The following is a 56363-nucleotide window of genomic DNA, read 5'->3' as shown; positions in this document are numbered from 1 at the left end:
CACCGGGGAGACCTGCACGACGTCGCCGACCTCGAGCATCTGGTTGTTGCCCAGGTACATCGCGACGCTCTGGGTGCCCTCGGGGCCGTAGAAGATCAGGTCACCCTTGCGGGCCTGCTGCGGCAGGATCTTCTGGCCGACCCGGTAGATCGCGCCCGACGACCGCGGCAGCTTGATGCCGGCGCCGGCGTAGGCGTACTGCATCAGCCCGGAGGCGTCGAAACCGACGGTGTTGATACCGGTGCCGCTGCCGCGGGTGGGGCCGTTGATGCCGCCACCGGCCCAGGAGAACGGCACACCGCGCTGCGAGAGACCGCGGGCGATCACCACGTCGGTGGCCTGCTGGTAGTCCATCGACCTGGCGCCCGGGTCGGCGGCCGCGATGGTGGGAACCACCATCGGCGCCCCGAGCAGGGCCAAACCGATCGCGAAGGCGTAGATGCGTTTCATTTTTCTGGCCTCTCCAGGCGCTCAATGGGCCTCGACGCGGTGACCTCGCGCGTCCGCCCCCGGTCCATGAACCGAGCGACGGCCCCCACGCTGGGGCCGGCGCCGTCCATGGCGCTTGCGACGTGAATCAGCGGTCGCCCGCTGTATTCACATCAGTCACACAAGCCACTTTGACAACAGATGGTGTTAGCCGCCAGGTCCAGGCGGGATTTTTTGTCGTACCGTGACCGGACGGTGACAGGCGCCCCGAATTCCGTATGCGCAGTTGTGATTTCGGTCTCACTCGGCGATGGGATCGCCGGTCGCGGCGGAGGGCGCCGGCGCGGCGATCAGAGCCAGTAGCGTTCGCTGAACATCGTCAGCAGCGTTCCGGCCACCGAGCTCACCATGACGAGCGCCAGGGCCAGCACCGGCCAGAAGGACATGTACCAGCCCTTCAGGATCGAGACGACCGGTCCGACGACGGCGGCCGTGATGGCCGCACCGATCCCGCCCCACACCACCGGGTGGATGTACAGGTCCAACCCGTACGGAACCGGTCCGCAGGTCTCGTCCTCGCAGACGTTCGCCAGAAAGCCGAAAAGCCGCGTCGGCCAGGTGGTCGCCGTGGCCAGCACCGCGAGCAGGATCAGCAGCACGACGGTGCACACGACGTCCCATGGCGCCAGCCGCACCCGGATCACCCGGGGAGCCTCGTCGTCGTAATCCACCAGCGGGTAGTGGGTGTCCCTGGACCATCCGGGCCCGAGCGCGGGGCCGGCCTCGGGTCCCGGCGCTGCGCTGTCGGACTGCTGCGACGTGGCCATGATGTCCCATGGTTCCCGACGTCGGAGTTTTGCGCGAATCGGCTGCTTTACCCTCGATCACTATGCCCGCGGCGAAGGCCGGGCTCACGCCCGAGCAGATCAGCGCGATCGACGCCGCGCACCTGTGGCACCCCTACAGCACCATCGGCGCCGAAGCCGTCGCCCCCGTGGTCGCGGTCGGCGCGCGCGGCGCCTGGCTCACCCTGATCCGCGACGGCGCACCGATCGAGGCGCTCGACGCCATGAGCTCCTGGTGGACCGCCATCCACGGGCACGGCCACCCGGTGCTGGACGCCGCCGTCACGGGCCAGCTCGGCGCGATGAACCACGTCATGTTCGGCGGGCTGACCCACGAACCCGCGGCGCGGCTGGCCCAGCTGCTGGTGGACATCACCCCGGCGGGGCTGCAGACGGTCTTCTTCAGCGACTCCGGATCGGTGTCGGTGGAGGTGGCGGTGAAGATGGCGCTGCAGTACTGGCGCAGCCGCGACCGGCCCGGCAAGCACCGGCTGATGACCTGGCGCGGCGGCTACCACGGCGACACCTTCACCCCGATGTCCGTCTGCGACCCCGACGGCGGCATGCACTCGCTGTGGACCGACATCCTGGCCCGGCAGGTGTTCGCCCCGCAGGTGCCCCGCGAGTACGACCCCGCCTACAGCGCCGCGTTCGAGGAACAACTGGCCCGGCACGCCGCCGAGCTGGCCGCCGTCGTCGTCGAGCCCGTCGTCCAGGGCGCGGGCGGCATGCGCTTCCACGACCCGCAATACCTGCGCGACCTGCGCGACATCTGTCAACGGCACGAGGTGCTGCTGATTTTCGACGAGATCGCCACCGGCTTCGGGCGCACCGGCGAGCTCTTCGCGGCCGACCACGCCGGGGTGAGCCCCGACATCATGTGCGTCGGCAAGGCGCTGACCGGGGGATACCTCACCCTGGCCGCCACTTTGTGCACGACCGACATCGCCCACACCATCAGCGCGGGAGAGGCCGGGGCGCTGATGCACGGCCCCACGTTCATGGCCAACGCGCTGGCCTGCGCGGTGTCGGTGGCCAGCGTCGAGGTGCTGCTCGGGCAGGACTGGCGCTCGCGGGTCGCCGAGATCGGCGCCGGCCTGGCGGCCGGGCTCGAACCGGCCCGGGCGCTGCCCGGCGTGCGCGACGTGCGGGTGCGCGGCGCCATCGGCGTCATCGAATGCGAGCGGCCGGTCGACCTGGCCGTGGCCACGCCGGCCGCCCTGGACCACGGCGTCTGGCTGCGCCCGTTTCGCAACCTGGTCTACGCCATGCCGCCCTACATCTGCACGCCCGGTGAGATCGCCCAGATCACCTCGGCGATGGTCGAGGTCGCGCGCCTCGTCGGCTGACGGTGACGACCCGCGGCGCCCCGCTTCGCCGCGCGGGCGCTCGCCACTAGGCTGAACGCCGATGAAGGCACCGATCGAGCTGTCCCCGCTGGCCTGGCTGGAGGCGGTGGAACGGCAGCGCCGCGAGGCCGGGCTGCGCCGCTCGTTGCGACCGCGTCCGGCCGTCGCCGCCGAGCTGGACCTGGCCTCCAACGACTACCTCGGGCTGTCCCAGCACCCCGACGTGATCGACGGCGGCGTCGCCGCGCTGCGCCTGTGGGGCGCCGGGGCCACCGGATCCCGGCTGGTCACCGGCGACACCGAACTGCACCAGCAGTTCGAGACCGAGCTGGCCGACTACGTCGGCGCGGAGTCGGGGCTGCTGTTCTCCTCCGGGTACGCGGCCAACCTGGGCGCCGTCGTCGGCCTGTCGGGCCGGGGTTCGCTGCTGGTCTCCGATGAGCTGTCCCACGCGTCGCTGGTGGACGCGTGCCGGCTGTCGCGGGCGCGGGTGGCGGTGACGCCGCACCGCGACGTGGGTGCCGTGGCGGCCGCGCTGCAGGCGCGCGCCGAGGAGCGCGCGGTCGTCATCACCGAGTCGGTGTTTTCCACCGACGGTGCGCTGGCGCCGCTGCGCGAATTGCACGAGGTGTGCCGCGCGCACCGCGCCCTGCTCATCGTCGACGAGGCGCACGGCCTGGGCGTGCGCGGCGGCGGGCGCGGGCTGCTGCACGAAGCCGGGCTGGCCGGGGCCCCCGACATCGTCATGACCACCACGCTGTCCAAGGCGCTGGGCAGCCAGGGCGGCGCGGTGCTGGGGCCGGCGTCGGTACGGGCGCATCTCATCGACGCCGCGCGCACGTTCATCTTCGACACCGGCCTTGCCCCGGCGGCGGTGGGCGCCGCACGGGCCGCGCTCGGCGTGCTGCGGTCCGAACCCCGGCGCGCCGACGCGGTGTTGCGCCACGCGGCCCTGCTCGCCGAGGCGTGTGGGGTGGCCGAGGTGCCGCAATCGGCGGTGGTCTCGGTGATCCTCGGCGACCCGGACGTGGCGGTGGCCGCCGCGACCGCCTGCCTGGACGCGGGGGTGCGGGTGGGATGCTTCCGGCCCCCGACCGTGCCCGCCGGGACGTCGCGGCTGCGGCTGACCGCGCGCGCGTCGCTGGACGAGGCCGAGCTGGAGGTCGCGCGCCGGGTGCTGTCCGATGTGCTCGCTGAGCTGCGTTGAGGCACGCCGGTGACGGTTCTGGTCGTCACCGGCACCGACACCGGGGTCGGCAAGACGGTCGTCACCGCGGCGCTGGCCTGTCACGCCCGTCAGGCCGGGATCGACGTGGCGGTGTGCAAACCGGTCCAGACCGGCATCGACGACGGCGACGACGACCTCGCCGAGGTGGCCCGGCTGTCCGGGGTGACCGCGCTGGCCGGCGTCGGTCGCTACCCGCAGCCGATGGCGCCGGTGGCCGCCGCCGAGGCGGCCGGAATGGCGCTGCCCACCCGCGACGAGCTGCTGGCGGTCATCGAGGAGCTGGACCGGCCGGGGCGGCTGACGTTGGTCGAGGGTGCCGGGGGACTGCTGGTCGAGCTCGGCGAAAACGGTGTCACCGCACGTGATCTCGCCGTCGCGCTGGGTGCCGCGGTGCTGGTGGTGGTCAGCCCGTCGTTGGGCACCCTCAACCACACCGCGCTGACCCTGGAATCGCTTGCCGCGCAGAATCTTTCGTGTGCCGGGCTGGTCATCGGCAGCTGGCCCCGCCGGCCCGGCGTGGTGGAGACGACGAACCGGTCCGCGCTGGCCCGGCTGGCCCCGGTGCGCGCCGCGCTGCCGGAAGGGGCCGCGTCGCTGGAGGCCGCCGACTTTGCGACGCTGTGCGCCCGGGCATTCGAGCGCGACTGGGTCACCACGCTGGTGGGCTGATGGTCGGATCCATCGAGCTGGTCTTCGACCGCGACACCGAGGCGACGATCCGCACCATCTGGGCAGCGTTGGCCGCCGCGGGGATTCCCAGCCAGGCGCCGGCCAGCCGGCCGCACGTGACGCTGGCCGTCGCCGACGGCATCGCGCCCGACGTCGACGGGCCGCTGCGCGCGGTGCGCGATCGCCTGCCGCTGCCCTGCGTCATCGGGGCGCCGGTGCTATTCGGCCGCGCCACCGCGGTTTTCGCGCGGCTGGTGGTGCCAACCGTCGAGCTGTTGGACCTGCATGCCGAGGTGCACCGGTGCTGCGGGCCGCATTTGACGCCGGGGCCGATGCCCAACAGCCTGCCCGGCGAGTGGACCGCACACGTCACGCTGGCGCGGCGGGTCGGAGGCGCCCAGCTCGGGCGGGCGCTGCGCATCGCGGGCCGGCCCGCCCAGATCCGAGGCAGCTTCGCGGGTTTGCGCCGCTGGGACGGCAACAAGAAGGTCGAGCACCCGATCGGCGATTAGCCCCCGAAGAGCAAATACAAACCGGTGAAGGTGTAGCCGACCATCACCAGCATCATGGTCAGCTGCCCGGTGAGCTGATGGCCGGCGGGCAGCAGCCGCAGGGCCTTGTCGTGGGCCGCGATCACCGCGACGATATGGCCGGTGACCACGCAGGTCACCTTGACGGCGGCGAGCACCGGCGGGTGCATGGACAACACGTACGCCACGTGCAGGTGCGCCAGGCCGAGCAGGTTCCAGCCGTGGCCGAACGGATCGGCCAGGGCGAACACCGCCTGCTGGCCGCGCTCGACCAGGTAGGACAGGTAGTGCGCGAAGATGTAGCCCACCACGATCGGGATCAGCGAATGCGCCATCTGGCCGGGCAATTCGCGACGCTGCTCTTTGCTGACGCCGCCGGTGGCGCGTGCGGCGAGCGAAAAGGTCACCGCCACAACGCAAATGAAGACGATCAGCCCGAGCGTGCGTAGCATCGACGACGCCAGCGTCGGGGGCGCGCCGAACTCGCGGGTCAGCTGGTCGGAGAAACCACGCCACGTCGGCGACGACGAGAAGCTGTCGAACGCAGTCGACCCCAGCAGCACCGCCAGCACGACCACGACACCGGGCCGCACCGGCAGCGACGGCAGATGGTCGAGCGGGTTGCCGACGACGATCCGCTGCGTGTCGGGGTTGCGGCGAAAGGGCGAGAGCCGGGAGACGGCCACGCTGTACACGCCGAACGGGTCGGCGCGGGCCAGCCAGCGCTGTCCGCACAGCCACGCGCCGGCCAGCATCAGCGCGGCGTAGCAGGCGATCCACGTCGTGACCCAGGGCAGCGACGCGGAGTTCGGGGAGGCCAGCTCCATCCAGACGAAGGCGAACAGGCCGACTGCGGCGGGCCGGTAGCCCCAGGTTTCGGGGTAGGTCAGCCGCGGCCGGCCAAACCGTTCCGGGGTGACGCGCCGCAGCAGCAGATAGACGGTGCGCATCGGCGAGATGACCCGCCACACCGGACCGACGAACAACGACAACGCCACCAGCCCGACCCACAGCAGCACGTAGAACGCGCCCAGCAGGCCGTTGGACTCCGATTCGGGACCCCACACCCCGGCGGCCACCACCCAGGCCGCGAACACCAGGGCCAGCCCGGCGGCGAACCATCGCGTCACCCGGGAGTCGACGAAGGTCGTCAGCGCCGCCGGTAAGGGCCGACCCGGCTTCTGCGGATCGAACCGCGGCCGGCGCCAGGCGAACGCCACGAGGGCGAAGGTGAACGTCAGGGCCCAGGCCGCCCCGACCATCGCGTAGGCATACGGCACCGGCAGGTCACCCGAACCGCCGAGCCCGTGCGCGAGCACCACCGCCGCGGCGGCGAAGCTCACGGCTGGACTTGGATGGTCGCGACGGTGCGATCCAGATGGTGCAGCTCCACCGCGACGTTTCCGGGAACGTCGACGGCGAACTGGAACGTCTGGTTGGGCGCGGCCTGGACCGCGAACTTGTGATCGGGCGTCGAATGCACGTGCAACTCGTCGGTGGCGTCGCTGGTCACGTGCAGGGTGATCTGCTGATGCACCTTGGCCTGCAGCGTGGCGTTGGTGGGAGTGACCTGACCGTTGGCGATGGTCACGTCGACCGTCAGCGGGGCGGCCGGTGACTTGTCAGCCGAACCACCGCAACCGACCAGGCCGCACGCCAGCGCCGCCGCCGACGCCGCAATGAGGGTGGCGCGAAGTGTCATGGGTTCACGCCGCCCGGGGGATCTGTTGCTTGTCCTCGACGGGTTCGGGCTCGGCGACGGAGTTGTTCAGCCGGCCCGCGCCCCACGTCAATCCGGCGATCACCATCAGCGTCAGGAACAGCACCACGATCCCGCCGGCGGTGAACAACCAGGCCGGCGCGCTCTGGTCGCGTTCGCGCTGCAGGATGGTGACCTCCAGGACGAACGGCCGCGTGCTCGATGTCAGCGCGGGAACCTCGGGGGCCGGGATCGCCGCGTCCGCCGGTTCCCAGATCGGCACGGCCGTCATGGTTCGGCCGTCCTGCACGCGCAGCAGGGTCTTCCAGTCCCCCCACACCGGAACCGGCTGGGTGGAGCGGTAGTGGCCCGGCCCGACCTTGGCGAGCCGGTCGATGACCAGCCCCCGGTCGTTGTTCATGCGGCCCTGCCAGGACAGGATCGTCAGCCAGTCCGGATTGTCGCTGACCATGTCGGCGGGCAGGAGCTGGACGTCGGCCGACACCATGCGCTGTCCCGGCGCGCTGGGCAGATCGGTCAACGTGATCGTGGCGTTGTTCTGGCCCGGCACCACGATGTGCAGTCCGTTGGCCACCGCACCACCGATCACCAGCACCGTGGCCGCCACCACCGAGATCCCGACCGCCCGGCCCGGCAGGCGCTGTCCGGTGAGCACCATGCCGAACAGGGCGCCGCACATGCCCATCAGGACCGCGACCGGCACGGCCATGGCCAGGGCCTCACCCCACATGCTGATCGGCCATGGGTAGTGGTAGACCGCCGCAATCCACAGCGACTCCAGCCACAGCCCGACCGTGCCCACGCCCAGCCCGGCGACGGCGCCAAACACGATGGGGCGCTTGACAAGCGGAGTCAAGGCGATCAGCTCGACCGCCAGCGCGGGACCGAGGTAGAGCGGGAACCAATTGGTCGGGGCCCCGAGTACCGGCCCGACCAGCAAAGCCACCCCGCCGCGCAGGGCGATGGCGAAGACCGCCGCGATGACGGCCGCGCCCCGCCCCATGGTGGTGCGTGCGGCGACCGCCGCGAGGGCCGCCGCGCCGGCGATCAGCATGGGCTGGAACACCAGGCGGAACTGCGGGACGCCGAAGTCGAACTCGATCTGATAGACCGACAAGCCGATGAACAGTCCGCCGAAGGACAGGTAGCGCAAGAAGGTGATGACGACGCCGTGGTAGACGTCCTCGCCCTCTTCGGCCTCGCCTTCACGCTCCAGCATCAGCACCGCGAACAATGAAAAGCAGGCACCGCCGATCATCATCAAATGCGTTGGACCCCAGAGGGTTACGTCCTGGCCGAAGATGCGGTGCCAGATGTCGTCGAGCGGGAAGCCGATCATCGCGTACAGTCCGCAGCCGGCCATCAGCACGCCGCCCACCGGGGCGTACCAGTTCTGCGTGATCCGCACCGCGGCCGGGCCGGGCCTGTCGAACGGCAGCACCACCGCCGTCATGCCGCCCAGGAAAATACCGAACAATCCGATGATGATGAAGTAGTGCGCCGGGTTGGCCAACGGGCCGGGATCGCGGCCGTTGCCGATATGCCAGCTGACGTCCCAGATGAATCCGAACAGCGCGCAGATGATCGACGTGGTGAACACCAGGACGGGCAGCGCGACCCAGCCGGGCCGGTGGAATTTGTCGCCCAGCCGGTCGGCGACACGGGTCAGCCACTCGATGCGATGGGTGCGGTGGGCATACCCCACCCACAGCAACAGCAGGGTGATCACCAGCGCGGCAATCGACAGCCCGATCACCTGGTTCAGTCCCGCACCGCGGGCCGGTGCCTCAGCAACAATCGTCAGTTCGTTCGACCGCATCGTCGTGCCTCCCAACCGCGCCGGGCTGCCCCGGAGGATCCGATTCCGTCAACCCCTTATTACTGTCAAGTAGGGTCGTGATTGTTTTCTTAATGCCCCGATCCCGGGCTCGTCAATCACACTTTTTGTCCGGCGTGTCGGCACGGGAGTCGTCGGGCGCGGCGCCCGTGGTGTTGCGGCCCGCACGCCGGTCCCGCAGCGCGATGTACAGGATCACTCCGACGACGATCACCGCAGGCAGAAACGCCGGCGCCGCCAGCAGCAAGTAGTGGTGCGCCAGGTATTCGACGTGCGGAGTCACCGTGGTCGTATACCCATAGGTTGGTCCCGTCCTTCGGCCGTTACCCTACTTTGAACACCTTTTCATTCAACGCTGCCACCACCACGTGGCAGATGTGTCCCCACGCGCGGACACGAGAAAGAGGCAGGGGAGTACCTGGTGACTCAAGCGGCAACGCGACCGGCGGCCGAAATGGGCAACGACGAGGACATCGTGGCAGTGGCCCGGCAGCAGGTGCTTCAGGACGGCCAGGGGTTGAACCGGGACCAGGTGCTGCGGGTGCTGCAGCTGTCCGACGACCGGCTCGACGAACTGCTGGCGCTCGCCCACGAGGTGCGGATGCGCTGGTGCGGCCCCGAGGTCGAGGTCGAGGGCATCATCAGCCTCAAGACCGGCGGCTGCCCGGAGGACTGTCACTTCTGTTCGCAGTCGGGGCTGTTCGCGTCGCCGGTGCGCAGCGCCCGGCTCGACATCCCCAGCCTGGTCGAGGCCGCCAAGCAGACGGCCAAGTCCGGCGCCACCGAATTCTGCATCGTGGCCGCGGTGCGCGGCCCCGACGAGCGGCTGCTGGCGCAGGTCGCGGCCGGCATCGAGGCGATCCGCAACGAGGTCGACATCAACATCGCCTGCTCGCTGGGGATGCTGACGGCCGAGCAGGTCGAGCAGCTCGCCGAGATGGGCGTGCATCGCTACAACCACAACCTCGAGACCGCCCGTTCCTTCTTCACCAACGTCGTGACCACTCACAGCTGGGAGGAGCGCTGGGAGACACTGTCGATGGTCCGCGATGCCGGCATGGAGGTCTGCTGCGGTGGCATCCTCGGCATGGGTGAGACCCTCGAGCAGCGCGCGGAGTTCGCCGCCGAACTGGCCGAACTGGGCCCCGACGAGGTGCCGCTGAACTTCCTGAACCCGCGACCGGGCACCCCGTTCGGCGACCTGGAGGTGATGCCGGCGAGCGAGGCGCTGAAGTCGGTGGCCGCCTTCCGGCTGGCGCTGCCGCGCACCATGCTGCGGTTCGCCGGTGGCCGCGAGATCACCCTGGGCGACCTGGGCGCCAAGAAGGGCATCCTGGGCGGCATCAACGCCGTCATCGTCGGCAACTACCTGACCACGCTGGGTCGCCCCGCCGAATCTGACCTGGAACTGCTCGACGACCTGCAGATGCCCCTCAAGGGGCTCAACGCCAGCCTCTGACCGGGCTGCCGCGGCTAGGGTTGGAGAGTTGTGGTTCGCGATCTGGGCGCCCTGGGGGCAGCGGTCGGTGCCGGCGTCTACAACGTCTACACCGGGGAATTAGGGGGCACCTCAGTGCCGACAGCGGCCCAGTTGGGTCTTGAGCCGCCCCGGTTCTGCGCGGCGTGCGGGCGCCGGATGGTGGTGCAGGTTCGCCCCGACGGGTGGCGGGCGCGCTGTTCGAGGCACGGCGAGGTCGATTCCGCCGATCTGGAGACGCAGCGGTGAGCGAGCAGACCACGGCGCACGCCGCGGATCCCTGCGCAGCCACCGGCGCGTCGCGCCGGGCGCGGGCGCGCGCGCTCCTGGTGGTGGCCCTGGCGTCGGCGGCGACCGGTCTGGCGCTCGGCGGGCTGTGGGCGTGGATCGCCCCGCCGATTCGCGCCGTGGTGGCGCTCTCCCGCTCAGGCGAACGGGTGCATGACTATCTGGGCAACGAGTCTGAGCACTTCTTCGTCGCACCGGCCCTGATGCTGGGGCTGCTGACCGTGCTTGCCGTGGTGGCCGCGGTCTGGGTGTGGCAGTGGCGCGAGCACCGCGGGCCGGCGATGGTCGTCGCGCTGTCGACGGGCATGGTGGCCGCCGCCGCCTTGGCCTCGGCGGTGGGGGCCGGGTTGGTACGGCTGAGCTACGGGGCCCTGAACTTCGATGCGGTGCCGCTGTCGAAAAGCCCGTCGGTCGCCTATGTCACCCAGGCGCCGCCGGTGTTCTTCTCCGATGGCCCGCTGCAGGTCGCGGTCAGCCTGCTGTGGCCGGCCGGCATCGCGGCCCTGGTCTATGCCGTGCGGGTGGCCGCGGACGCCCGCGACGACCTGGGTGCGTTTCCCCCGCAGCCCGGGCCGACGGAGGTGCTGCCGGTGCGAGGGGGCGGCGCCGAGGCGCCCGTGTCATAGCGGACGGCGGCCGATCTTGCGGCCGGTGACGACCTTGGCCGCGATCTTCATCAGCCGGGCCATGCCGACGTAGGTCATCGGGTTGAACATCGTCGGCCATGTGGTCCGGACCAGGTGATCGGTCAGCGGGCGGCCTTCGAAGCGGTCCGTCAGCCAGCGCAGCGTCATGGGCGCCGACAGCGGATGCAGCATCATGTGCTCGTTGAAGGCGTCGCGGTGGTAGGTGACCCGCGCGCCGCCGGCCGAATACGCGTCGGCGAGCACGTCGATGTCGTGCACGTCGATCAGGTAGTCGTGCACGGCCTGCACGATCAGCACTGGTGGCGTCGGAACGGCGGCACCCAGCTTGATGTGGTCGAAGACCTGCGTGATCTCCGGAGTGGAGAGGATCTGCTCGAGCGGCTCGTCGAGGTAGTCGCCCATGTCCTTGCCGGCCATCCGCACGACGGCTTCCACCGTCGTCATCTTCTCCAGCGAGTCGAGCAGGGCGCGCCCCTCCTCGTTGGTGTGCTCGCGGATCACCCGGTCCAGATCGGGGTAGATGTGCGCGAGCGCGGCCACCACCAGCGCGGGCAGACCCGACAGGACGCTGCCGTTGAGCCGGCGGAACGTGTTGCCCAGGTCGCCGACGGGCGAGCCCAGCACCGCCCCGACGATGTCGAGTTCGGGCGCGTATTCGGCGCACATTTCGGCGGCCCAGGCGCTGGCCAGTCCGCCGCCGGAGTACCCCCACAGCCCGATGGGCGCCTCGGCGGACAGTCCGAGGCGCTCCGAACTCAGCGCGGCCCGGACGCCGTCCAGGACGCGGTAGCCGGGTTCGTACGGCGCGCCCCACAGGCCGCGCAGGCCTTCGTGGTCGGGCACCGAGACGGCCCACCCCTCGGCGACGGCGGCGGCGATCAGGAAGAGCTCCAGCTGGCCGATCGCCCCCAGCGCCTTTGCCCGGCGCCGCAGCGCGTAGGACGGGAAGCAGCGCGACGAGACGGCGTCGATCGCGCATTGGTAGGACAGCAGCGGGCACGGACGCCCCGGCGCCCGTTCGGCGGGGACGATCACCGTCGTGGCGGTGGCCTCCGGCTCGCCGTTCATGTCCATGGTCCGGTAGAGCAGCTGGACGGCCTTGATGGACTGCGGGATCAGGCCCAGGAAGGCCAGCTCGACGTCGCGCGAGCGCAGCACCGTCCCGGGTTCGGCGTGCTGGAAGCCCAGGGGCGGCTGGTAGAACGGGTCGTCCGAGGGCAGCAGCGGACGAACTTTATGCTGCAGTTCCTCGTGTGGCGGTCGGGCGATCCATTCCGCGCCCTGCGTGCCTGCCAGGTTGCCGAGCTCAGCCATTGAGGCTCCCTTCGTGGCCACCCGGCATTCTTGCGTACGAACGGCAGGTAACCAAAACGCAATCGCCGCACTGTGGGCGACTTCTCGTCACTCCAGCCAGGTCAGACGCGATTCACCCCCACGTCGCCCGCTTTTTCCCTAGCCTAGCCTGGCGAGCCGGGGGGCCTGAGTGCGGCGAACTCGTCGGTGACCCGCAGCGCCGCGTCGGTGAAGCGGTACAGCGCGGCCGGGCGGCCGCCGCTGCGGCCGGATTGCGCGATGGTGCCGGTCGCCGTGATGACGCCGCGCCGGGCCAACACCCGCTGCAGGTTGGTCGCATCGACCTGATAGCCCAGCGCGGCTCCGTAGATGTCCCGCAGCGTGGAAAGCGCGAATTCCCTTGGCGCCAAAGCAAATCCGATGTTCGTGTAGGACAGTTTGGCGTTCAGCCTGGTGCGGGCGTTGTCCACCATCTGGCCGTGGTCGAAGGCCATCGACGGCAGGCAGTTCACCGGGTGCCAGCGGGTGTCGGGCGGCAGTTCGGGGCTGGCGGGGGAGGGCACCAGGCCCAGGAAGGTGGACGCGATCACCCGGGTGCCGGGCACCCGGTGCGGGTCGGAGAACACCGCGAGTTGTTCGAGATGGGCCAGCTCTTTGAGGTCGACCTTCTCGGCGAGCTGGCGGCGCACCGAGGTGATCATGTCCTCGTTGTTGCGCAGCTGACCGCCCGGCAGCGACCACTTGCCCTGCTGTGGGTCCTGGGCGCGCTGCCATAACAGCACGTTCAGCTGCGGTTTCGCCGTGCTTAATCTGTTCGCCGGCCGCTTCGCGCCCTGGTCGGTCGCCTCGCGAACCTGGAACACGACCGCGAGCACTTCGTGGGCGGTGCTACCATGGGCCATGTTTTCGATTATAAGTCGAAAACCTCCTGGGCTGAAAGGAGCCGCCATGACGGTTATCAATCGCATGGACACGCTCGCCGCAAGCATGATTGCCGACATCACGAACTCGCCCATCGGCTACGCCGGGGTGGCCGGTGATGAGCAATGGGCCGCCGAGGTTCGCCGCCTGGCGAAGCTGCGCGGCGCCACCGTGCTGGCGCACAACTATCAGTTGCCCGAGATTCAGGACGTCGCCGATCACGTCGGCGACTCGCTGGCGTTGTCCCGGATCGCCGCCGAGGCGCCCGAGGACACCATCGTGTTCTGCGGGGTGCACTTCATGGCCGAGACAGCCAAGATCCTGAGCCCGGACAAGACGGTGCTCATCCCGGACCAGCGCGCCGGCTGCTCGCTGGCCGATTCCATCACCGCCGACGAACTGCGCGCCTGGAAGGACGAACACCCCGGCGCGGTCGTCGTCTCCTACGTCAACACCACGGCGGCGGTCAAGGCGCTCACGGACATCTGCTGCACCTCGTCCAACGCGGTGGAGGTCGTCGAGTCCATCGACCCGGACCGCGAGGTGTTGTTCTGCCCCGATCAGTTCCTCGGCGCCCATGTGCGTCGCATGACGGGGCGCGAGAACCTGCACGTGTGGGCGGGCGAATGCCACGTGCACGCAGGGATCAACGGCGACGAACTGGGTGACCAGGCCCGCGCCAATCCCGACGCCGAGCTCTACGTGCACCCCGAATGTGGTTGCGCCACTTCGGCGTTGTATCTCGCGGGCGAGGGCGCCTTTCCGCCGGACCGGGTGAAGATCTTGTCTACCGGCGGCATGCTGGAGGCCGCCAACCAGACCCACGCACGCAAGGTGCTTGTCGCCACCGAGGTCGGCATGCTCTACCAATTGCGCCGGGCGGCACCGCAAGTCGACTTCCGCGCCGTCAACGACCGCGCCTCCTGCAAGTTCATGAAGATGATCACCCCGGCGGCCCTGCTGCGTTGCCTGGTCGAGGGGGCCGACGAAGTCGATGTCGACCCCGATGTCGCCGCCGCCGGCCGGCGCAGCGTGCAGCGAATGATCGAAATCGGGCAGCCGGGCGGTGGCGAATGATCGCCCGTCCCCAGTGGACGCACAGCGCCGACGTCGTCGTGATCGGCACCGGCGTCGCGGGATTGGCCGCCGCGCTGGCCGCGCATCGCGCCGGGCGCAGCGTCGTCGTGCTGAGCAAGGCCGACCAGGCGCGGGGCGCGACCGCGACCCACTACGCGCAGGGCGGCATCGCGGTGGTGCTACCGGACAATGACGACTCGGTGGAGGCCCACGTCGCCGACACCGTGGTCGCCGGGGCGGGCCTGTGCGACCCCCAGTCGGTCTACTCGATCGTCGCCGACGGGTACGCCGCGGTCGCCGAATTGGTCGGCGACGGAGCACGATTCGACGAGTCCGCACCGGGCAAGTGGGCGCTGACCCGCGAAGGCGGGCATTCCCGGCGCCGCATCGTGCACGCCGGCGGCGACGCCACCGGCGCGGAGGTGCAGCGCGCCCTCGACCATGCGGCCCGCACGCTGGACATCCGCACCGGTCATGTGGCGCTGCGGGTGCTGCGCGACGGTGCGTCCGTGACCGGCGTCCTGGTGGGCAACCCGGACGGCTACGGAATCATCAGCGCGCCCTCGGTGATCCTGGCCTCCGGGGGCCTCGGGCACCTGTACGGCGCGACCACCAACCCCGAGGGCTCCACCGGCGACGGCATCGCGCTGGGCCTGTGGGCCGGTGTCGCGGTCAGCGATCTCGAGTTCATCCAGTTCCATCCCACGATGCTGTTCTCCCCGGATGCCGCCAGCGGACGGCGGCCACTGATCACCGAGGCCATCCGCGGCGAGGGCGCCAGACTGATTGACCGGCAAGGCGATTCGGTGACGGCGGGCGTTCACCCGATGGGTGATCTGGCGCCCCGCGACGTCGTCGCCGCGGCCATCGACGCCCGGCTCAAGGCGACCGGCGATGCCTGCGTTTTCCTGGACGCGCGGCACATCGGCGACTTCGCCAAGCGGTTCCCGACGGTGACGGCCGCCTGCCGGGCCGCCGGCATCGATCCCGTCCGCCAACCCATTCCCGTGGTTCCCGGGGCGCATTACAGCTGCGGCGGCATCGTCACCGACGTGTACGGCCAGACCGAGCTGCCCGGATTGTTCGCCGCGGGCGAGGTGGCCCGCACCGGACTGCACGGCGCCAACCGGCTGGCGTCCAACAGCCTGCTCGAAGGCCTGGTGGTTGGCGGGCGGGCCGGCAAGGCGGCGGCCGCACATGCGGCGGCGACCGGCCGTGTTCACGCTGTCGCCCCCGAGCCGCTCGTCCACACCGCCCCGCGGCGCGCCGACCTGCAACACGCGATGAGCCGGGACGCCTCGGTGGTGCGCGACGCCGCCGGCCTCACCCGGTTGTCGACCATGCTGGCCCAGGCCAAGGTCCGCCCCGTGTCCGGCCGCCGGGACTTCGAGGATGTCGCGCTGGCCCTCACCGCCCGCGCGGTCACGGCCGCGGCCCTGGCGCGCACCGAGAGCCGCGGTTGCCACCACCGCGCGGAGTACCCGCGGACGGCCTCCGAGCTGGGACGCAGCAACGTGCTGCGCCTGGCCGACGACCAGGGCGCGGTGCTGGTGGAGGCGTTGGCGGCGGTCGTATGACGTCGATGTCGGACTGCGAACTGACCGCCGCGCGCGACACCATCAAGCGCGGACTGGTGGAGGACCTGCGCTACGGACCCGACATCACCACCCTGGCGACGGTGCCCGCCGAGGCGGTGGCGACGGCGTCCATGGTGCCCCGCGAGCCCGGCGTGATCGCCGGCATCGACGTCGCGTTGCTGGTGCTCGACGAGGTGCTCGGCGCCCGCGGCTACGAGGTGGTGGACCGCGTCGAGGACGGTGCCCACCTACAGCCGGGTGAGTCGGTGCTGACGCTGCGAGCCGAGACCCGCGGTCTGCTGACGGCCGAGCGGACCATGCTCAACCTGATCTGCCACCTGTCCGGGATCGCCACCACCACGGCGCACTGGGTGGCCGCCGTGCACGGCACCAAGGCCAAGGTGCGCGATACCCGCAAGACGCTGCCCGGCCTGCGCGTCTTGCAGAAGTACGCGGTCCGGGTCGGCGGCGGGGTCAACCACCGGCTCGGGCTCGGCGACGCCGCCCTGATCAAGGACAACCACGTGGTGGCCGCGGGATCGGTGGTCGACGCGCTGCGGGCGGTGCGGGACGCGGCACCGGAGCTGCCGTGCGAGGTGGAAGTGGATTCGCTCGAGCAGCTCGACGAAGTGCTGCCCGAGAAGCCCGAGCTGATCCTGCTGGACAACTTCCCGGTGTGGCAGACGCAGATGGCCGTGCAGCGCCGCGACGCGCGCGCACCCGCCGTGCTGCTCGAATCCTCGGGCGGACTCAGCATCGACAACGCGGCGGCCTACGCCGCGACCGGGGTGGACTACTTGGCCGTGGGCGCCCTGACCCATTCGGTCCGGGTGCTCGACATCGGCCTCGACATGTAGGTCGGGCTGTGGCGTCCGGTATCGGGCGCGTCGAGTGGGCATCCCGGGCGTTGAGTGTGAATCGTGGGCGGCGCTTCCCGGCGTGTCGCCGCCCTGGGCGCACACCCTGCGCCACCGGCGCACACTCAGAAGGCCTTAACCGAGGCCAGCCTCAGGCGATGTCGGCGACGAACACCCCGATCCGGCGCAGCTGCATGCGCGCCATCGCCGGCAGCCCGTCCCCGTCCGAGCCGGCGGGCAGGATCCGCGGGTTGACCAGGTGCACCGTCCGGTTGCGGCTGAATTGCACGTCGGCCTCGCCGGCGGCCAGCACGTTCTTCACCCAGTTCGTTTTGCCGTGACCCAGCGCGATCGCCAGCACATTGCCCTTGCGGTAGGGCGTGACGACGGTCTCGTACGGCTTGCCGGAGGTGCGGCCGCGATGCTTGATCGTCGCTGTCCCCGGCAGAAAGCGGGCGATCGGCTTGACCGCGGGGTTGAAGTATTTGATCTGAAACCGCTCGAACCAGGGCGGGAACACCATCGGGACGCCCGGGGCGTTGTTGGGGTGATCCTTGGCGGACATGGCGCCTCCCTGGGTCGGCTCTTGCTTTCAGCGCGGGGTATGGCCTCGATACCGGCACTGTACCGGTCGGATATCGACTTGAGTTCCTCTGGGACAATGGACACCGTGAGCCCGACCCAACCGTCGCCGATGGCCCGTGTCGACCTGCGGGGCACGGAGTTGACGGCTGCGCGATTGCGGGCGGCGCTGCCCCGCGGCGGCGCCGACGTGGAGGCGGTGCTGCCCAAGGTCCGGCCCATCGTGCAGGCCGTCGCCGAGCGGGGCGCCGAGGCCGCCCTCGAGTTCGGCGCCACCTTCGACGGGATCCGGCCCGCGGCCGTCCGGGTGCCGGGCGCCGCGCTCGAGAAGGCCCTGGCCGAGCTGGACCCGCGGGTGGCCGACGCCCTGCGGGTGATGATCGAACGCACCCGCGCGGTGCACGCCGACCAGCGTCGCACCGACGTGACGACGACGCTGGCCCCGGGCGCGACGGTCACCGAGCGATGGGTGCCCGTCGACCGGGTGGGTCTCTACGTGCCCGGCGGCAACGCCGTCTACCCCTCCAGCGTGGTGATGAATGTCGTGCCGGCCCAGGCCGCCGGCGTCGCCTCGCTGGTGGTGGCCAGCCCACCGCAGGCGCAGTTCGACGGACTGCCGCACCCGACGATCCTGGCCGCGGCCCACTTGCTGGGGGTCAACGAGGTGTGGGCCGTGGGCGGCGCGCAGGCGGTGGCGCTGCTGGCCTACGGCGGCACCGACCTCGACGGCGCCGAGCTGGAGCCGGTCGACATGATCACCGGGCCCGGCAACATCTACGTCACCGCCGCCAAGCGGCTGTGCCGGTCGCGCGTCGGCATCGACGCGGAGGCCGGCCCGACGGAGATCGCGATCCTGGCCGACCACACCGCCGACCCGGCGCACGTGGCGGCCGACCTGATCAGCCAGGCCGAGCACGACGAGATGGCGGGCAGCGTGCTGGTCACCCCCAGCGCGGAGCTGGCCGCGGCCACCGACGCCGAGCTGGCCGCCCAGCTGCGCACGACCGTGCACCGCGAACGGGTGACCGCGGCCCTCGGTGGGCGCCAGTCGGCCATCATCCTGGTCGACGACCTGGACGCCGGCGTCACCGTCGTCAACGCCTACGCCGCCGAACACCTGGAGATCCAGACCGTCGACGCGGCGGCCGTGGCGGGCCGGATCCGTTCGGCGGGAGCCATTTTCGTTGGCCCGTATGCGCCGGTGAGCCTCGGCGACTACTGCGCCGGATCCAACCACGTGCTGCCGACCGCCGGCAGCGCCCGGCATTCCAGCGGCCTGTCCGTGCAGACCTTCCTGCGCGGCATCCACGTGGTCGACTACACCGAGGCGGCCCTCAAAGACGTGTCCGGACATGTGATCGCGCTCGCCGAGGCAGAAGACCTGCCGTCACACGGCGAAGCGGTGCGGCGGAGGTTCGAGCGATGACGACCGAGAGGCCCACCCTCGATGACCTGCCGCTGCGCGACGACCTGCGCGGTAAATCGCCTTACGGCGCACCGCAATTGGCTGTCCCGGTGCGACTGAACACCAACGAGAATCCGCACCCGCCCAGCAAGGCGCTCGTCGACGACGTGGTGCGCTCGGTGGGCGCGGCCGCCGCGGACCTGCACCGGTATCCCGACCGCGACGCGGTGGCCCTGCGCACCGACCTGGCCGCCTACCTGAGCGCCCAGACAGGTGTTGCGCTCGGAGTCGAAAACCTCTGGGCGGCAAACGGTTCCAACGAGATTCTGCAGCAATTGCTGCAGGCGTTCGGCGGCCCGGGGCGCAGTGCCATCGGGTTCGTCCCGTCCTACTCGATGCACCCGATCATCGCCGACGGCACCCGCACCGAATGGCTGCATGCGACCCGCGCCGACGACTTCAGCCTTGACGTGGATACCGCCGTGGCCGCCATCACCGACCGCCGTCCCGATGTGGTGTTCGTCGCCAGCCCGAATAACCCGTCCGGCCAAAGCGTTTCGCTGCCGGACCTGCGGCGGTTGCTCGACGTGGTGCCCGGCATCCTGATCGTCGACGAGGCCTACGGTGAATTCTCTTCGCAGCCCAGCGCGGTCGGGCTGGTGGCGGAGTATCCGACCAAGCTGATCGTCTCGCGCACCATGAGTAAGGCGTTCGCGTTCGCCGGCGGCCGGCTCGGTTATTTGATCGCCACGCCGGCGGTGATCGACGCGATGCTGCTGGTGCGGTTGCCGTATCACCTGTCGGTGCTCACCCAGGCCGCCGCGCGGGCCGCCCTGCGGCACGCCGACGACACGCTGGGCAGCGTGGCGACCCTGATCGCCGAGCGCGAACGCGTCGGGGCGGCGTTGACCGGCATGGGTTTTCGGGTGATCCCCAGCGACGCCAACTTCGTGCTGTTCGGTGAGTTCGCCGACGCGCCGGCCACCTGGCAACGCTACCTGGACGCCGGCGTGCTGATCCGCGACGTCGGAATCCCCGGCTACCTGCGCGCCACCACCGGGCTGGCCGAGGAGAACGACGCGTTCCTGCGCGCCAGCGCCCAGATCGCCGCCACCGAACTGGCACCCGAGACCCCCAGCCCTGTAGGAGCACCGTGACAGCCACCGCCACCCGGCGTGCGCGCATCGAGCGCCGCACAAAGGAATCCGACATCGTCGTCGAACTCGACCTCGACGGCACCGGCCAGGTCGACATCGACACCGGTGTGCCGTTCTTCGACCACATGCTCACCGCCCTGGGCAGCCACGCCAGCTTCGACCTGACCGTGCGCACCAAGGGCGACGTCGAGATCGAGGGACACCACACCATCGAGGACACCGCGATCGCGCTGGGTACCGCACTCGGCCAGGCCCTCGGCGACAAGCGCGGCATCCGCCGGTTCGGCGACGCCTTCATCCCGATGGACGAGACGCTGGCCCACGCCGCGGTCGACGTGTCCGGGCGGCCCTACTGTGTGCACAGCGGGGAACCGGATCACCTGCAGCACACCACCATTGCCGGCAACTCGGTGCCCTATCACACCGTCATCAACCGGCACGTGTTTGAATCGCTGGCCATGAACGCGCGCATCGCGCTGCACGTGCGCGTCCTGTACGGGCGCGATCCGCACCACATCACCGAGGCGCAGTACAAGGCGGTTGCCCGGGCGTTGCGCCAGGCGGTCGAGTCCGACCCCCGCGTCTCGGACGTGCCGTCCACCAAAGGGGTGCTGTGACGGCACCCAAGAAAGTCGTTGTCCTCGACTACGGCTCGGGCAACCTGCGGTCGGCTCAGCGCGCGCTCGAGCGGGTCGGTGCGTCGGTGGAGGTGACCGGCGACGCCGATGCCGCGGCCGCCGCCGACGGACTGGTGGTGCCCGGCGTCGGTGCCTACGAGGCCTGCATGACGGGACTGCGCGGCATCGGCGGGGACCGCATCATCGCCGAGCGGGTCGCCGCCGGGCGCCCGGTGCTGGGCGTCTGCGTCGGAATGCAGATCCTGTTCGCCCACGGCGTGGAATTCAGTGTGGAAACCGCGGGGTGCGCGCAGTGGCCGGGATACGTCACGCGGCTGCAGGCGCCGGTCATCCCGCACATGGGCTGGAACGTCGTCGAATCCGGGCCTGGCACCGTGCTGTTCAACGGACTCGACCCCGATACCCGGTTCTACTTCGTGCATTCCTATGCCGCCCAGCAATGGGAAGGCTCGCCGGATGCGGTGCTGACCTGGGCCACCCACGAAGGCCCCTTTCTGGCCGCGGTCGAGGACGGGCCGTTGTCGGCCACCCAGTTCCACCCGGAAAAGAGCGGGGATGCCGGCGCGGCCGTGTTGAGCAATTGGGTCCAGGGATTGTGAAGGACCACGCGCAAGCGCTTTTCGTCAAGCACCAGCCGCGCGCGCACGTAACCCGTTGCGCGCCCGGCACACAGGAGGAGATGTGTTGATCTTGTTGCCCGCGGTCGACGTGGTCGACGGCCGTGCCGTGCGTTTGGTACAGGGCAAGGCGGGCAGTGAAACCGAATACGGCTCGGCGCTGGACGCCGCGCTGACCTGGCAGCGCGACGGGGCCGAATGGATCCATCTGGTGGATCTGGATGCCGCGTTCGGGCGTGGTTCCAACCGGGAACTGCTGGCCGAGGTGGTCGGCAAGCTCGACGTGCTGGTGGAGCTGTCCGGCGGCATCCGCGACGACGACTCGCTGGCCGCGGCCCTGGCCACCGGCTGCGCCCGGGTGAACCTGGGCACGGCGGCCCTGGAAAACCCGCAATGGTGCGCCCGCGCGATCGCCGAGCACGGCGACAAGGTCGCGGTGGGCCTGGACGTGCAGATCGTCGACGGCGAACACCGGCTGCGCGGGCGGGGCTGGGAGACCGACGGCGGTGACCTGTGGGAGGTGCTGGAACGCCTTGACGGGCAAGGCTGTTCGCGTTTCGTGGTCACCGACGTGACCAAGGACGGCACGCTGGGCGGGCCGAATCTTGACCTGCTGGCGTCGGTGGCCGAGCGCACCGACGCCCCGGTGATCGCCTCCGGCGGCGTCTCCAGCCTCGACGACCTGCGCGCGATCGCCACCCTCACCGGCCGCGGCGTCGAGGGCGCCATCGTGGGCAAGGCCCTCTACGCCGGGCGCTTCACCTTGCCGCAGGCGCTGGCCGCGGTGGCGGAGTAACACCGCATGGACGTGCACGCGTTGGTGGCGCAGGCGTCGGCGATTCTCGACGACGCGACCGAGCCATTCCTTTCCGGGCACCGCGCCGATTCCGCGGTCCGCAAGAAGGGCAACGACTTCGCCACCGACGTCGACCTCGCGATCGAGCGACAGGTGGTCGCCGCGCTCGTCGAGGCCACCGGGATCGGGGTCCACGGCGAGGAATTCGGCGGTTCGGCCGTCGACTCGCCCTGGGTGTGGGTGCTGGACCCCGTCGACGGCACCTTCAACTACGCGGCCGGATCGCCGATGGCCGGGATCCTGCTGGGCCTGCTGCACCACGGCGATCCGGTGGCGGGGCTGACCTGGCTGCCGTTCTTCGACCAGCGCTACACCGCGGTGACGGGTGGCCCGTTGCGCAAGAACGGGGTGCCGCAGCCGCCGCTGACCTCCATCGACCTGGCCGACGCGCTGGTCGGGGCGGGCTCGTTCAGCGCCGACGCCCGCGGCCGGTTCCCGGGCCGCTACCGAATCGCGTTGCTGGAGAACCTCAGCCGGGTCTCGTCGCGGTTGCGCATGCACGGCTCCACCGGCCTTGACCTCGCGTTCGTCGCCGACGGAATATTGGGTGCGGCAATAAGTTTCGGCGGCCACGTGTGGGATCACGCCGCCGGGGTCGCGCTGGTGCGAGCCGCCGGCGGTGTCGTCACCGACCTGGCCGGCCAGGCGTGGACACCCGCGTCGGATTCGGCGGTGGCGGCGGGCCCCGACGCCCACGCCGAGATCCTCGAAATCCTGCGCGCCACGGGCCGACCGGAGGACTACTGAGATGCCCCCCAATCCCAACGGCCTTGCCGTGCGCGTGATCCCGTGCCTGGACGTCGACGACGGCCGCGTGGTCAAGGGGGTCAACTTCGAAAACCTGCGCGACGCGGGCGATCCCGTGGAGCTGGCGGCCGCCTATGACGCCGAAGGCGCCGACGAGCTCACCTTTCTCGACGTGACGGCGTCGTCGTCGGGACGGGCGACCATGCTCGACGTGGTGCGCCGCACCGCCGAGCAGGTCTTCATCCCGCTGACCGTCGGCGGCGGGGTGCGCACGGTCGCCGACGTCGACGTGTTGCTGCGCGCGGGCGCCGACAAGGTGTCCATCAACACCGCCGCGATCGCCCGGCCCGAGCTGCTGGCCGAGATGGCGCGCCAGTTCGGTTCCCAGTGCATCGTGCTGTCCGTCGATGCCCGCACCGTGCCCCCGGGCGCCGTGCCGACGCCGTCGGGCTGGGAGGTCACCACCCATGGCGGGCGCCGGGGCACCGGTCTGGATGCGGTCGAATGGGCTTCGCGCGGAGCCGATTTGGGGGTGGGGGAGATCCTGCTGAACTCGATGGACGCCGACGGCACCAAAGCGGGCTTCGACTTGGAGATGCTGCAGGCGGTGCGTTCGGCGGTCACGGTGCCGGTCATCGCCAGCGGCGGCGCCGGAGCGGTCGAGCATTTCGCGCCGGCGATCGCGGCCGGCGCCGATGCGGTGTTGGCGGCCAGCGTGTTCCACTTCCGGGAGCTGACCATCGGGCAGGTGAAGGCGGCGATGGCCGAGGCGGGGATCCCGGTAAGGATGGCCCGATGACGCTCGACCCGCAGATCGCCGCGCGGCTGAAGCGCAACGCCGAGGGCCTGTTCACCGCCGTCGTGCAGGAGCGCGGCAGCGGTGACGTGCTGATGGTCGCCTGGATGGACGACGCGGCGCTGGCCCGCACCCTGGAAACCCGTGAGGCGACCTATTATTCGCGGTCCCGCGGCCAGCAGTGGATCAAGGGAGCGACCTCCGGTCACACCCAATACGTCCACTCGGTGCGCCTGGACTGCGACGGCGACGCGGTGCTGCTGACGGTCGACCAGGTCGGCGGGGCGTGTCACACCGGCGACCACAGCTGCTTCGACGCCGACGAGCTGCTGCCGCCGCAGCGCTGACCCTACGACGCGGTCCGACGCCGGGCCGGTGGGCGCGGCCGGACGTGTCAAGGGTCACCTTTGGCGGGCATGGGCCCACGACATCGACAAGAATGGTGGTCAATGTCGAAATGGTCGTCCTGGAACATCGTCGTGCCGGTGCTTTCCGTCGTCGTGCTGGCACTGATCTGGGGCGAGACGCTCGGGCCGGTGCTGGTCGGGCTGACGGCGCTGTTTCTCATCGGCGCGGTGGTCGCCGCGGTGCATCACGCGGAGGTGGTCGCGCACCGGGTCGGTGAGCCGTTCGGGTCGCTGGTGCTCGCGGCGGCGGTGACGGTCATCGAGGTGGCCCTGATCGTCGAGCTGATGGCGTCGGGCGGCAACGAGACGGCCACGCTGGCCCGCGACACCGCGTTCGCCGCGCTGATGATCACTACGAACGGCATCGCCGGGCTGTCGCTGCTGCTCGGCTCGCGGCGCTACGGCGTGACGTTGTTCAACGCCGAGGGCAGCGGCGCCGCGCTGGCCACGCTGACCACCCTGGCGACGCTGAGCCTGGTGCTGCCGGCGTTCACCACCACGACCGTGGGCAAGGAGTTCTCGCCCGGCCAGCTCGCCTTCGCCGCGGTCGCCTCGCTGCTGGTCTACCTGATGTTCGTCTTCACCCAGACGGTGCGGCACCGCGACTTCTTTCTGCCGATCGCGCAGAAGGGCCAAAAGAGCCTGTTCACCGACGAAAGCCACGCCGAACCGCCGACCACCCGCGCGGCGCTGACCAGCCTGGGGCTGATGCTCGGCGCCCTGGTGGCGGTGGTGGGCCTGGCCGAGGAGGAGTCACCGGCCGTCGAGAAGGCGGTGACCGCGGTCGGCTTCCCGCAGTCGTTCGTGGGGGTGATCATCGCGGCGCTGGTGCTGCTGCCCGAGACGCTCGCGGCGGTGCGCGCGGCGCGGAAGGGCCGCATCCAGATCAGCCTGAACCTGGCCTACGGCTCGGGGATGGCCAGCATCGGGCTCACCATTCCGGCGATCGCCCTGGCGTCGATATGGCTCAAGGGGCCGCTGGTGCTCGGCCTCGGCGCCATCCAGCTGGTGCTGCTCGCGCTGACCGTGGTGATCAGCGTGTTGACCGTGGTGCCGGGCCGGGCCACCCGCCTGCAGGGCGAGGTGCATCTGGTGCTGCTGGCCGCCTACGTGTTCCTGGCGGTCAGCCCCTGACGGTCACGCCCGCGCGCGCAGCGTCGCCAGCGCCTTGTCGGCGTGGCTGTCCATGTTGAATTCGCTGGAGATCACCTCGAGCACCGTGCGGTCGGTGTCGATGACGAACGTGGTGCGCTTGACCGGCATCAGCTTGCCCAGCAGGCCGCGCTTGACGCCGAACTGGGTGGCGACGGCGCCGTCGGTGTCCGACAGCAGCGGGTAGTCGAACTTCTGCAGGTCGGCGAACTTGGCCTGCTTGTCCACGGCGTCGGCGCTGATGCCCACCCGGTTGGCCCCGACCGCGGCGAACTCGGCGGCCAGGTCGCGGAAGTGGCACGCCTCCTTGGTGCAGCCGGGTGTCATCGCGGCCGGGTAGAAGAACAGCACGACGGGCCCGCCGGAGAGCAGTTCGCTGAGCTTGCGCGGCGTCCCGGTCTGATCGGGCAGTTCGAAGTCCGCGACGGTGTCACCAGGTTTCATGGCGGACACGCTACGCCGGACGCTGTCCGGCTCGGTTGTGTACGCGTCTGGGAGGATGGATCGGTGCACGCCCACCTCGCCGCGACGACCTCACGAGAGGACTTTCGCCGGCTGGCGGCCGAGCACCGCGTGGTCCCGGTGACCCGCAAGGTGCTGGCCGACAGCGAGACCCCGTTGTCGGCCTACCGCAAGCTCGCCGCCGACCGTCCGGGCACGTTTCTGCTGGAGTCGGCCGAGCACGGCCGTTCCTGGTCGCGGTGGTCGTTCATCGGCGCGGGGTCGCCGTCGGCGCTGACCGTGCGCGACGGCGAAGCCGTGTGGCTGGGCGTGGTGCCGCGGGACGCGCCGACCGGGGGCGACCCGCTGCAGGCCCTGCGCACCACGTTGGAGGTGCTGGCCACCGGCCCGCTCGAGGGCCTGCCGCCGCTGTCGGGCGGCATGGTCGGGTTCTTCGCCTACGACATGGTGCGGCGCCTGGAACGGCTGCCCGAACTGGCCGTCGACGACCTCAAGCTCCCCGACATGTTGCTGCTGCTGGCCACCGATGTGGCGGCGGTCGACCACCACGAGGGCACGATCACGCTGATCGCCAACGCGGTGAACTGGAACGGGACCGACGAGCGCGTCGACGAGGCCTACGACGACGCCATCGCCCGCCTGGACGTGATGACCGCGGCGCTGGGTCAGCCGTTGTCGTCCACGGTCGGCACGTTCGAGCGGCCCGAGCCGCGCTACCGCGCGCAGCGCAGCGTCGAGGAGTACGGCAAGATCGTCGACTACCTCGTCGAGCAGATCGCCGCGGGTGAAGCTTTCCAGGTGGTGCCGTCGCAACGGTTCGAGATGGACACCCACGTCGACCCGATCGACGTCTACCGGATGTTGCGGGTCACCAATCCGAGCCCCTATATGTATCTGCTGCATGTGCCGAATGGCACTGGGGGAACTGACTTTTCGATCGTCGGCTCCAGCCCGGAGGCGTTGGTCACCGTCGCCGACGGCACCGCGACCACCCACCCGATCGCGGGCACCCGGTGGCGCGGGGACACCGACGAGGAGGACCAGCTGCTGGAAAAGGAGCTGTTGGCCGACGAGAAGGAACGCGCCGAGCACCTGATGCTGGTCGACCTGGGCCGCAACGACCTGGGCCGGGTCTGCGCGCCGGGCACCGTGCGCGTGGAGGACTACAGCCACATCGAGCGCTACAGCCACGTCATGCACCTGGTGTCGACGGTGACCGGCACGCTCGGCGAGGGTCGTACCGCCCTGGATGCGGTGACGGCCTGCTTCCCGGCCGGCACCCTGTCGGGCGCGCCGAAGGTCCGGGCCATGGAGCTGATCGAAGAGGTGGAAAAGACGCGCCGCGGCCTGTACGGCGGCGTGGTGGGTTATCTGGACTTCGCCGGCAATGCCGACTTCGCGATCGCCATCCGCACCGCCCTGATGCGCGACGGCACCGCGTACGTGCAATCCGGTGGCGGGGTGGTGGCGGACTCCAACGGCCCCTACGAGTACACCGAGGCGACCAACAAGGCCCGCGCGGTGCTCAGCGCGATCGCCGCCGCCGAGACGCTAACCGAACCCGCGGGCCATGAGTGAGGCCGACACCGGCCGTCCGGCCGGCCGCTGGCTGATCCGGATCGCCCAGCTCGTGCTCGTGGTCGCCGCGGCGGCGTTGTGGGTGGCCTCCCGCCTGCCGTGGGTCGTCATCCGTTCGTTCGACGGGCTCGGGCCGCCCAAGCAGGTGACCTTGGCCGGGGGTACCTGGTCGACGGCGCTGTTGCCGTTGGCGCTGCTGCTGCTGGCCGGGGCCGTCGCCGCCATCGCCGTGCGGGGGTGGCTGCTGCGCGCGCTGGCGGGGCTGCTGGCGGTGATCAGCCTGGCGGTCGGCTACCTCGGGGTCAGCCTGTGGGCGCTGCCCGACGTGGCGGTCCGCGGCGCCGAACTGGGCCACGTGTCGGTGATGTCGCTGGTCGGAAGCGAGCGGCGGTACTGGGGCGCGGGCGTCACGGTGGCGGCCGCCGCGTGCACGCTGATCGCGGCCGTCCTACTCATGCGGTCCGCGTCGGACTCGGTATCCACCCGCTCGAGCGCGAGAAAGTACGCGACACCGGCGACGCGCCGGTCGATTGTGCAACGCGAAGAGGCCGACGGGGCGATGCTGGAGCAGCCGGAGACGCCGGGAATGTCGGAGCGGATGATCTGGGACGCGCTTGACGAGGGGCGCGACCCGACCGATCGGGCAGGCGAGTCTGACACCGAGGGTCGGTGACGGACCGCAAGCCGCGGGCCGCTACCCTTCATTCACGTCGTCGCAATCGGCTGGGGACACCACAGTGGCCGTGGGATGACAGCGGACGAACAGGGCGAAGGGAAACGACAGGCATGAGTCCGGCAACCGTGCTTGACTCCATCCTCGAGGGAGTCCGGGCCGACGTTGCCGCGCGCGAAGCGCTCATCAGCCTGTCCGAGATCAAGGCCGCCGCGGCGGCCGCGCCGCCGCCACGCGACGTGATGGCCGCTCTGCGCGAGCCCGGAATCGGCGTCATCGCCGAAGTCAAGCGTGCCAGCCCGTCGGCGGGTTCTTTGGCGACCATTGCCGATCCGGCCAAGCTGGCCCGGGCCTACGAAGACGGCGGCGCCCGCATCATCAGCGTCTTGACCGAGGAGCGACGTTTTCACGGCTCGCTCGACGACCTCGACGCGGTGCGCGCGGCGGTCTCGATACCGATTCTGCGCAAAGACTTTGTGGTGCAGCCTTATCAGATCCACGAGGCGCGCGCGCACGGCGCCGACATGCTGCTGCTGATCGTCGCCGCGCTGGAGCAGTCGGCGCTGGTGTCGATGCTGGACCGCACCGAATCGCTGGGCATGACGGCGCTCGTCGAGGTGCACACCGAAGAAGAAGCCGACCGGGCACTGAAGGCCGGCGCCAACGTAATCGGTGTCAACGCCCGCGATCTGGCGACGCTCGAGGTGGACCGGGATTGCTTCGCGCGCATCGCTCCCGGGCTGCCCAGCAACGTGATCAGGATCGCCGAATCAGGCGTGCGCGGTACCGGGGACCTGCTGGCGTACGCCGGTGCGGGTGCCGACGCCGTGTTGGTCGGCGAAGGTCTGGTCAAAAGCGGTGACCCGCGCGCCGCGGTCGCCGACCTGGTCACCGCGGGCACCCATCCGTCCTGTCCGAAACCGGCTCGCTAGTCGCTTCGTCACTGAAGAGCCCCCCGCGCTGATACGTTGAACCCCATGAGCCATCCCCGCGTAGAGCATTGGTGATGGTGGACCTGTCCCGCCCGGACCTTCCGCATCCGAGCGCAGCCATCGCCGAACCCACCCGCCACGAACCCGATGCGGGTGGCCATTTCGGTGTCTATGGCGGCCGCTATGTCGCCGAGGCGTTGATGGCCGTGATCGAAGAGGTGACCGCCGCCTACGAGAAGGAACGGGTCAACCAGGATTTCCTGGACACGCTGGACTACCTGCAGGCGCATTACGCCGGCCGGCCCTCACCCCTGTATGAGGCGCCGCGGCTGTCCGAACACGCCGGCGCGCGCATCTTCCTCAAGCGAGAAGACCTGAACCACACCGGTTCTCACAAGATCAACAACGTGCTCGGACAGGCGTTGCTGGCGCAGCGGATGGGCAAGAAGCGGGTGATCGCCGAGACCGGGGCGGGGCAGCACGGCGTCGCGACCGCCACCGCGTGTGCCTTGCTTGGGCTGGACTGCGTGATCTACATGGGCGCCGTGGACACCGAGCGCCAAGCGCTCAACGTGGCGCGGATGCGCCTGCTGGGGGCGACGGTCGTGTCGGTCGAGAGCGGTTCGAAGACGCTCAAGGACGCCATCAACGAGGCGTTTCGGGATTGGGTTACCAATGCCGACAACACCTTCTACTGCTTCGGCACGGCGGCGGGCCCGCATCCCTTCCCCGCCATGGTGCGCGACTTTCAGCGCATCATCGGCCTCGAGGCGCGCGCCCAGATCCAGGCTCAGGCCGGACGCTTGCCCGACGCGGTGGTGGCCTGCATCGGCGGCGGATCCAACGCCATCGGCATCTTTCACCCGTTCATCGACGATCCAGGCGTGCGGCTGGTGGGATTCGAGGCGGCCGGTGACGGTGTCGAAACCGGAAGGCACGCCGCGACCTTCAGTGGCGGCTCGCCCGGGGCGTTTCAGGGATCGTTCTCGTATCTGCTGCAGGACGAGGATGGCCAGACGATCGAATCCCATTCCATCTCAGCCGGTCTCGATTACCCCGGCGTGGGTCCCGAACACGCGTACCTGCGCGAGATTGGGCGTGCCGAGTACCGTCCGATCACCGACTCGGAGGCGATGGAGGCGTTCCGCGTCCTGTGCCGGACCGAAGGGATCATCCCGGCGATCGAATCCGCGCACGCCGTAGCGGGCGCGCTGAAATTGGGCCCCGAATTGGGACCGGGAGCGATCGTCGTGGTGAACCTGTCCGGGCGCGGTGACAAGGACGTCGAGACGGCCGCGAAGTGGTTCGGGCTGCTGGGGTCCAGCGATCGATGAGTGTCAAGCAAAGCGAAGCGAGCAGGCTTCAGTCGATATTCGACGGCTGCCGCAACGACAACCGGGCGGCGCTGATCGGCTACCTTCCCACCGGTTACCCCGACGTGCCGACATCGGTGAACGGGATGACCGCGCTGGTCGAATCGGGTTGTGACATCATCGAAGTCGGCGTCCCCTATTCCGATCCGGGCATGGATGGCCCCACCATCGCGAAGGCGACCGAGACCGCGCTGCACGCCGGCGTGCGCGTGCGCGACACGCTTGCCGCGGTCGAGGCGATCAGCGCGGCCGGTGGACATGCCGTGGTGATGACCTACTGGAACCCCGTGTTGCACTACGGCGTTGACGCGTTCGCTCGGGATCTGGCCTCGGCGGGGGGGTACGGCCTGATCACTCCCGATCTCATCCCCGATGAGGCGGCGCAGTGGCTGGCGGCATCGGACGGGCATGGGCTGGACCGGATTTTCCTGGTGGCGCCGTCCTCGACCCCGCAGCGGTTGGCGATGACGGTCGAGGCGTCGCGTGGATTCGTCTACGCCGCTTCGACGATGGGGGTGACGGGGGCGCGTGATGTCGTGTCCAACGCCGCGCCCGAGTTGGTGAGCAGGGTCAAAGAGGTATCCGACATACCCGTCGGGGTGGGTCTGGGGGTGCGGTCGGGAGAGCAGGCCGCCCAGATCGGCAGCTACGCCGACGGTGTCATCGTGGGGTCCGCATTGGTGACGGCATTGGGGGACGGGGGGTTGACTGCATTGCGCACGCTGACTGAGGAACTCGCCGCCGGTGTTCGTCGGGGGGCGTCGGCCTCGTGACGAAGCTGCTGGCCTACTTCCCGAGCCCGCCGCAGGGTGTATGGCACCTGGGGCCGCTGCCCATCCGGGCCTACGCGCTGTTCATCATCGCCGGCATCGTGGCGGCGCTGTTGATCGGCGACCGGCGCTGGGAGGCGCGCGGTGGCGAGCGCGGCGTGATCTATGACATCGCGCTGTGGACGGTGCCGTTCGGATTGGTCGGAGGTCGGCTCTACCACCTGGCCACCGACTGGCGAACGTATTGGGGGCCGGGCGGCGCGGGACTCGGTGCGGCCGTGCGCATTTGGGACGGCGGCCTGGGCATCTGGGGCGCGGTGGCACTCGGCGGCGTCGGCGCCTGGATCGGCTGCCGCCGGCGCGGGATACCCCTTCCGGCCTTCGCCGACGCGCTGGCACCGGGAATCATTCTGGCGCAGGCGATCGGCCGGCTGGGTAACTACTTCAACCAGGAGCTCTACGGCCGCGAAACGACGCTGCCCTGGGGTCTGGAGGTCTTCTACCGCCGCGACCCCACGGGATACATCGACCCGCACTCGCTGGACGGCATCTCGACGGGCCAGATCGCCTTCGTGGTGCAGCCGACGTTTCTCTACGAATTGATTTGGAACGTCCTGGTTTTCGTGGCCCTGATCTATGCCGACCGGCGCTTCACGCTGGGCCACGGCCGGCTGTTCGCGCTGTACGTGGCGGGCTATTGCGTCGGGCGGTTCGGCGTCGAGCTGCTGCGCGACGATACCGCCACCCACATCGCCGGCATCCGGATCAACTCGTTCACATCGACTTTCGTGTTCATCGGGGCCGTGGTGTATCTGATGGCGGCGCCCAAGGGCCGCGAAGATCCCGAGAGCCTGCGCGGCAACGAATACCTCGATGAGGAAGCGGCGGAGGCCGAGGCGGACGCTGAGCCCGTGACGGTGGCGGCAGCGACCGCCGCGGCGGGCGCAGGAGCCGTCGCCGCCGCCGACGCGCCGTCGGGCGCGGGGGAGACGGCGGAGGCCGACGACACCGCGGCCGCCGCGCCGGAAGTCGAAGAAGCGGAGGCTGACTCCCCGGCGGCGGTCGGCGACGAGGGACCGGGCGAGGACGGGGCCGACGAGCCCGAACCCGGGCCCGAGGCCGAGGAACCCGAACCCGAGGAACCCGAGCCCGCGGCGGAATCCGATGAGCCCGAGGTCGAGGCGGCGGCTGACGAGGCCGAAACCGCGGCGGCGGCCGGGGATTCCGATGTGGAGGAAGCCGACGCGGGCGACCTCGAAGCCGCGGAGCTCGAGGCCGACGACGATGAGCCCGAAGAACGCGAAGACGACGAGTCCGAAACCAAAGACGCCGAGCCCGACGTCGAAGCGGAGGAGTCCGAGCCCGAAGGCGAAGCCGGAGAACCCGAGCCCGCAGCGGAGGAGCCGGAACCGGGGGCGGAGGCCGAGGAGCCGGAAGCCGAGGACGCCCAAGAGTCCGAAGCCGAAGAAGCCGAAGCGCCCGAAGCCGAGGACGCCCAAGAGCCCGAAGCCCAAGAGCCCGAAGCCCAAGAGCCCGAACCCGCCCCCGAAACGGCCCCGGTTCAACCGGAAACCCGTCGGCGATGGGGCTCGCGACTGCGGAACCGCCTGGGCCGCTGACCGCCGACCCGCGCCCGATTCCGTCGGGCGGGGTGCACCGCATCTGGCATGCTGACAAGCGTGACCACCGCAGGGTCAGCCGCTCGATGACCCAACCCCGCACACCCGCGCACGCCCCGGGGCAACCCCATCCGCACGGGTTGGCGCGTCATCGCCGCTCCGTCGCGGCCGGAACCGGCCTGGCGCTGGGCGGCGCGCTCACCTACGTCGCGCTGGCCGACCCACACAGGCCGAGCTCGATCTACCCGCCGTGTCCGTTCAAGATGCTGACCGGCTGGAATTGCCCGTTTTGCGGCGGGCTGCGGATGACGCACGACCTGTTGCACGGTGACCTGCTGGCCGGCATCCAGGACAACGTCTTCCTGCTGGTAGCCCTCCCGCTGCTGGCCGTGTGGGTCCTGGTCCGCCGCGCCCGCGGCGGGGCGTTGCCGTCCCGGGCGGCGTTGCTGACGGTCGTGGTGGTGACGATCGCCTGGACGGTGCTGCGTAACCTGCCCGCCTTCCCGCTGTTTCCCACCGTTCTTGGTGGGTAAGAGCACACTGCGCGGCGTCGGCTATCTGCGGGCCGTGGCGGTGTCACACGACTATGCTGGGTCGGCGTGAGTAGACGCGGAAAGATCGTCTGCACCCTTGGCCCTGCGACCAATTCTGATGAGTCGATCCAGGCCCTGGTTGAAGCCGGAATGGACGTCGCCCGGTTGAATTTCAGCCACGGCGACTACTCGGATCACAAGGCCGCCTACGAGCGCGTCCGTTCGGCTTCCGACGCCACCGGCCGAGCCGTCGGCGTGCTCGCCGATTTGCAAGGCCCCAAGATCAGGCTGGGGCGTTTCGCCACCGGGCCCACCTACTGGGCCGACGGCGAAACCGTGCGGATCACCGTGGCGGACTGCGAAGGCGACCACGACCGGGTGTCGACCACCTATAAGAAGCTGGCCCAGGACGCCGCCATCGGCGACCGGATCCTGGTCGACGACGGCAAGGTCGGCCTGGTGATCGACGCCATAGAGGGTGACGACGTCGTCTGCACGGTCGTCGAGGGCGGACCGGTCAGCAACAACAAGGGCATCTCGCTGCCCGGCATGAACGTGTCCGCACCGGCCTTGTCGGAGAAGGACATCGACGACCTCACCTTCGCGCTGGAACTCGGCGTCGACCTGGTCGCGCTCTCCTTCGTGCGATCGCCGTCGGACGTCGAGTTGGTGCACGAGGTGATGGATCGGGTGGGCCGGCGGGTGCCGGTGATCGCGAAGCTGGAGAAGCCCGAGGCCGTCGACAACCTGGAAGCCATCGTGCTGGCCTTCGACGCCATCATGGTGGCCCGCGGCGACCTGGGCGTCGAGCTGCCCCTGGAAGAGGTTCCCCTGGTGCAGAAGCGGGCCATCCAGATGGCCCGGGAGAACGCCAAACCCGTCATCGTCGCGACCCAGATGCTCGATTCGATGATCGAGAGCTCGCGGCCCACCCGGGCCGAGGCCTCCGACGTCGCCAACGCCGTCCTCGACGGCGCCGACGCCGTCATGCTGTCCGGGGAAACCTCCGTGGGCAAGTACCCGATGGCGGCCGTGCGGACCATGGCGCGCATCATCTGCGCGGTCGAGGACAATTCGACGGCCGCCCCGCCGCTGACGCACGTGCCCCGCACCAAACGCGGGGTGATCTCGTATGCCGCCCGCGACATCGGCGAGCGGCTCGACGCCAAGGCGCTGGTCGCGTTCACCCAGTCCGGCGACACGGTCAAGCGCCTCGCGCGCCTGCACACCCCGCTGCCGCTGCTGGCCTTCACCGCGTGGCCCGAGGTGCGCAGCCAGCTGGCCATGACCTGGGGCACCGAAACGTTCATCGTCCCGATGATGACCTCCACCGACGGCATGATCCGCCAGGTCGACAAGTCGCTGCTGGAACTCGGCCGCTACAAGCGCGGCGACCTGGTGGTCATCGTCGCCGGCGCGCCACCTGGCACAGTAGGGTCAACCAACCTCATCCATGTGCACCGGATCGGGGAGGACGACGTCTAGCTGAAGGAGAGCGTGTGCCGGCCGGCTGTGAGCCCCAGGAGCCGAATGCGGCGGAAGAAGCCGCGACACCGACCCATTCGGACTTCACCGAACTGCTGGCGACACTCGACCTCGAACGCGTCGACGACGACCTGTTCATCGGCTCGCATCCGAGCAAGAACCCCATGCGGACCTTCGGTGGTCAGCTCATGTCGCAGTCGTTCGTCGCGAGCAGCCGCAGCCTGGTTCGTGACGACCTGCCGCCGGGCGCGCTGTCGGTGCACTTCATCAACGGGGGAGACACCGCCAAGGACATCGAATTCCGCGTGACGAGGCTGCGCGACGAGCGCCGCTTCGCCAACCGGCGCGTCGATGCGGTGCAGGACGGCACGCTGCTGAGCTCGGCGCTGATCTCCTACATGGCCGGCGGCCGCGGCCTGGAACACGGCATCGAGCCGCCGGACGTGGCCGAGCCGCACACCCAGCCCACCATCGGCGAACTGTTGCGCGGCTACGAGGAGACCGTTCCGCACTTCGTCAACGCCTTGCAGCCCATCGAATGGCGCTACACCAACGACCCGGCCTGGGTGATGCGCACGAAGGGCGAACGGCTCCCGCACAATCGGGTCTGGGTGAAGGCGTTGGGGGAGATTCCCGACGACCCCGTATTGCACACGGCAACAATGGTGTATTCGTCGGACACCACCGTTTTGGACTCGGTTATCACCACGCACGGTCTTTCCTGGGGATTTGACCGCATATTCGCCGCCTCGGCCAATCATTCCATTTGGTTTCACCGGCAGGTCAACTTCAACGACTGGGTGTTGTACGCCACATCGTCGCCGGTCGCGGCCGATTCCCGCGGGCTGGGCACCGGGCACTTCTTCGACAGGTCCGGCCTACCGCTGGCCACGGTGGTGCAAGAAGGCGTGCTGAAATACTTCCCCTCTTCCCGCCGTTAAAACGTGACCCAATAGCCGCGGAATCTCTGCGCGAATTCGCCCTTGTAATGGCCGCGATGGGGCGTAGCTTTGACATAGCCGGGTATTCGGTGCAGAGGCGGCGTCAAGCCGCCCAGCTGTTGTCAGCGCATCGGGAGGTGAGTGTGAACGGGCCAGTGGTGGACGTCACGGTAGCAAGACCCCGCGCGCGCGAACGCGTTGTCGTCTCGGTCGATTCACTCGCGGCCCGGTTGCTCGGCGCGCTGGCGCTGTTCGGCGCGGCGTGCTGGCTCATCGAGATCCTCGCGCGCCACCACAGCCAACCCAATTGGCAGTACAGCGACCGGTTGGCCTGGTCGCTGACGGTGCTGGTGGCGGTGGCCTGGATGGCCCGGGGCATCTTCCTGGGGCGGCCGGTGACCACCATGCACGCCGCCGTCGCGGCCTTTTTCGTGCTGGCGGGGCTGGGCCTGCACGTGTTGTCCTTCGACCTGCTCGGCGACGTGGTGATCGCCAGCTCGGGCATGGTGTTGATGTGGCCGACGACCTCTCACCCGCGGCCCGCCGACCTGCCGAGGGTGTGGAAGTTGATCGAGGCGACCAGCGGCGACGCGCTCGCACCGTTCACGATGCAGACCGGCAAGAGCTATCACTTCACCGCCGACGGGACGGCGGCCCTGGCCTACCGGACGCGGATGGGGATCGCCGTGGTCGGCGGTGACCCGATCGGCGACGAGGCGCACTTCGGTGAACTGGTGGCCGATTTCGCCGCGTTCTGCCACGCCCACGGTTGGCGCATCGCCGTGGTGGGCTGCAGCGAGCGGCGGCTCGACCTGTGGAGCGATCCGGCGGTGCTGGGACAAGCGTTGCGGCCCATACCGATTGGACGCGATGTGGTCGTCGACGTGGCCGGCTTCGACATGGTGGGCCGTAAGTTCCGCAACCTGCGACAGGCGGTGCAGCGCACCCACAACTGCGGCGTCACCACCGAAATCGTGTCCGAGCAGGAGCTCGACGGCGAGCTGCTGGCCGAGCTGACCGAGGTGGTGCGCGAGTCGTCCAAGGGCGCCCATGCCGATCGCGGATTCCACATGAACCTCGACGGCGTGCTGGAGGGCCGGTTCCCCGGGATACGGCTGATCATCGCCAGGGACAAAACGGGCAAGGTGCAGGCGTTCCACCGGTATGCCACCGCCGGCGGCGGCAGTGACATCACCCTCGACGTGCCATGGCGCCGGCGCGGCGCGCCGAACGGGCTCGACGAGCGGCTCAGCGTCGACATGATCATGGCGGGTAAAGAGGCTGGAGCACAGCGTGTTTCGCTCGCGTTCGCGGCATTCCCCGAAATCTTCGACGCCAAGAAGCGAGGCTGGACCCAGGGGGTCTTCTACCGGTTGACCCACGTGCTCGACCCGCTGATCGCCCTCGAGTCGCTGTACCGGTATGTGCGCAAGTGGCATGCCCTCGACGCCCGGCGGTACGCGGTGATCTCCATGACACAGATTGTCAAGTTGTTGTTCGTGCTCTTGTCGCTGGAGTTCATGCCGCGCCGGCGTCACCTTTGAGCGCGCCGCGGCTCCTACTGTGGTCGCAAAACAGCCAGCGCGGTGTCGTGTCGTGTCAGAGGGTTGACTGCGGATTACACAACCACGTGGGAGATGACGAACTCAGTGTCCGATTGCTCTCCAATCCGGCAATGGTTACCCACGCGCTGGCCGCATTCGACGCTCTCCCGGCTCTGGCGGAAGCCCGTCGCTGGCATGACGGGCGCGTGATATCACGGCCGCTGACGTTGCGAAGCGGTCAGGTGCCGAATGTCGTTGTCACACCGGGGAAAGGATTGTCGACCACCTCTTCGGACGCTGGCGTTGTGGTAGAGCTCGCGCCTCACGAGGTACCGCTGGTGTTGTGGGGACGCTGCCCGAGCAGGTTGCGCGACCCGGCCGCCGGCGCCGAGACGCTAGACGAGGTCTTGCGGCGCCTCTGCAACGACGAGTAGCTGCTTACAGTTCAGCCCCTCGGGCAGGTGGTGAGTCGCCACCACCACCGTCCGCTGTGCCTGCATCAGCCGGGAATCGGGGGCCAACAGGTCGCGCAGGACCCGTTCGGCGTCGGTGACATCGAGGTGCTCGGTCGGCTCGTCGAGCAGCACGATCCGCGCGGGGGAGATCACCGCGCGGGCCAGCAACAGCCTCCTGCGCTGGCCGGCCGAAAGGGCCTGCGCGCCACCGGTGAGCACGGTCGACAAACCGTCGGGCAGCGCGGCGAGCCAGGGGCCCAGGCCCACGACGTCCAGCGCCGCCGCCAGCTCGTCGTCGCGGCTGTCCCCGCGCGCGACCAACAGGTTGTCGCGGACGGTGGTGGCAAAGATGTGGGCGTCCTCGGCGAAAAACCCGACAGCGCCGCGCAAGTCGACCTCGGGGATCTCGCTCAGGGCGATGCCGTCCAGCGTCACCTGCCCGTCCAGCGGCGGCAACAGGCCGGCCAGGGTCATCAACAGGGTCGTCTTCCCGGCACCGCTGGCGCCGGTGACGGCCAGCCTGGTACCCGGCGCCAGGTCGACCGCCATCCGGGTGCACCGCGCCGCGCCGTCGTGGCCGCAACGCACGTCGGCCGTCAACCGTCCGGTACCGGCCGGGGCGGGTGAGCTTGCCGTGGCGCCGCCGGGCCCCGACGGGGTCAGGTCGAGCAGGCGGCGCGCGGCGATCCGTGACCGCGTCAACTGGATCGCGGCGGCCGGCAACGGCGTCATCGCCTCGAAGGCCGACAGCGGCAGCAGCATCAACACCGCCAGCGTGGTGGGGGCGACCGCGTGCGCCAACCCGATCCCGCACACCACGGCCCCCAGCACGCTGGCCCCGATCGCCGCGGTGGTCATCGCCTCGGCGATGGCGGCCGGTTTGGCGGCCGCGTCCAGGGCGTCGCTCCACGCGCGTTGCCGGCGTTGCGATTCGGCGATGACCCCGGGAAGCAGGCCGGCGACCCGAAGCTCCGGGGCGTGTTCGAGCGCCAGCATCGCCGAGGTATCGCGTTCGGAATGATGCTGGCGCGCAACGCCTTCCTGGGTTGCGGCGGCCCGCCCCGCCAGACGGGGTGCGACGAACCCCGCGATCAGCAGGCAGGCCGCCAGCACGACCGCCGCCGCGGGTGAGATGGCGGCGACGACCGCGGTGGCCGCCACGGCCAGCACCGCCGCGACGCCGATCGGCACCAGCGCGCGCACCAGGACGTTGGCCAGTTCGTCGACGTCGGCACCCACGCGGGCGACCAGTTCACCGCTGTGCAGCCGGACGGCGGCCGCCGCGGGTCCGCGCGCCAGCCGCTGATAGATCTGCACCCGTGCGGTGCCGGCCGCGCGCAAGGCCGTGTCGTGGGTGGCCAGTCGCTCGCAATAGTGCAGCACGCCACGGGAGATCGCGAACATGCGGACCGCCACCGCCGCGACCGACAGGTCCAGCACGGGCGGCATCTGCCAGGCGCGCGTGATCAGCCACGCCGAGACACCGGCCAGCGCCAGCGCGCTGCCCAGCGAGAGCACCCCCAGGGCGATGGCCGCCAGCACGCGGGGCAGTCGCGGGCGCAGCATGCCGGTCGCGGCCAACAGTGGCTCGCGATGACGGAACGCGGGCTCAGGCTGGGGCATAACGCACCCCGTGTTCGGCGACCACCTCGACGATCTGGTCAGCGATGGCCAGCACCGGCGCGCGGTGGCCGACGACGATCACGGTGGCGCCGGCCCGGGCCCGTTCGACGATGGCCCGCAGAACGCGTTGCTCGGTGCGAGCGTCCAGGTGTGCGGTCGGCTCGTCGAGCAATAACACCGCGGCCGCCGAGCCGAGCGCGCGGGCCAGGCCCAGCCGTTGGCGTTGCCCCAGCGACAACCCGACACCGCCGCGCCCGAGCACGGTGCTGCGTCCATCGGGCAGCTCGGCCAGCACCGCATCGAATCCGGAGTCGGCACAAGCCTTTTCGACGTCATCGAGTCGTCCGAGCAGCGCCAGGTTGTCCTCGACGGTGCCCGGGACGAGCACCGGGCGTTGCGGCAGCCAGGATAGTTGCGCCCACCAGCCGGCCGGCTCCAGCTCGGCGACATCGACGCCGTCCACCATGACCCGGCCCGAGGAGGGCCTGCCGATGCCGGCGATCGCCTGCAGGGCGGTGCTCTTGCCGGCGCCGTTACGCCCGGTGAGCACCGTCACCGAGCCCGGCTCGATGACCGCGCTCAGATCGCGTGGCGCCTGGCCGTCGCGGCCGTCCACACTCAGACGCTCGAGGCGAATCCGCGCGCCGCGCGCGGCGACCGTCCGGGTCCGCGCCGTCGACGCCGCCGGCGCGCCGATCAGGTCGAACGCCGCACCGGCGGCGGTCCTGCCGTCTTGTGCGGCATGGAATTCCACGCCGATGCGGCGCAGCGGCCAGTACACGTCCGGTGCGAGCAGCAGCACCGTCAGGCCGGTGGCCAGGCTCATCTCGCCGAACACCAGACGAAGGCCGATCCCGACGGCGATCAACGCCACCCCCAGCGTCGCCAGCAGCTCGAGCACCAGGGCCGACAGGAATGCGATCCGCAACGTCGCCATGGCCGAGCGGCGGTGCGCGGCCGCCAGTTCGGCGATCCGGTGTTCGGGCCCCGAGCTGCGACCCAGCGCCCGCAAGGTCGGGAGGCCGGCGATCAGGTCGAGCAACCGGGCCTGCAGCGTGGTCATCGCGGCCAGCGCCGCCGCAGACCGGTCGGCGGTTGCCAGCCCGATCAACACCATGAAGATCGGTATCAGGGGCAGCGTGATCGCCACGATGGCCGCCGATTTCAGGTCGTAGGCCGCGATCACGGCCACGGTGGCCGGGGTCAGGATGGCGGCGAGCAGCAATGTCGGCAGGTAACCGGTGAAGTAGGGGCGCAGGCCATCCAGGCCGCGGGTGACCACGACGGCGGCGGCGTCGCGTTGCGCGGCGAGTCGACGGGGGTGCCGGGCGGTCACCGCCGCGAGCACCTGCCCGGACAGGTCGGCGATGACCGCGCTGGCTCCGCGTTGCCCCAGCCGGGCCTGCAGCCAATGCGTCACCGCGCGAATTGCCCACAGCGCCAACAGGATTGACAGCGGACCGAGCCACCCACGCAGGCCCCGGGCCGAAGTGTCGCCGACGACACGGGCGACGATGCCCGCCAGCACGATCGCCGAGCCGATCGCGCAGCCGGAGATCACCACGCCGCAACCCACCACGGCGACCAGGTAGCGGCGCAACGATGCCGACGCCCGCCACAACCTCGGATCGAGCGGCGCCCGGCCGGCGCGGTCGGTACTGCTCAGGACGCGCGCCTTGCCAGCCCGATGGGCGCCGGTATCCGGTCGGCCGAGATCCGTTGCCGGAAAATCCAATACGACCAGGCTTGGTAAACCACCGTCAGCGGGGCCATGAAGGCCGTCACCCAGGTCATGACCTTGAGGGTGTAGTGCGTGGAGGACGCGTTGTAGATGGTCACACTCCACTGCTTGTCCAGCGTCGAGGGCACCAGGTTCGGATACAGCGCGCCGAAGAGCAGGACGACCACGGCAGCGACCACCACCGCGACGCAGGTGAACGCCCAGCCGTCGGACACCCGCCGCCACACCAACAGCACCGCCGCCAATTGCGCCACCACCGCCGCGGCCAGCACCAGCCAGGTCCAATCCTTGCCGTGGCCCAGTTGGGTCCACAGGCCAAATGCGGCAACCAATCCGGTGGCCGGGAGCGACAACCAGACACCGAACCGGTACGCGTCCTCGCGGATGGCCCCGGAGGTCTTCAAGGCGACGAACGTCGCCCCGTAGAGCATGAACAACGCGGCGGTGGCCAGCCCGCCCAACAGGGTGTAGGCGTTCAGCACGTCGGCGATCGACAGGTGGATGTGGCCGTCGGCGCCCACCGGCAGGCCGCGCACCAGGATGGCGAACGCGACGCCCCACAAGACGGCCGGCAGCCATGACCCGGCCGCGATGCCGGCGTCGGCCCAGCCGCGCCATTTCGTGTCGTCGATCTTGCCGCGCCATTCGATGGCCACGGCGCGCACGATCATGCCGAACAGGATCGCCAGCAGCGGCAGGTACAGCGTGGAGAACACGGTGGCGTACCAGCCGGGGAAGGCGGCGAACATCGCTGCGCCGCCGACGATCAGCCACACCTCGTTGCCGTCCCACACCGGCCCGATGGTGTTGAGAGCCGTGCGGCGCAGCGGTTCCGGCTCGCCGATGCCGACGCGCGCGAACGGCTCCATCAGCATGCCCACGCCGAAGTCGAAGCCCTCGAGGACGAAGAAACCCAAAAACAGCATCCCGATGATGCCGAACCACAACTCCTGCAGTCCCACCGTCTCAACTCCTTTCGGCGCCGCTAAGCCCTCGTCAGTACGCGAAGGACAGGGGTGCCACCTCGTCGTCGCTGGGCGCCTGCGGGGGAGCGGGTTCCGCGTCGTGCTCCAGCGGGCCTTCGACGACGTAGCGCTTGAGCAGGAAGAACCAGAGCACCGCGAGTACCGCGTAGACGAGCGTGAAGGTCACCAGCGAGGTGACGACCATGCCGGGCACGTGATTCGACACCCCTTCGCGGACCGTCATCCGAACCAATTGATCCCCAGTGGGATTGGGTGCCACCACCCATGGCTGGCGGCCCATCTCGGTGAACACCCACCCCGAGATGTTGGCCAGAAACGGCGTGGGAATGGTGAGCAGGGCGAACCACGACATCCAGCGCCGGCGGGGTGTTCGCCCGCCGCGGGTAACCCACAGCACGGTCAGGGCGAACAGGACGGGGATCGCCAGGAATCCGATCATCGCCCGGAAGGACCAGTAGGTGACGAACAGGTTCGGCCGGTAGTCATCGGGCCCGAAGCGCTGCTGATACTCCTGCTGCAGTTCGTCCACCCCGCGCAGGGTCACGCCGCTGAACTTGCCTTCGGCCAGGAACGGCAGCACGTAGTGCACCTTGATCACTTCGGCGACGCTGCCGCAGTTGTTGTGCGTTCCGATCGTCAACACCGAGAAGTCGGGGTCGTTCTGCGTATGGCACAAGGCTTCCGCCGAGGCCATCTTCATCGGCTGCTGGACGAACATCAGCTTGCCCTGGCGGTCACCGGTGAAGAACAAGCCGACCGTGGCGAGCAGCACGACCCCGCATCCCAGGATGGCCGCGGGCCGAAACATGGTGCGCGCGTCGGTTTGTGCCTCGGGGGTGGTGGCACCCGGCCGGCGCGAGCGCACCATCCACCATGCGCTCACCGCGGCGACGAACGTGCCTGCCACCAGCAGCGCCCCGGTCACGGTGTGTGAAAACGCCGCCTGCGCAGTGTTGTTGGACAGTAGGGCGAAGATGTCATCCAGCTCGGCGCGTCGCGTCGCGGGGTTGTAGTGGGCGCCGACCGGGTGCTGCATGAACGAGTTCGCCGCGATGATGAAGAACGCCGACGCGTTGACGCCGAACGCCACGATCCAGATGCAGGCCAGGTGTATCAGCTTCGGCAGCCGGCTCCAGCCGAAGATCCACAGGCCGATGAAGGTGGACTCGAAGAAGAAGGCGAACAGCCCCTCCATCGCCAGTGGCGCACCGAAGATGTCGCCGACGAACTTCGAGTACTCCGACCAGTTCATCCCGAACTGGAATTCCTGGACGATCCCCGTCGCCACGCCGATGGCGAAGTTGATCAGGAACAGCTTGCCGAAGAACTTGGTCAGCCGGTACCAGGCGGTGTTGCCGGTGGCCACCCACACCGTCTGCATGATGGCGATCAGCGGCGCCAAGCCGATCGTGAGCGGCACGAAGATGAAGTGGTAGACGGTAGTGATACCGAACTGCCATCGCGAAATATCGACGACATTCATCTGTCATCTCCCGAGACTGCGGAGGCCCGATCCAACGGCTACGACAGAGTGTAGTAGATGAGTCGGCGCCGCCGCCACCGGCGCCCCGCTCAGCTGGTAAGGGTCTTGGAGGCCTTGCGGATTCCGAAGGACGAAATGATTTCGAAGACGCCGATCACGACGAACCACGCACCGACCACGATCGCCAGCGTGACGATGGACTGGAACGGGGACGCCAGCACCACGATGCCGGCGAGCAGGCTGATCACCCCGACGAAGATGTTCCAGCCCCGCCCCGGCAGGTGCGGGTCGCTGACGGCCGAAATCGTCGTGGCCACACCGCGGAAGATGAACCCGATGCCAATCCAGATGGCCAGCAACAGGATTGCGTATCCCTGACCGAAATGGCGGAAGGCCAGCAACGCCAGGATCAACGACGCTGCGCCACTGATGAACAGCAGGATCCGGCTGCCCGCCGAGACGTGAAGCGAGAACGCGAAGACGACCTGCGCGATACCGGTAATCAGCAGATAAACGCCGAACGCAACGGCGGCGGTCAGGATGGAAATCCCCGGCCACGCCAGCACCAGGACACCGAGGACAAGAGACAGAATTCCCGACAGCAGAGCGGATTTCCACAGATGCGGCAGCAAGCTTGGAACGGGGTGGGTTCCAGGAGAGCCAGGAGAGCCAGGGGAGATAGTCATGGCCGCAGTCTGGCACAAACGTGTGCCGTGGTACAGGGACTTTGGTCAGACGTGAACCGTGCGTGGATCCTCGGCGCGCAGGTCGGTGGGTTCTTCGCCTGCCTTGCGGCCGATTAGATACCACGTGCGCATAACGCCCTTGCCCTTGATTTCGATGCGCCCGCGCTCTTGCAGCACGAAATCGTTTTTGAGGCGTTCGTACATCGCCTGGGGCACTTGAATGCGGCCCACCGAATCGGTCGATTCCATCCGCGACGCGACGTTGACGGCGTCGCCCCACACGTCGTAGAAGAACCGGCGCGAGCCCACGACGCCGGCCACGACGGGTCCGCAGGCCATGCCCATCCGTAACGCCACCGGCTGGCCGTGCGGATCACGCAGTGTCGCAGCGACATTGGCCATGTCGAGAGCGAACGCGGCCAGGGCGAAGGCGTGATCCGGCCGCGCCCGCGGGACCCCGCTGACCACCATGTAGGAGTCTCCGCTGACCTTGATCTTCTCCAGGCCGTAATTGTCCACCAACTCGTCGAAGGCGCTGTAGAGCCGGTCCAGGAACTGCACGAGGTCCGCCGGCGCCGTGCTGCTGGCGCGTTCGGTGAAGCCGACGATGTCGGCGAACAGGACGGAGGCCTCGTCGTACTTGTCGGCGATGACGTTTCGGTCGGCACTCTTGAGGCGCTCGGCGATGCTGCCCGGCAACATGTTGGCCAGCAGCGCTTCCGACCGCTGGTACTCGGATTCCATCACCGTCTCGGCGCGCTGCGTATCGCGCAGCGCGTACCACACCGTGATGAACACCATGACGCAGGCGGAGACGATGGTGACGACGAACATCATGGACTGTGCCCAGGCCGGCACCAGACCGGTGTCGCGGGGGACCAGAAATTCGAGGGCGATGATCAGGCCGGCGGCGATCGCCGCGAGGATCGCGGCCAGCACGATGTGGTCGAGTCCCAGCACCAGCACCACCAGGCAGGCGCCCACCACCAAGAAGAACTGGCCGCCCGAGGCGGTGCCCGAGTCCCAGCAGGTGGTGAAGACCGTGACGTAGGCCGTGCCCATGAAGATCAGCGGCGCAACCCGTTCGCCGAACCGGTGCAGCCACGGCACGGTCGCGAAGATCGGGGCCGAGACGACGTTGACGGCGACGATCTGCCAAATCCAGGCACCGGTGACCAGCTGCAGCACCACGAAAGTGGTGCAGACGACGACGGCCAGCCAGGCCGCGATTGAGAGCACCCGGAATTCGCGTGCGGCGCTGTCGGCGTAGTGCTGATTGCGGTCGCGTGACTGGGCGCGCGCCGCGGCCACGCAGTCCGGGCGCCCCGAGGAGCCTTCTGGGCATGTTGGTGGGCCACCACACTTCTTGGCCGCCACGGGTGCCAGCCTAACCGCTGGACGGCACGCTCGGGGGCTGTCTTTTAGGAAAATCAGCGTTTTCGCCCCCGTAAGTTTCCGGGTCTGATAACAGTTCTTGTTATCGGGTTGTAATCGGGTTTAGGAGTCATTGATTAGGGTTATTTAACACGTGTTCTGCAGGGCTCATGGACGCGTGTTTCGCCTCGACTAAGGGGTGCCTGATGGCGGGTCTCAAGAGGTTTGTTCTTGCGTCAATCCTGGTTTCCACCGCGTTCTTGATGGAGGGCTGTAGCGCCGCCTGCGGCGAGCCCGGCTGGCTACTGCGGGTCGCCACCGATTCCATCGGCAACTACTCGCCGGGTGCGGACGTGTCGGCCTCGGGTCAGATGTGTGTCACCCGCTCAATCGGCGATTGACCTGGCGCACTTGCCGTTTCGCCGCTGCGGCGCCGATGCGACGTCGGGCCCGGCGCGGTGTGCTGGGTCGGGGGGATCGCTAACCCGGTGGACGGCCGGGTGTCGCCGGTGCGTGTCGGCGCCGCCGGCCACGAGGGCGCGGATCGCGCGGCAACGACGGTGGAAAAATGAATGAATTCAAGCGAGCGATTATTTTCATAGAACTTGCCTCGGAATGCGTCCCATTAATTTATGCACGCAGTTAATCAAAACGAACGGAACGCATACCGTTGGGATGTTTTTAGCCGAATTTACAAACCGTCCGTTAACTTAAATGCTGGAGACCTGCTGGCCGGGTACCGAACAGAGGTGCCCCTCGGCGGTCCCACGCCGCGGTGTCGAACGCTTGCGGTGCCCTCGGTGAGATTCGAACTCACACTGGACGGGTTTTGAATCCGTTTCCTCTGCCAGTTGGGATACGAGGGCGTGCGGCCTCTTACCTTAGAGGCAGCCTCCCACCATAGAGGATCAGGAGTGCTCACCCGCCTCACCGCCCCCGAGGTCGCTGGTCTGCGGCGTGCACGACACAATATTCGTTATGACAGGCCCCACGACCGACACCGACGCCGCTGTGCCGCGCCGGGTCCTGATCGCTGAAGACGAAGCGCTCATCCGCATGGATCTCGCCGAGATGCTCCGGGAGGAGGGTTACGAGATTGTCGGGGAGGCCGGCGACGGGCAGGAAGCCGTCGAGCTGGCCGAGCGTCACCAGCCCGATCTGGTGATCATGGATGTGAAGATGCCGCGCCGCGACGGCATCGACGCGGCCTCGGAGATCGCCAGCAAGCGGATCGCGCCGATCGTCGTCCTGACCGCCTTCAGCCAGCGTGACCTGGTGGAGCGGGCGCGTGACGCCGGCGCGATGGCCTATCTGGTGAAGCCGTTCACCATCAGTGACCTCATCCCGGCCATCGAGCTGGCCGTCAGTCGCTTCAGTGAGATCGCCGAGCTCGAACGCGAGGTGGCCTCGTTGTCCGACCGGCTGGAGACCCGCAAGCTCGTCGAGCGCGCCAAGGGGCTGCTGCAGAGCGAACAGGGTATGACCGAGCCCGAGGCCTTCAAGTGGATTCAACGGGCCGCGATGGACCGCAGGACCACGATGAAGCGGGTGGCCGAAGTCGTCCTGGAAACCCTCGACCCGCCCAAAGACGCCTGACCTTCGGTCATGCGCCCGGGCGACGACCGTCGAGTGTGAACGCGCGGCATCGAGTGTGCGCTGAGGGCGGCGACACGCCGACGGCAGCCGCCGTGGTTGCACACTGAAAGCCGTGGTTGCACAACAACAGAGGCCGTAGCCCTTAACGCGCGACGATCACCGACGAGCCGTGGCCGAACAGCCCCTGATTCGCGGTCACCCCGACCGTGGCGTTCTCCACCTGCCGGCCGGTGGCCTGGCCCCGCAGCTGCCAGGTCAGCTCGCAGACCTGAGCGATCGCCTGCGCGGGAATCGCCTCGCCGAAGCACGCCAGCCCGCCCGAGGGGTTGACCGGGACCCTGCCGCCGATCGTGGTCGCGCCGCTGCGCAGCAGCTCCTCCGCCTCGCCCTTGGCGCACAGCCCCAGGTGCTCGTACCAGTCGAGTTCGAGCGCGGTGCTCAGGTCGTAGACCTCGGCCAGGCTCACGTCCTCGGGTCCGATGCCCGCCTCGGCGTAGGCCGCGTCGAGGATCTGATCCTTGAACACCCGCTCCGGTGCGGCCACGGCGGCGGTGGAATCCGTTGCGATGTCCGGCAATTCGGGAAGATGCTGCGGATACCGCGGCGTGACCGTGCTGACCGCGCGCACCGACGGCACGCCCTCGAGCGAGCCGAGGTGCTTGCGGGCGAACTCGGCGCTGGCCACGATCAGCGCCGCGGCGCCGTCGGAGGTGGCGCAGATGTCGAGCTGGCGCAGCGGGTCGGACACCACCGGGCTGGCCAGCACATCCTCGATGGACGATTCCTTGCGGTAGCGGGCATTCGGGTTCTGCAGGCCGTGCGCGGAGTTCTTCACCTTCACCGCGGCGAAGTCCTCGGACGTCGCGCCGTAGAGGTCCATGCGGCGGCGCGCGAGCAGCGCGAAGTACACGGGGTTCATCGCGCCGATCAAGTGGAAGCGCTGCCAGTCGGGGTCGTTTTTGCGCTCACCGCCGACCGGGGCGAACGCGCCCTTGGGTGTGGTGTCCGCCCCGATCACCAGCGCGACGTCGCAGAAGCCCGCCAGGATGTGGGCGCGCGCGCTCTGCAGCGCCTGCGAGCCGCTGGCGCAGGCCGCGTAGCTGGAGCTGACCGGCACGCCGTTCCAGCCCAGCTTCTGCGCGAAGGTCGACCCCGCGATGAAACCCGGGTAGCCGTTGCGGATGGTGTCGGCGCCGGCCACCAGCTGGATCTGTTGCCAGTCCAGCCCGGCCTCGGCCAGCGCGGCGCGCGCGGCGACCACGCCGTATTCGGTGAAGTCGCGGCCCCATTTGCCCCAGGGATGCATGCCGGCGCCCAGGATGTAGAGCGGTTCGGGAGTGCTCATTTCGCGATCCTCCAGGCGTGCACCAGGCGTTCGACGCCGTCGGCGTCGGTGAACAAGGTCATGGTGGTCAGCTCCATTTGCATGCCGACCTTCAGATCGGCCGCCAGCGTGCCCTCGACCACCTTGCCGAGCACGATGATGCCCTCGTCGGCCAGCTCCACCGCGGCGATGGCGAACGGCTCGAACGGGTCAGCCGCCGGGTAGGGCGCGGGCGGCGGGTACCGGTTCTCGGTGTAGCTCCACAGCGTTCCCCGGGTCGACAGGGCGACGGATTCCAGGGTGTCGCTGGCGCAGGCCGGGTTGGGGCAGTTGTTCTCCCGCGGCGGGAAGACATAGGTGCCGCACTCGGGGCACTTGCTGCCGATCAGATAGGGGCTACCGGCCCCGTCAGTAGTCGAGTCGGCGCCGAACCATCCGTCGATCGCGGGTTCTTGACTGGTGACCTCTGGCACCCGGCCAGACTACCCAGCCCCAACGCAAAACTGAAACGTGTTGCAGTTCTGCCGGCGGCACGGTCGGGACGCCTACCGCGTCACACCGGGTGCCTAGAGTGAGACCCGTGCCCGCCACGAAAACTACCCCGAAGGCCAGCGAGGAACAGACCACGCCGACGCTCATGCTGCTGGACGGCAACTCGCTGGCGTTTCGGGCGTTTTATGCGCTGCCCGCCGAGAACTTCAAAACCCGCGGCGGGCTGACCACCAACGCGGTCTACGGCTTCACCGCCATGCTGATCAACCTGCTGCGCGACGAAGCCCCGACCCACATCGCCGCGGCGTTCGACGTGTCACGCCAGACGTTCCGCTCCGAGCGCTACCCGGAGTACAAGGCCAACCGGTCGGCGACGCCCGACGAGTTCCGCGGCCAGATCGACATCACCAAGGAAGTCCTCGCGGCGTTGGGCATCACCGTGCTGGCCGAGGAGGGTTTCGAGGCCGACGACCTCATCGCGACGCTGGCCACCCAGGCCGAGCGCGAGGGCTACCGCGTGCTGGTGGTCACCGGCGACCGCGACTCGTTGCAGTTGGTCAGCGACAACGTGACGGTGCTGTATCCGCGCAAGGGGGTCAGCGAGCTGACCCGCTTCACCCCGGATGCCGTCGTCGAGAAGTACGGGTTGACGCCGCAGCAATATCCCGACTTCGCCGCCCTGCGCGGCGACCCCAGTGACAACCTGCCCGGCATTCCCGGCGTGGGGGAGAAGACCGCCTCCAAGTGGATCGGCGAATACGGGTCGCTGCAGGCGCTGGTCGACAACGTCGACTCGGTGCGCGGCAAGGTGGGTGACGCGCTGCGCGCCCACCTGGCCAGCGTGATCCGCAACCGCGAGCTGACCGATCTCGTCAAAGACGTGCCACTGGCCCAGACCCCGGACACGCTGCGGCTGCAACCGTGGGACCGCGACCAGATCCACCGGCTCTTCGACGACCTGGAGTTCCGGGTGCTGCGGGACCGGCTGTTCGAAACCCTGGCCGCGGTGGAGCCCGAGGTCGACGAGGGCTTCGACGTGCGCGGCGGCGCGCTGGAGGCCGGCGAGCTGGCCGTGTGGCTGGCCGAGCACAGCTCGGGCAAGCGGTTCGGCCTGGCCGTCGTCGGGACGCATTTGGCCTACGACGCCGACGCCACCGCGCTGGCCATCGTGTCCGCCGACGGCGAGGGCCGCTACATCGACACTTCCACGCTGGATCCCGAAGACGAAGCGGCACTGGCGTCGTGGCTGGCCGACCCGGGCCCACCCAAGGCGTTGCACGAAGCCAAGCTGGCGATGCACGACCTGGCCGGACGGGGCTGGACGCTGGCCGGCGTCACCTCCGATACCGCGCTGGCGGCCTACCTGGTGCGCCCCGGGCAGCGCAGCTTCTCCCTCGACGACCTCTCGCTGCGCTACCTGCGCCGCGAACTGCGTGCGGAAAACCCTGAACAGCAACAACTTTCGCTGCTCGACGATGACGAGGGCACCGACGATCAGGCGGTGCAGACGCTGATCCTGCGGGCCGTGGCGGTGCTGGATCTCGCCGACGCCCTCGACGAGGAGCTGGCCCGCATCAACTCCACCTCGCTGCTGAGCGGCATGGAGCTGCCGGTGCAGGCCGTGCTGGCGGGCATGGAAAACGCCGGCATCGCAGTCGATTTGGACCTGCTCACCGAACTGCAAAGCGATTTCGCCCAGCAGATCCGGGATGCGGCCGAGGCGGCGTACGCGGTGATCGGCAAGCAGATCAACCTGGGCTCGCCCAAACAGTTACAGGCGGTGCTCTTCGACGAGCTGGAGATGCCGAAGACCAAGCGCACCAAGACCGGATACACCACCGACGCGGACGCCTTGCAATCGCTCTTCGACAAGACCGGCCATCCGTTCCTGCAGCATCTGCTGGCCCACCGCGATGCCACCCGGCTCAAGGTCACCGTCGACGGACTGCTGAATTCGGTTGCCTCGGACGGACGCATCCACACCACGTTCAACCAGACCATCGCCGCGACGGGCAGGTTGTCGTCGACCGAGCCGAACCTGCAGAACATCCCGATCCGCACCGAGGCGGGCCGGCGAATACGCGACGCGTTCGTGGTCGGCGACGGCTACAGCGAGCTGATGACGGCCGACTACAGCCAGATCGAGATGCGGATCATGGCTCACCTGTCCAAGGACGAGGGCCTGATCGAGGCGTTCAACACGGGGGAGGATCTGCACTCCTTCGTCGCGTCGCGGGCGTTCGGCGTCCCGATCGAGGAGGTCACCGCCGAGCTGCGCCGGCGGGTCAAGGCGATGTCGTACGGCCTGGCCTACGGGCTGAGCGCCTACGGGCTGTCCGCCCAACTCAAGATCTCGACCGAAGAAGCCAAAGATCAGATGGAGCAGTACTTCGCCCGGTTCGGCGGGGTGCGCGACTACCTGATGGACGTCGTCGACCAGGCCCGCAAGGACGGGTACACGTCGACGGTCTTCGGCCGCCGTCGCTACCTGCCCGAGCTCGACAGCAGTAACCGTCAGGTGCGCGAGGCCGCCGAGCGGGCCGCGCTCAACGCGCCCATCCAGGGCAGCGCGGCCGACATCATCAAGGTGGCGATGCTCGAGGTCGACAAGGCCATCAAAGCCGCCGGGCTGTCCTCCCGGATACTGCTGCAGGTGCACGACGAGCTGCTGTTCGAGGTTGCGCCCGGCGAGCGGGAACAGCTCGAAGCGCTGGCCCGCGAGAAGATGGGCGGCGCCTACCCGCTCGACGTTCCGCTGGAGGTGTCGGTGGGCTACGGCCGCTCCTGGGACGCCGCGGCGCACTGACCACGCGTCCAAGCTTCGAGCACATACTTGCTGATCAATTGGCCGCCGAGCGTAACGTCACGGCGAAGAATCGCGGCGAAAATTCGCCGAGGCGTTACCTTCGGCGCGACCGTTCGCCCAGCGGCGCCGGTGCTGGGTTTGGCCAGCATGAGCCCAGTCGAGTAGCCTCGACAGGTAAATCCAGAATTGTCCCTACGACCCAACCTGTCCGGAGCAACCCAACAATATGCCGAGTCCCGCCGTCACCTCGCCGCAAGTAGCCGTCAACGACATTGGCTCGAGCGAGGACTTTCTCGCCGCAATAGACAAAACGATCAAGTACTTCAACGATGGCGACATCGTCGAAGGCACGATCGTCAAAGTGGACCGGGACGAGGTGCTCCTCGATATCGGCTACAAGACCGAAGGGGTCATCCCCGCCCGCGAACTCTCCATCAAGCACGATGTCGACCCCAACGAGGTCGTTTCCGTCGGTGATGAGGTCGAAGCCCTGGTCCTCACCAAGGAGGACAAAGAGGGTCGCCTGATCCTGTCCAAGAAGCGCGCGCAGTACGAGCGCGCCTGGGGCACCATCGAGGCGCTCAAGGAGAAGGACGAGGCCGTCAAGGGCACCGTCATCGAGGTGGTCAAGGGTGGCCTGATCCTCGACATCGGGTTGCGTGGCTTCCTGCCCGCCTCGCTGGTCGAGATGCGCCGCGTCCGCGACCTGCAGCCGTACATCGGCAAGGAGATCGAAGCCAAGATCATCGAGCTGGACAAGAACCGCAACAACGTGGTGCTGTCGCGCCGCGCGTGGCTGGAGCAGACCCAGTCCGAGGTGCGCAGCGAGTTCCTCAACCAGCTGCAAAAGGGTGCCATCCGCAAGGGTGTCGTCTCCTCCATCGTCAACTTCGGCGCGTTCGTCGACCTCGGCGGTGTGGACGGTCTGGTGCACGTCTCCGAGTTGAGTTGGAAGCACATCGACCACCCGTCCGAGGTCGTTCAGGTGGGCGACGAGGTCACCGTCGAGGTCCTGGACGTCGACATGGACCGCGAACGGGTTTCGTTGTCGCTCAAGGCGACTCAGGAAGACCCGTGGCGCCACTTCGCTCGCACCCACGCCATCGGCCAGATCGTGCCCGGCAAGGTCACCAAGCTGGTTCCCTTCGGTGCGTTCGTGCGGGTCGAGGAGGGCATCGAGGGCCTGGTGCACATCTCCGAGCTGGCCGAGCGTCACGTCGAGGTGCCCGACCAGGTGGTCGCCGTCGGCGACGACGCGATGGTCAAGGTCATCGACATCGACCTGGAGCGCCGCCGAATCTCGTTGTCGCTCAAGCAGGCCAACGAGGACTACACCGAGGAGTTCGACCCGGCGAAGTACGGCATGGCCGACAGCTACGACGAGCAGGGCAACTACATCTTCCCCGAGGGCTTCGATTCCGAGACCAACGAATGGCTCGAGGGATTCGACAAGCAGCGCGCCGAGTGGGAGGCCCGCTACGCCGAGGCCGAGCGCCGGCACAAGATGCACACGGCGCAGATGGAGAAGTTCGCCGCCGCCGAGGCCGCCGGGCACGCCGAGCAGTCGCCGGGCAACGGTGCGCGCGAGGAGAAGGCGGGCGGATCGCTGGCCAGCGACGCCCAATTGGCCGCGCTGCGGGAGAAACTCGCCGGCAACGCCTAATCGCGGATGCTGCGTATCGGGTTGACCGGTGGCATCGGCGCCGGTAAATCGGCGCTGTCGTCCACGTTCGCGCGGCGCGGTGCCGTCATCGTCGACGGTGACGTCATCGCGCGTGAGGTGGTCCAGCCCGGAACCGAGGGCCTGGCCGCGCTGGTCGAGGCGTTCGGGAGCGACATCCTGCTCGCGGACGGATCGCTGGATCGGCCGGCGTTGGCGGCCAAGGCGTTTCGCGACGACGAGGCACGCAAGACGCTGAACGGGATTGTCCACCCCCTGGTGGGCAATCGCCGTTCGGAGATCATCGCGTCGGTGCCCGAGGATTCCGTGGTGGTCGAGGACATCCCGCTGCTGGTGGAATCCGGGATGGCCCCGCTGTTCCCGCTCGTCGTCATCGTGTTCGCCGACGTCGAGGTGCGGCTGCGGCGGCTGGTCGACCAGCGCGGCATGGCCGAGGAAGACGCGCGGGCGAGGATCGCTGCGCAGGCCAGCGACGAGCAGCGCCGCGCGGTCGCCGACATCTGGCTGGACAACTCGGGCACCCCCGAGGAGTTGGCGCGGCGCGCCGAGGACGTGTGGGACAACCGCATCGTGCCGTTCGCGCACAACCTGAGCGCGCGCCGGATCGCCCAGGCGCCGGCCCGACTGGTGCCGCCCAACCCGAGCTGGGCCGACCAGGCGCAACGAATCGTGAACCGGTTGAAGACCAGCTGCGGTCACCGCGCCCTGCGCGTCGATCACATCGGCTCGACGGCCGTACCGGACTTTCCGGCCAAGGACGTCATCGACATCCAGATCACCGTCGAATCCCTCGCCGTCGCCGACGAACTCGTCGAACCGTTGCTGGCCGCCGGGTACCCGCGGATCGAGCGGATCGTCGAAGACGTCGCCAAGACCGACGCCCGTAGCACCGTGGGCCGCTACGACCGCCAGGACGATCCAGCCCTGTGGGCCAAGCGAATTCACGCCTCGGCGGATCCCGGTCGGCCCACCAATGTGCACATCCGGGTCGACGGCTGGCCCAATCAGCAGTTCGCCCTGCTGTGCGTGGACTGGCTCAAAGCCAATCCCGCTGTGCGCGCCGAGTATCTGACCGTAAAACGCAGAGCCGACAGCACTGGCGGCGGAGACATCCTGCGCTATGTCGAGGCCAAGGAGCCGTGGTTCCTCGACGCCTACCGGCGGGCCTGGGAGTGGGCCGACTCGTCGGGCTGGAAGCCCTAGCCGGGCAGGGGCGCCCCGCACTGCAGCGCCCCGTTATTGGGGTCGGCGCTTCCCGCCACCGCCCTGACCATCTGGTCGGCCTGGACGAAAACGTTGTCGTCCACATCGATTTCACAGTGCACGTTCGCCGCGTACGGGAAGCGCACCACGATGCGCATGCCGGCCTGTTGCGGGTCGGGCAACACCGTGTCGGCCTCGAATGCGTTGCCGGGCATCGAGCTCAGCCCGGCCGTGTTCGTCTGACCGCCGTTGATCACGAAGGTGGCCTGGCTGCCGGTCGTGACCCCGTCGATCCTGGCCCGGTAGGTGATGTTGTGCAGATCCGCCCGTGCCGTCGCAGCATTCACCACGGCGATCGCGGTCACGGCGGCGATCGGTAACAGCCGGCGGGCTTTGCAGCTCATAGCCGCTGACATTACAACCAGCCCGATCGGGTGGCCAGATCGTTTGCCCTACGGCTGGCAGTGCGGGCACCACAGCGTCGTGCGGCCACCCACCCGGGCACGCGCGAGCCGGGTGCCGCAGCGCGGGCAGTGCGGGTCCGGTTCGTCACGCACCCCGGTCAGCCAGCGCGGCAGGCCCGGGACCCGGCCATGCCGCACCGCGGTCTTCAGCACCTGCGTCATCGCGCGATGCAGGCCCCTCACGTCGTCGTCGACCAGCTTCGTAATCGGCAGGGTGGGACGAAGTTTGGCCCGCCAACAGATCTCGTCGGTCAGCAGATTGCCGAGCCCGGCGATCACCGACTGGTCCATCAGCGTGGGCTTCAGCCGCCGCGATCGCGCCGATCGCCGGCCCACCACGTCGCGGAACTCGCGCAGGTCCAGCGCCAGCGCGTCGGGGCCTTGAGGACCGGTGACATGGGCGATATCGTCCGGATCGTCGGCCAGCCACACGCCGCGCAATTTGCGGAGGTCGGCATAGCGCAGCTCGCCCTCGTCCAGCGAGAGGGCCAGTCGCTCGTAGGGGTCATGGGCGGCGTCGTCGGCGGCGTAGTACGGTCGGCCCGTCATCCCGCTGTGGATCAGCAGCGTCGAGCCGTCGGTGGGCAGCACCAGCCACTTGCCGTGCCGGCGTGGATCGGCAAAGCGCCGCCCGGTCAAGCGGCGGGCCAGCGTCGTCGCGGTGGCGTTTCGCAGCACACCGGGATCGTGCACCTGCACGTGCCGGATCCGCCGTCCCGGCAGTGCGGCGGCCAGTTGCCGCCGAAACCCTTCCACGTCAGGCAATTCAGGCATGCGGCTGCGGCGGTGGTTGTCCCGGCCCTGCTTCAAGGCCGGGCATCAGCGTGTCTCCCTGACCACCTCGGTGGGGGCCTTGTCGGTGCGCACACCGAGATAGCGTGGATGGCGGAGCTTTCCGTCGCGGGTCCATTCGCTGAAGCCGATCTCGACCACCAGCTCGGGGCGAACCCACCGCGCACCGGTCTCGCGCACCGCGCCCCGCACAAACGGCGACGCGTCTTGCGCGAGGGCCGAGAGCCGCTCGTGCAAGCGGTGCAGTGTGGCGTCGTCGAAACCGGTGCCGACCTTGCCGGCGTAGCGCAACTCATCGCCCTGGTAATACCCCAGCAGCAGCGCGCCTAACTCCACTCGGCTGCCCTTCGGGCCGGTGTAGCCACCGACCACGAATTCCTGGTCGCGCACGCATTTGAACTTCAGCCACGTGCGCGAGCGACCGCCTGCATAGGTGGAGTCGGCCAGTTTGGCGATCACCCCTTCGTCACCGCGCGCGCACGCGGCCCGGTAGACGGCGATCCCGTCCTCGACGCGGTGCGGCGCGTAGCGCAGCGGGTCGGTGAAATCGATCGCCTTGCGCAGCAACCTCTTACGCCACAACAGGGGCACGTCGACGGTGGATTCGCCATCGAGATGCAGCAGGTCGAAGACGTAGTAGAAGACA

General features: G+C 69.1%; 55 protein-coding genes and 1 tRNA gene (2 of these 56 cut by a window edge). 34 read left to right on the top strand and 22 right to left on the bottom strand.

Annotation, left to right across the window (positions count from 1 at the left end):
* Window positions 1-450: the 5' portion of an NlpC/P60 family peptidoglycan-binding protein RipD gene (gene ripD, locus AC5Y5B_RS00730; RefSeq protein WP_500002687.1), read on the bottom strand. The gene continues 357 nt to the left of window position 1, outside the view; only the first 450 of its 807 coding nucleotides appear in the window; the start codon lies at window positions 448-450; its stop codon lies beyond the left edge, outside the window.
* A gap of 329 nt (window positions 451-779) precedes the next feature.
* Window positions 780-1256 carry a hypothetical protein gene (locus tag AC5Y5B_RS00725; protein WP_112633369.1) on the bottom strand — a complete coding sequence of 159 codons (477 nt, stop codon included), beginning with the start codon at window positions 1254-1256 and terminating at the stop codon, window positions 780-782.
* A 62-nt stretch (window positions 1257-1318) separates the two neighbouring features.
* Between AC5Y5B_RS00725 and AC5Y5B_RS00720 the strand changes: the two genes are divergently transcribed.
* The 4 genes from AC5Y5B_RS00720 (at window position 1319) to AC5Y5B_RS00705 (ending at window position 5032) form a co-directional block, all read left to right on the top strand.
* Entirely contained in the window at window positions 1319-2623 is a 1305-nt protein-coding gene (locus AC5Y5B_RS00720; RefSeq protein ID WP_500002685.1) for an adenosylmethionine--8-amino-7-oxononanoate transaminase, read from the top strand.
* Window positions 2624-2684: 61 nt separating this feature from the next.
* The gene (locus AC5Y5B_RS00715; RefSeq protein WP_112633367.1) at window positions 2685-3830 is read left to right on the top strand and encodes an 8-amino-7-oxononanoate synthase; all 1146 of its coding nucleotides are present in this window, start codon (window positions 2685-2687) and stop codon (window positions 3828-3830) included.
* Between the two features lie 9 nt (window positions 3831-3839).
* Window positions 3840-4520, top strand: coding sequence for a dethiobiotin synthase (gene bioD, locus AC5Y5B_RS00710; protein ID WP_112633366.1), 681 nt, complete (start codon window positions 3840-3842; stop codon window positions 4518-4520).
* Complete coding sequence (locus AC5Y5B_RS00705) at window positions 4520-5032, top strand: 2'-5' RNA ligase family protein (RefSeq protein ID WP_500002683.1); 513 nt, start codon at window positions 4520-4522, stop codon at window positions 5030-5032. Before bioD ends, AC5Y5B_RS00705 begins: the two co-directional genes overlap by 1 nt.
* On the opposite strand, the gene AC5Y5B_RS00700 is transcribed toward AC5Y5B_RS00705, so the two are convergent.
* The 4 genes from AC5Y5B_RS00700 to AC5Y5B_RS00685 all read right to left on the bottom strand — a co-directional run bounded on the left by AC5Y5B_RS00700 (window position 5029) and on the right by AC5Y5B_RS00685 (window position 8890).
* Window positions 5029-6393 (bottom strand): hypothetical protein, encoded by a 1365-nt coding sequence (locus AC5Y5B_RS00700; protein ID WP_500002681.1) that lies wholly within the window; start codon window positions 6391-6393, stop codon window positions 5029-5031. The two genes, AC5Y5B_RS00705 and AC5Y5B_RS00700, sit on opposite strands and share 4 nt — an antisense overlap.
* A complete protein-coding gene (locus tag AC5Y5B_RS00695) occupies window positions 6390-6752 on the bottom strand; it encodes a hypothetical protein (RefSeq protein WP_500002679.1) in 363 nt (120 codons plus the stop codon). The genes AC5Y5B_RS00700 and AC5Y5B_RS00695 overlap by 4 nt, the downstream gene beginning before the upstream one ends.
* 4 nt (window positions 6753-6756) lie before the next feature.
* Complete coding sequence (locus tag AC5Y5B_RS00690; protein WP_500002676.1) at window positions 6757-8589, bottom strand: hypothetical protein; 1833 nt, start codon at window positions 8587-8589, stop codon at window positions 6757-6759.
* Window positions 8590-8701: 112 nt separating this feature from the next.
* Complete coding sequence (locus tag AC5Y5B_RS00685) at window positions 8702-8890, bottom strand: hypothetical protein (protein WP_112633362.1); 189 nt, start codon at window positions 8888-8890, stop codon at window positions 8702-8704.
* 138 nt (window positions 8891-9028) lie between these two features.
* On the opposite strand from AC5Y5B_RS00685, the gene bioB reads away from it, so the two are divergent.
* The 3 genes from bioB to AC5Y5B_RS00670 all read left to right on the top strand — a co-directional run bounded on the left by bioB (window position 9029) and on the right by AC5Y5B_RS00670 (window position 10998).
* Window positions 9029-10066, top strand: a complete 1038-nt coding sequence (gene bioB, locus AC5Y5B_RS00680) for a biotin synthase BioB (protein ID WP_500002674.1) — start codon at window positions 9029-9031, stop codon at window positions 10064-10066.
* Window positions 10067-10096: 30 nt separating this feature from the next.
* Window positions 10097-10333, top strand: a complete 237-nt coding sequence (gene bsaP, locus AC5Y5B_RS00675; protein ID WP_112633360.1) for a biotin synthase auxiliary protein BsaP — start codon at window positions 10097-10099, stop codon at window positions 10331-10333.
* Window positions 10334-10410: 77 nt separating this feature from the next.
* On the top strand, window positions 10411-10998 hold the full coding sequence (locus tag AC5Y5B_RS00670) for a DUF2567 domain-containing protein (RefSeq protein WP_500003778.1): 588 nt from the start codon (window positions 10411-10413) through the stop codon (window positions 10996-10998).
* Here AC5Y5B_RS00670 and AC5Y5B_RS00665 read toward each other — a convergent pair.
* Together AC5Y5B_RS00665 and AC5Y5B_RS00660 are read right to left on the bottom strand one after the other, a co-directional pair.
* The gene (locus AC5Y5B_RS00665) at window positions 10993-12333 is read right to left on the bottom strand and encodes a lipase family protein (protein WP_112633400.1); all 1341 of its coding nucleotides are present in this window, start codon (window positions 12331-12333) and stop codon (window positions 10993-10995) included. The genes AC5Y5B_RS00670 and AC5Y5B_RS00665 overlap by 6 nt on opposite strands.
* Before the next feature lie 143 nt (window positions 12334-12476).
* On the bottom strand, window positions 12477-13214 hold the full coding sequence (locus tag AC5Y5B_RS00660; protein WP_112633358.1) for an NUDIX hydrolase: 738 nt from the start codon (window positions 13212-13214) through the stop codon (window positions 12477-12479).
* Window positions 13215-13260: 46 nt separating this feature from the next.
* Here AC5Y5B_RS00660 and nadA point away from each other — a divergent pair, with 46 nt between their 5' ends.
* The 3 genes from nadA to nadC are packed head-to-tail and all read left to right on the top strand — an operon-like array spanning window position 13261 to window position 16744.
* Window positions 13261-14310 (top strand): quinolinate synthase NadA, encoded by a 1050-nt coding sequence (gene nadA, locus AC5Y5B_RS00655; protein ID WP_112633357.1) that lies wholly within the window; start codon window positions 13261-13263, stop codon window positions 14308-14310.
* A complete protein-coding gene (locus tag AC5Y5B_RS00650) occupies window positions 14307-15887 on the top strand; it encodes an L-aspartate oxidase (protein ID WP_112633356.1) in 1581 nt (526 codons plus the stop codon). The genes nadA and AC5Y5B_RS00650 overlap by 4 nt, the downstream gene beginning before the upstream one ends.
* Window positions 15884-16744, top strand: coding sequence for a carboxylating nicotinate-nucleotide diphosphorylase (gene nadC, locus AC5Y5B_RS00645; RefSeq protein WP_112633355.1), 861 nt, complete (start codon window positions 15884-15886; stop codon window positions 16742-16744). Before AC5Y5B_RS00650 ends, nadC begins: the two co-directional genes overlap by 4 nt.
* A 151-nt stretch (window positions 16745-16895) precedes the next feature.
* Here the strand turns inward: nadC and AC5Y5B_RS00640 are convergent, their stop codons facing one another.
* Window positions 16896-17309, bottom strand: a complete 414-nt coding sequence (locus AC5Y5B_RS00640) for a nitroreductase family deazaflavin-dependent oxidoreductase (RefSeq protein ID WP_500002668.1) — start codon at window positions 17307-17309, stop codon at window positions 16896-16898.
* Between the two features lie 96 nt (window positions 17310-17405).
* On the opposite strand from AC5Y5B_RS00640, the gene hisD reads away from it, so the two are divergent.
* From hisD to AC5Y5B_RS00595, 9 genes are all read left to right on the top strand, one after another.
* Complete coding sequence (gene hisD, locus AC5Y5B_RS00635) at window positions 17406-18752, top strand: histidinol dehydrogenase (RefSeq protein WP_500002666.1); 1347 nt, start codon at window positions 17406-17408, stop codon at window positions 18750-18752.
* Window positions 18749-19888 (top strand): histidinol-phosphate transaminase, encoded by a 1140-nt coding sequence (locus tag AC5Y5B_RS00630; protein ID WP_500002664.1) that lies wholly within the window; start codon window positions 18749-18751, stop codon window positions 19886-19888. The genes hisD and AC5Y5B_RS00630 overlap by 4 nt, the downstream gene beginning before the upstream one ends.
* Window positions 19885-20505, top strand: coding sequence for an imidazoleglycerol-phosphate dehydratase HisB (gene hisB, locus AC5Y5B_RS00625; protein WP_112633351.1), 621 nt, complete (start codon window positions 19885-19887; stop codon window positions 20503-20505). Before AC5Y5B_RS00630 ends, hisB begins: the two co-directional genes overlap by 4 nt.
* Window positions 20502-21125 carry an imidazole glycerol phosphate synthase subunit HisH gene (gene hisH, locus AC5Y5B_RS00620; protein ID WP_500002661.1) on the top strand — a complete coding sequence of 208 codons (624 nt, stop codon included), beginning with the start codon at window positions 20502-20504 and terminating at the stop codon, window positions 21123-21125. Before hisB ends, hisH begins: the two co-directional genes overlap by 4 nt.
* Before the next feature lie 82 nt (window positions 21126-21207).
* Window positions 21208-21939, top strand: a complete 732-nt coding sequence (priA, locus tag AC5Y5B_RS00615; protein WP_112633349.1) for a bifunctional 1-(5-phosphoribosyl)-5-((5-phosphoribosylamino)methylideneamino)imidazole-4-carboxamide isomerase/phosphoribosylanthranilate isomerase PriA — start codon at window positions 21208-21210, stop codon at window positions 21937-21939.
* A 6-nt stretch (window positions 21940-21945) separates the two neighbouring features.
* Window positions 21946-22746 (top strand): inositol monophosphatase family protein, encoded by an 801-nt coding sequence (locus AC5Y5B_RS00610; RefSeq protein ID WP_112633348.1) that lies wholly within the window; start codon window positions 21946-21948, stop codon window positions 22744-22746.
* A 1-nt stretch (window position 22747) separates the two neighbouring features.
* Complete coding sequence (gene hisF, locus AC5Y5B_RS00605; protein ID WP_112633347.1) at window positions 22748-23545, top strand: imidazole glycerol phosphate synthase subunit HisF; 798 nt, start codon at window positions 22748-22750, stop codon at window positions 23543-23545.
* Window positions 23542-23889, top strand: a complete 348-nt coding sequence (hisI, locus tag AC5Y5B_RS00600; protein WP_112633346.1) for a phosphoribosyl-AMP cyclohydrolase — start codon at window positions 23542-23544, stop codon at window positions 23887-23889. The genes hisF and hisI overlap by 4 nt, the downstream gene beginning before the upstream one ends.
* 102 nt (window positions 23890-23991) lie before the next feature.
* Window positions 23992-25083 (top strand): calcium:cation antiporter, encoded by a 1092-nt coding sequence (locus AC5Y5B_RS00595; RefSeq protein ID WP_500002656.1) that lies wholly within the window; start codon window positions 23992-23994, stop codon window positions 25081-25083.
* A 3-nt stretch (window positions 25084-25086) separates the two neighbouring features.
* Here AC5Y5B_RS00595 and AC5Y5B_RS00590 read toward each other — a convergent pair whose 3' ends face one another.
* Window positions 25087-25545, bottom strand: coding sequence for a peroxiredoxin (locus AC5Y5B_RS00590; RefSeq protein WP_112633344.1), 459 nt, complete (start codon window positions 25543-25545; stop codon window positions 25087-25089).
* Between the two features lie 63 nt (window positions 25546-25608).
* On the opposite strand from AC5Y5B_RS00590, the gene AC5Y5B_RS00585 reads away from it, so the two are divergent.
* The 10 genes from AC5Y5B_RS00585 to AC5Y5B_RS00540 all read left to right on the top strand — a co-directional run bounded on the left by AC5Y5B_RS00585 (window position 25609) and on the right by AC5Y5B_RS00540 (window position 37011).
* Window positions 25609-27141 (top strand): anthranilate synthase component I, encoded by a 1533-nt coding sequence (locus tag AC5Y5B_RS00585; RefSeq protein ID WP_500002650.1) that lies wholly within the window; start codon window positions 25609-25611, stop codon window positions 27139-27141.
* A complete protein-coding gene (locus AC5Y5B_RS00580; protein WP_500002648.1) occupies window positions 27134-27814 on the top strand; it encodes a TIGR02234 family membrane protein in 681 nt (226 codons plus the stop codon). The genes AC5Y5B_RS00585 and AC5Y5B_RS00580 overlap by 8 nt, the downstream gene beginning before the upstream one ends.
* Before the next feature lie 113 nt (window positions 27815-27927).
* Window positions 27928-28746 (top strand): indole-3-glycerol phosphate synthase TrpC, encoded by an 819-nt coding sequence (gene trpC / locus AC5Y5B_RS00575; RefSeq protein ID WP_007776189.1) that lies wholly within the window; start codon window positions 27928-27930, stop codon window positions 28744-28746.
* Between the two features lie 71 nt (window positions 28747-28817).
* Window positions 28818-30080, top strand: coding sequence for a tryptophan synthase subunit beta (gene trpB / locus AC5Y5B_RS00570; RefSeq protein ID WP_205869112.1), 1263 nt, complete (start codon window positions 28818-28820; stop codon window positions 30078-30080).
* Window positions 30077-30892, top strand: coding sequence for a tryptophan synthase subunit alpha (trpA, locus tag AC5Y5B_RS00565; protein WP_112633340.1), 816 nt, complete (start codon window positions 30077-30079; stop codon window positions 30890-30892). Before trpB ends, trpA begins: the two co-directional genes overlap by 4 nt.
* Window positions 30889-32508, top strand: a complete 1620-nt coding sequence (locus AC5Y5B_RS00560; protein WP_500002640.1) for a prolipoprotein diacylglyceryl transferase — start codon at window positions 30889-30891, stop codon at window positions 32506-32508. The genes trpA and AC5Y5B_RS00560 overlap by 4 nt, the downstream gene beginning before the upstream one ends.
* 179 nt (window positions 32509-32687) lie before the next feature.
* A complete protein-coding gene (locus AC5Y5B_RS00555) occupies window positions 32688-33041 on the top strand; it encodes a DUF2752 domain-containing protein (protein WP_430919879.1) in 354 nt (117 codons plus the stop codon).
* Between the two features lie 66 nt (window positions 33042-33107).
* Window positions 33108-34526, top strand: a complete 1419-nt coding sequence (gene pyk, locus AC5Y5B_RS00550) for a pyruvate kinase (RefSeq protein WP_500002637.1) — start codon at window positions 33108-33110, stop codon at window positions 34524-34526.
* 92 nt (window positions 34527-34618) lie between these two features.
* Window positions 34619-35467 (top strand): acyl-CoA thioesterase II, encoded by an 849-nt coding sequence (locus tag AC5Y5B_RS00545; protein ID WP_112634608.1) that lies wholly within the window; start codon window positions 34619-34621, stop codon window positions 35465-35467.
* Between the two features lie 143 nt (window positions 35468-35610).
* Window positions 35611-37011 carry a bifunctional lysylphosphatidylglycerol flippase/synthetase MprF gene (locus AC5Y5B_RS00540; protein WP_500002633.1) on the top strand — a complete coding sequence of 467 codons (1401 nt, stop codon included), beginning with the start codon at window positions 35611-35613 and terminating at the stop codon, window positions 37009-37011.
* 395 nt (window positions 37012-37406) lie between these two features.
* Here the strand turns inward: AC5Y5B_RS00540 and cydC are convergent, their stop codons facing one another.
* The 6 genes from cydC to AC5Y5B_RS00510 form a co-directional block, all read right to left on the bottom strand.
* Window positions 37407-39089, bottom strand: a complete 1683-nt coding sequence (gene cydC / locus AC5Y5B_RS00535) for a thiol reductant ABC exporter subunit CydC (protein ID WP_500002629.1) — start codon at window positions 39087-39089, stop codon at window positions 37407-37409.
* On the bottom strand, window positions 39076-40689 hold the full coding sequence (gene cydD / locus AC5Y5B_RS00530) for a thiol reductant ABC exporter subunit CydD (RefSeq protein ID WP_500003774.1): 1614 nt from the start codon (window positions 40687-40689) through the stop codon (window positions 39076-39078). Before cydD ends, cydC begins: the two co-directional genes overlap by 14 nt.
* 62 nt (window positions 40690-40751) lie before the next feature.
* Complete coding sequence (cydB, locus tag AC5Y5B_RS00525; RefSeq protein WP_500002627.1) at window positions 40752-41792, bottom strand: cytochrome d ubiquinol oxidase subunit II; 1041 nt, start codon at window positions 41790-41792, stop codon at window positions 40752-40754.
* A gap of 34 nt (window positions 41793-41826) precedes the next feature.
* Entirely contained in the window at window positions 41827-43299 is a 1473-nt protein-coding gene (locus AC5Y5B_RS00520) for a cytochrome ubiquinol oxidase subunit I (protein ID WP_500002625.1), read from the bottom strand.
* An 89-nt stretch (window positions 43300-43388) separates the two neighbouring features.
* Window positions 43389-44003 (bottom strand): HdeD family acid-resistance protein, encoded by a 615-nt coding sequence (locus AC5Y5B_RS00515; RefSeq protein WP_500002623.1) that lies wholly within the window; start codon window positions 44001-44003, stop codon window positions 43389-43391.
* A 27-nt stretch (window positions 44004-44030) separates the two neighbouring features.
* The gene (locus tag AC5Y5B_RS00510; RefSeq protein WP_112634596.1) at window positions 44031-45362 is read right to left on the bottom strand and encodes an adenylate/guanylate cyclase domain-containing protein; all 1332 of its coding nucleotides are present in this window, start codon (window positions 45360-45362) and stop codon (window positions 44031-44033) included.
* 203 nt (window positions 45363-45565) lie between these two features.
* On the opposite strand from AC5Y5B_RS00510, the gene AC5Y5B_RS00505 reads away from it, so the two are divergent.
* Window positions 45566-45760, top strand: coding sequence for a hypothetical protein (locus AC5Y5B_RS00505; RefSeq protein ID WP_500002621.1), 195 nt, complete (start codon window positions 45566-45568; stop codon window positions 45758-45760).
* A gap of 391 nt (window positions 45761-46151) precedes the next feature.
* Here the strand turns inward: AC5Y5B_RS00505 and AC5Y5B_RS00500 are convergent.
* Window positions 46152-46225, bottom strand: a tRNA-Leu gene (locus tag AC5Y5B_RS00500).
* Between the two features lie 112 nt (window positions 46226-46337).
* On the opposite strand from AC5Y5B_RS00500, the gene AC5Y5B_RS00495 reads away from it, so the two are divergent.
* A complete protein-coding gene (locus AC5Y5B_RS00495) occupies window positions 46338-46955 on the top strand; it encodes an ANTAR domain-containing response regulator (RefSeq protein ID WP_112634595.1) in 618 nt (205 codons plus the stop codon).
* 142 nt (window positions 46956-47097) lie between these two features.
* On the opposite strand, the gene AC5Y5B_RS00490 is transcribed toward AC5Y5B_RS00495, so the two are convergent.
* Together AC5Y5B_RS00490 and AC5Y5B_RS00485 are read right to left on the bottom strand one after the other, a co-directional pair.
* Complete coding sequence (locus tag AC5Y5B_RS00490) at window positions 47098-48300, bottom strand: lipid-transfer protein (protein ID WP_500002617.1); 1203 nt, start codon at window positions 48298-48300, stop codon at window positions 47098-47100.
* Window positions 48297-48752: a Zn-ribbon domain-containing OB-fold protein gene (locus tag AC5Y5B_RS00485; protein ID WP_500002613.1), complete on the bottom strand. Its 456-nt coding sequence runs from the start codon at window positions 48750-48752 to the stop codon at window positions 48297-48299. Before AC5Y5B_RS00485 ends, AC5Y5B_RS00490 begins: the two co-directional genes overlap by 4 nt.
* Before the next feature lie 164 nt (window positions 48753-48916).
* Here AC5Y5B_RS00485 and polA point away from each other — a divergent pair, with 164 nt between their 5' ends.
* The 3 genes from polA to coaE all read left to right on the top strand — a co-directional run bounded on the left by polA (window position 48917) and on the right by coaE (window position 54461).
* Window positions 48917-51577: a DNA polymerase I gene (gene polA, locus AC5Y5B_RS00480; RefSeq protein WP_165821862.1), complete on the top strand. Its 2661-nt coding sequence runs from the start codon at window positions 48917-48919 to the stop codon at window positions 51575-51577.
* Between the two features lie 226 nt (window positions 51578-51803).
* The gene (gene rpsA, locus AC5Y5B_RS00475; RefSeq protein ID WP_112634591.1) at window positions 51804-53240 is read left to right on the top strand and encodes a 30S ribosomal protein S1; all 1437 of its coding nucleotides are present in this window, start codon (window positions 51804-51806) and stop codon (window positions 53238-53240) included.
* Window positions 53241-53246: 6 nt separating this feature from the next.
* A complete protein-coding gene (coaE, locus tag AC5Y5B_RS00470) occupies window positions 53247-54461 on the top strand; it encodes a dephospho-CoA kinase (protein ID WP_500002612.1) in 1215 nt (404 codons plus the stop codon).
* On the opposite strand, the gene AC5Y5B_RS00465 is transcribed toward coaE, so the two are convergent.
* The 3 genes in view from AC5Y5B_RS00465 to ligD are tightly spaced (at most 48 nt apart) and all read right to left on the bottom strand, a layout consistent with a single transcriptional unit that may run on beyond the window.
* Entirely contained in the window at window positions 54458-54865 is a 408-nt protein-coding gene (locus tag AC5Y5B_RS00465) for a hypothetical protein (protein ID WP_112634589.1), read from the bottom strand. The two genes, coaE and AC5Y5B_RS00465, sit on opposite strands and share 4 nt — an antisense overlap.
* 48 nt (window positions 54866-54913) lie before the next feature.
* Window positions 54914-55699: an Fpg/Nei family DNA glycosylase gene (locus AC5Y5B_RS00460; RefSeq protein WP_500002607.1), complete on the bottom strand. Its 786-nt coding sequence runs from the start codon at window positions 55697-55699 to the stop codon at window positions 54914-54916.
* A 45-nt stretch (window positions 55700-55744) separates the two neighbouring features.
* Window positions 55745-56363 carry the 3' portion of a non-homologous end-joining DNA ligase gene (ligD, locus tag AC5Y5B_RS00455; protein ID WP_500002603.1) on the bottom strand. The gene runs 380 nt beyond the window's last position, so 619 of the gene's 999 nt are visible here — the last part of the coding sequence; the start codon falls outside the window, past its right edge — the gene reads right to left on this strand; it ends in the stop codon at window positions 55745-55747.

The organism is Mycobacterium sp. NGS33 (assembly GCF_059812885.1).
This window is presented reverse-complemented; position numbering and strand designations above follow the sequence as displayed.

What these genes read in the sequence shown, in the direction of transcription:
- AC5Y5B_RS00725 (WP_112633369.1), bottom strand. Translation starts at nt 1,256, where the DNA reads ATGGCCACGTCGCAGCAGTCCGACAGCGCAGCGCCGGGACCCGAGGCC.
- AC5Y5B_RS00720 (WP_500002685.1), top strand. Translation starts at nt 1,319, where the DNA reads ATGCCCGCGGCGAAGGCCGGGCTCACGCCCGAGCAGATCAGCGCGATC.
- AC5Y5B_RS00715 (WP_112633367.1), top strand. Translation starts at nt 2,685, where the DNA reads ATGAAGGCACCGATCGAGCTGTCCCCGCTGGCCTGGCTGGAGGCGGTG.
- AC5Y5B_RS00705 (WP_500002683.1), top strand. Translation starts at nt 4,520, where the DNA reads ATGGTCGGATCCATCGAGCTGGTCTTCGACCGCGACACCGAGGCGACG.
- AC5Y5B_RS00695 (WP_500002679.1), bottom strand. Translation starts at nt 6,752, where the DNA reads ATGACACTTCGCGCCACCCTCATTGCGGCGTCGGCGGCGGCGCTGGCG.
- AC5Y5B_RS00690 (WP_500002676.1), bottom strand. Translation starts at nt 8,589, where the DNA reads ATGCGGTCGAACGAACTGACGATTGTTGCTGAGGCACCGGCCCGCGGT.
- AC5Y5B_RS00665 (WP_112633400.1), bottom strand. Translation starts at nt 12,333, where the DNA reads ATGGCTGAGCTCGGCAACCTGGCAGGCACGCAGGGCGCGGAATGGATC.
- AC5Y5B_RS00660 (WP_112633358.1), bottom strand. Translation starts at nt 13,214, where the DNA reads ATGGCCCATGGTAGCACCGCCCACGAAGTGCTCGCGGTCGTGTTCCAG.
- nadA (WP_112633357.1), top strand. Translation starts at nt 13,261, where the DNA reads ATGACGGTTATCAATCGCATGGACACGCTCGCCGCAAGCATGATTGCC.
- AC5Y5B_RS00650 (WP_112633356.1), top strand. Translation starts at nt 14,307, where the DNA reads ATGATCGCCCGTCCCCAGTGGACGCACAGCGCCGACGTCGTCGTGATC.
- nadC (WP_112633355.1), top strand. Translation starts at nt 15,884, where the DNA reads ATGACGTCGATGTCGGACTGCGAACTGACCGCCGCGCGCGACACCATC.
- AC5Y5B_RS00640 (WP_500002668.1), bottom strand. Translation starts at nt 17,309, where the DNA reads ATGTCCGCCAAGGATCACCCCAACAACGCCCCGGGCGTCCCGATGGTG.
- hisD (WP_500002666.1), top strand. Translation starts at nt 17,406, where the DNA reads ATGGACACCGTGAGCCCGACCCAACCGTCGCCGATGGCCCGTGTCGAC.
- AC5Y5B_RS00630 (WP_500002664.1), top strand. Translation starts at nt 18,749, where the DNA reads ATGACGACCGAGAGGCCCACCCTCGATGACCTGCCGCTGCGCGACGAC.
- AC5Y5B_RS00610 (WP_112633348.1), top strand. Translation starts at nt 21,946, where the DNA reads ATGGACGTGCACGCGTTGGTGGCGCAGGCGTCGGCGATTCTCGACGAC.
- hisF (WP_112633347.1), top strand. Translation starts at nt 22,748, where the DNA reads ATGCCCCCCAATCCCAACGGCCTTGCCGTGCGCGTGATCCCGTGCCTG.
- hisI (WP_112633346.1), top strand. Translation starts at nt 23,542, where the DNA reads ATGACGCTCGACCCGCAGATCGCCGCGCGGCTGAAGCGCAACGCCGAG.
- AC5Y5B_RS00595 (WP_500002656.1), top strand. Translation starts at nt 23,992, where the DNA reads ATGTCGAAATGGTCGTCCTGGAACATCGTCGTGCCGGTGCTTTCCGTC.
- AC5Y5B_RS00590 (WP_112633344.1), bottom strand. Translation starts at nt 25,545, where the DNA reads ATGAAACCTGGTGACACCGTCGCGGACTTCGAACTGCCCGATCAGACC.
- AC5Y5B_RS00580 (WP_500002648.1), top strand. Translation starts at nt 27,134, where the DNA reads ATGAGTGAGGCCGACACCGGCCGTCCGGCCGGCCGCTGGCTGATCCGG.
- trpC (WP_007776189.1), top strand. Translation starts at nt 27,928, where the DNA reads ATGAGTCCGGCAACCGTGCTTGACTCCATCCTCGAGGGAGTCCGGGCC.
- trpA (WP_112633340.1), top strand. Translation starts at nt 30,077, where the DNA reads ATGAGTGTCAAGCAAAGCGAAGCGAGCAGGCTTCAGTCGATATTCGAC.
- cydC (WP_500002629.1), bottom strand. Translation starts at nt 39,089, where the DNA reads ATGCCCCAGCCTGAGCCCGCGTTCCGTCATCGCGAGCCACTGTTGGCC.
- AC5Y5B_RS00520 (WP_500002625.1), bottom strand. Translation starts at nt 43,299, where the DNA reads ATGAATGTCGTCGATATTTCGCGATGGCAGTTCGGTATCACTACCGTC.
- AC5Y5B_RS00505 (WP_500002621.1), top strand. Translation starts at nt 45,566, where the DNA reads ATGGCGGGTCTCAAGAGGTTTGTTCTTGCGTCAATCCTGGTTTCCACC.
- AC5Y5B_RS00495 (WP_112634595.1), top strand. Translation starts at nt 46,338, where the DNA reads ATGACAGGCCCCACGACCGACACCGACGCCGCTGTGCCGCGCCGGGTC.
- AC5Y5B_RS00490 (WP_500002617.1), bottom strand. Translation starts at nt 48,300, where the DNA reads ATGAGCACTCCCGAACCGCTCTACATCCTGGGCGCCGGCATGCATCCC.
- polA (WP_165821862.1), top strand. Translation starts at nt 48,917, where the DNA reads ATGCTGCTGGACGGCAACTCGCTGGCGTTTCGGGCGTTTTATGCGCTG.
- rpsA (WP_112634591.1), top strand. Translation starts at nt 51,804, where the DNA reads ATGCCGAGTCCCGCCGTCACCTCGCCGCAAGTAGCCGTCAACGACATT.
- coaE (WP_500002612.1), top strand. Translation starts at nt 53,247, where the DNA reads ATGCTGCGTATCGGGTTGACCGGTGGCATCGGCGCCGGTAAATCGGCG.
- AC5Y5B_RS00465 (WP_112634589.1), bottom strand. Translation starts at nt 54,865, where the DNA reads ATGAGCTGCAAAGCCCGCCGGCTGTTACCGATCGCCGCCGTGACCGCG.
- AC5Y5B_RS00460 (WP_500002607.1), bottom strand. Translation starts at nt 55,699, where the DNA reads ATGCCTGAATTGCCTGACGTGGAAGGGTTTCGGCGGCAACTGGCCGCC.